Source organism: Amycolatopsis bullii (assembly GCF_014654205.1).
Taxonomy (GTDB): domain Bacteria; phylum Actinomycetota; class Actinomycetes; order Mycobacteriales; family Pseudonocardiaceae; genus Amycolatopsis; species Amycolatopsis plumensis.
The window spans coordinates 1-55832 of sequence record NZ_BNAW01000006.1; the positions used below are offsets into that span (position 1 = coordinate 1).

A 55832-nucleotide genomic window follows, 5' to 3' on the forward strand; every position below is an offset into this window, starting at 1 on the left:
GGCGCCGACCCGGGTGCAGCCCGTGCCGCCGGGCGTCCCTCAGCCGGGCCAGCCGCCGCAGGGCGGGGGCCAGCCGGCCGTGCCGCTGCCTGGCCAGCCACTGAGCGGCGCCCAGCCAGTCGTATCTCCGGGCAGTCCGCCGTCGAACCTGCCGCCGCAGAGTGGTGCGCAGCCGGTCAAGCACCAACCGCCGCAAGGCGGGGGACAGCCCGCCGTGCCGCCGCCGGGCAGCCCGCTCAGCGGCGCCCAACCCGTCGTATCGACTGGCAATCCTCCGCCGGGCCCGCCGCCGCAGAGTGGTGCGCAGCCGGTCATGCACCCGCCGGGCCAGCCGCAGGGCGGGGGACAGCCGGCCGTGCCGCCGCCGGGCCAGCCACTGAGCGGAGCCCAGCCGGTCATCTCGCCGCAGGGTGGAGGCGCGCAGTCCGGCCCGCCACCGAACGGCGCTCAGCCGGTCGGGTCGCCCGGCAATCCGCAGCCGCCGCACAGCGCGCCGCCTCAGCAGGGGCGGCTTCCGCAGCCCAACCCGCCGCTGACCCCGCCGCCCGGCACTCCGGCGCTGGGCACCCCGCCGCCCGGCACGCCCGTGCCGCCCCGCGGCCGTGGCTCCCGCCGTCCGGCGCCGGTGCGGCCGTGGCAGGAGGAGGCCACCCAGGTCCAGCGCCCGGCCGATCCGGAGGCGACGCGGTTCATCCCGCGCACCGCCGGCGTCCCGATGAACTCGCGCTGGCCGGTCGCCGACCCCGACGTCATGCGGCCGTACGACGCGCTGGCCACCCAGGTCATGCCGGCGCTCAAGGGGCCGCTGGTCAAGCCCCGGCCGGACGGGGAAGCGCCGGAGGCCCCGGCCAAGGCGCCGTCGCTGGCGAAGGCGTCCGGCCGGATGGCCATCGCGTCGCTGATCAGCCGGATCACCGGCTTCCTGTGGAAGCTGCTGCTGGTCGGCGCGATCGGCCAGGGCATCGCGAACGACTCGTTCAACGTCGCCAACACGATGCCGAACATCATCTTCGAGCTGCTGATGGGTGGCGTGCTGGCCAGCGTGGTGGTGCCCCTGCTGGTGCGCTCGCAGGACGACCCCGACGGCGGCACGGCCTACACCCAGCGCCTGATCACGGTGGCGTTCTCGCTGCTGCTGGTCGGCACGGTGGCCGCGGTGATCGCGGCGCCGGCGTTCACGAGTCTCTACGTCGACTCGTCCGGCAAGGCGAGCGCGGACCTCACCACGGCCTTCGCCTACCTGCTGCTGCCCGAGATCTTCTTCTACGGCGTGTTCGCGCTGCTCTCGGCCGTGCTCAACGCCAAGCAGATCTTCGGCCCGACGGCCTGGGCGCCGGTGATCAACAACCTGGTCGTCATCTTCACGATCCTGGTCGTCTGGATCATGCCGGGCGACATCGACACCGGGCACGTCTCGATCACCGACCCCAAGGTGCTGACGCTGGGCATCGGCGTCACCGGCGGCATCGTCGCCCAGGCGCTGCTGCTGGTCCCGCCGCTGCTGCGGTCCGGCTTCCGGTTCAAGTGGCGCTGGGGCATCGACAAGCAGATGAAGGAGTTCGGCGGCCTCGCGCTGTGGATCCTCGGCTACGTCGCGGTGTCCCAGATCGGCTACACGATCAACACGCGCGTGCTGACCAGCGGCTCGCCCGGCGGGGTCACCGCCTACAGCAACGCCTGGCTGCTCTTCCAGCTGCCGTACGGCGTCATCGGCGTCTCCCTGCTGACGGCGATCATGCCGCGGATGAGCCGCGCGGCCGCCGACGGCGACCACAAGAAGCTGATCGGCGATCTGTCGTACGCGTCCCGGATCTCCACGGTGATGCTCGTGCCGATCTCCGCGGTGATGACCGTGGTCGGCGGCTCGATCGGCATCGCGCTGTTCACCTTCGGCAAGGGCACGGTCGAGACGGCCGAGCGGCTCGGCGACGCGCTCGCCATCTCGGCGTTCGCGCTGCTGCCGTACGCGCTGGTCATGCTGCAGATGCGCGTGTTCTACGCGATGAAGGACGCCCGCACGCCGACGCTGATCATGATCGTGATGACGCTGGTCAAGGTGCCGTTGCTGTACCTGTGCCCGGTCCTGCTGTCGCCGGACAACGTCGTGCTCGGCGTGATGATGGTCAACGCGCTCACGTTCGTGGTCGGCGCGATCCTCGGCCAGGTTTGGCTGTGGGTGACGCTGGGCAACTTGCGCAGCAAGCGGGTGATCGGCGTGATTCTCTTCACGGTCGTCGCGAGTGTCCTGGGTGTCGCCGCCGCGTGGGTCGCGGGCAAGCTGGTGCCGGACTCGTTCGGGCCCACTTTCGGTGCGTGGGTGAAGCTGTTGCTGCAGAGCATCGTCGGCATCGTCGTTTCATTCGGCGTGCTGATGGCGCTGAAGGTCGAAGAGCTGAAGCCGGCCACTTCGAGGTTCACCCGGTTGATCAAGCGCGGGTAACGATTGCGGTACGGAAGACGACGACTCCCGCGTCGTATTCTGGGTAACCTTGGTGCGGGGAGCTAGCGGGAGAGTGCGCGTGGACACGAGGCGGAGCGAACAGGCGGGGGGTGCGAACCACGTGGGCAAGGCCCAGGTCGGATCGCTGGCCCCCGGGCGTGTGGTCGGCGACGGCCGCTACCGCCTCCTCGCGCAGTTCGGCGTGGACGAGCGGGGCGACGCGCACCTCTGGCGCGCCCGGGACGGGCAGCTGAAGCGGGACGTCGCACTGACCCTGCTGGTCGGTGACCCGGCGGATCCCGAAGCCGCCCGGCTGGCCCGGCGCACCCTCGAGCGCGCGACGCACGCGTCGAAGTTCGGCCACGGCGGTGTCGCCCGCGTGCTCGACGTGCTCGCCCTCGGCAGCGGCATCACCTCGAGCGAAGGCCTGCTCGGTGTCGTCGTCGCGGAATGGACCAAGGGCAGCGACCTGGTCGACCTCGTCGCCCAGCGACCGGTGGCGCCGGCCGCCGCCGCGCGGATGGTGCAGGCGCTGGCCGAAGCCGTCGAGCAGGCGCACCAGAACGGGCTCGTCCTCGGGCTCGACCACCCCCAGCGCCTGCGGCTGACGCCGAACGGCGCGCTCAAGCTCGCGTTCCCCGGCCCGCTGCCGGAGGCGACGCTGCGCGACGACGTCAAGGCCCTCGGCGCGGTCCTGTACCTGCTGCTGACCGGCCGCTGGGCGCTGCCCGGCGGCCCGCCCGCGATTCCGGCGGCCCCGATGACACCGCAGGGCCGGATCGTCCCGCCGCGTCAGCTGGTGCCGACGGTCCCGGCCGACCTGTCGTCGCTGGCCGTCCGCACGATCGAGGACGGCGGCAACGGCGGCATCCGCACCAGCGCGGCCATCCTCCGCGTCCTGGACCAGGTGGCCGAGGAAGAGGAACGCACCCAGCTCATCAAGGCCGTCGGCGGCGACCCGGCCGAGGCCGAAGGCACCGTCTGGACCACGAAGAAGCCGGTCAAGGACGTCGCCCGGCGGCGCAAGCTCGCCCTCGGCGTCACCGTGCTGGTGGTCGCGACGGTCGTCATCCTCGCCTGGGGCGGGCTGATGCTGATCAACGTCTTCCAGGGTGACTCCAAGGCGAGCGGGCCGACGATCAACGTCGCCCAGCCGCCGGCGTCGAGCCAGCAGAACGGGACACAGCCGCCGCAGTCGTCGTCGGCGCCGGCCCCGCCGCCTTCGCCGGCCGTGGGCGCCCCGGTGCCCCCGCAGTCGGTGGCCGTGTACAACCCGGAAGGCAAGGGCGACAACACCGGCCGGGCGAAGTACGCGATCGACGGCAAACCCGAGACCGAGTGGCGGACCGAGAAGTACAAGCAGCAGTTCCCGGCCATGAAGCCGGGCGTCGGGCTGCTCGTCACCTTCGACAACCCGATCAACCTCAGCCAGGTGAAGGTCGTCGGCGGCACCCCGGGCACTAAGGTCGAGATCCGGTCGGCGACCGGCAAGGATCCCGAGCTGGCCGACACGAAGGTGGTCGGCAACGGCGACCTGAAGGACGGCGAGACGACGATCCCGCTGGCCCAGCCGACGCAGGGCCAGAACTTCATCGTCTGGATCACCCAGCTGGGCGACGCGGACGGGCAGTTCCAGACCGAAATCGGCGACCTGTCCTTCCTGCCTGCGGGGTGACGCACCCGACAGGGTCAGTAGGCTCTGCCGGGTGACAGCTGCAGCTCCCACGGATGCGGATCTGATAGCGGCTCACGCCGCGGGGGACCCTCATGCGTTCAGCGAACTCGTCCAGCGACACCGCGACCGCATGTGGGCGGTGGCCCTGCGCACGGTCCGCGACCCGGAAGAGGCCGCCGACGCGCTGCAGGACGCGTTCATCTCGGCGTTCCGCGCGGCCGGGAACTTCCGGGCGGAGTCGCAGGTCACGACGTGGCTGCACCGGATCGTGGTGAACGCCTGCCTCGACCGGATCCGCCGCCGCCAGGCGCGGCCGACCGTGCCGCTGCCGGAGACCGGCTTCAACGAGCCCGCCACCCCGCGTGACTCGATGGCCGAGCGGGAAACCAGCCTGCTCGTGCGGGAAGCGCTCGACCAGCTGCCCGAAGAGCAACGTGCCCCGATCGTGTTGGTCGACGTCGAGGGATACTCGGTCGCCGAGACGGCGAAGATGCTCGGCATCGCCGAAGGCACGGTGAAGAGCCGGTGCGCCCGGGGCCGCGGGAAACTCGCGAAGGTTCTCGGGCACCTGCGGAACCCCGATGCGATTGCGAACGTCCCAACTCACGAAAGCAAACGGGCCGGGCGTCAGCCGGGTAGCGGGGAGGGACGATGACGGACGAAAGCCGGGGGATCGGGGGGACCATCGGTCCGCCCTGGTCTGTCGACGTGCTCGCCGACCTCCACGCCGGTGTCCTGGACGACACGCGGGCGGCCGAGCTGTGGCCGCTGGTCAACGCCGACCCGGAAGCCCGGGCCATCCTGGACGCCCTCGACGCGACGCAGGCCGACCTAGCCTCGCTCGCGGACGCGCCGGCCCCGCGGATGCCCGCGGAGTTCGCCGCCCGGCTGGACGCGGCGCTGGCCGCCGAAGCAGCCGCCGCCTTTCCGCAGGCCCAGGGGGCCGCACCGGCAGCTGCGGCACCGCGCGACGCCCAGGTGGTGGACCTCGCCGCGGCGCGGCGGAAGCGGAACAAGCGGCTCGGCTGGGCCGCCGGCGTCCTGACCGCGGCCGCGGCGGCGGTCGTCGCCGTGACAGTCGCCCTCCCGAACACCTCGCAGCAGAGCGGCACGCCGAACGTGGCCGCACCGACGGGCCCGTCGGTGGCCAGTGACGGCAGCGGTGCGCAGGCCCTGCTCGGCAAGTCGGTCGGCGTCCGCGACTTCGGTCCCCTGCAGAACGAGGACCGCCTGGACGCCTGCATCGCGGCCGCCGGGCTCGACCCGAAGGTGCGTCCCGAGGGCATCCGGCCGGTGAACGTCGGCGGCAAGGCCGGGGTGATGATCATCCTGACCACCGGCAAGCTGGCCCAGTTCCGCCTGGTGGCGTTCGGGGCCGACTGCGGACCGGGAAATCCGGCGGTGCTGTTCGACAAGGTCGTCGGGGAGAAGTAGCGGCTGTCACGGCTGGGAACATGGCCACCTACGATCGTGTTGAGCCTGGTACAGGTCACTACGAGCGGAGGTCAACGGGTGGCTGCCGAGGAAATCAGGAACCTGATCATCGTCGGGTCGGGTCCTGCCGGATACACCGCTGCCGTTTACGCGGCGCGGGCCCAGCTTGAACCGCTGGTGTTCGAGGGCACGCAGTTCGGCGGCGCGCTGATGACGACGACCGAGGTCGAGAACTTCCCCGGGTTCCGCGACGGCATCATGGGTCCGGACCTGATGGAGGAGATGCGCAAGCAGGCCGAGCGCTTCGGCGCCGAGCTGCGCGCGGAGGACGTCGAGTCGCTGGAGCTGACCGGCGACGTCAAGTACGTCACCGCGAACGGCAAGCGCTACGCCGCCCGCGCGGTCATCCTCGCCATGGGTGCCGCGGCGCGGTACCTGAACGTGCCGGGCGAGCAGGAGCTGCTCGGTCGCGGTGTCTCGGCCTGTGCGACCTGTGACGGCTTCTTCTTCCGCGACCACGACATCGTGGTCGCCGGCGGTGGCGACTCGGCGATGGAGGAGGCGACCTTCCTGACGAAGTTCGCGAAGTCCGTCACCATCGTCCACCGGCGCGACGAGTTCCGCGCGTCCAAGATCATGCTCGAGCGCGCCCGCGCGAACGACAAGATCAAGTGGCAGCTGAACTCGCAGATCACCGGGGTGCTGGGTGACGGCAAGGTCGAGGGCCTGCGGCTCAAGGACACCAAGGACGGCACCGAGTCGACGCTGGACGTGTCGGGCTTCTTCGTCGCGATCGGGCACGACCCCCGCAGCCAGCTGGTGAAGGGGCAGGTCGACCTGGACGAGGACGGCTACGTCGTCACGAAGGGCAAGACGTCCTTCACCAACCTCGACGGCGTCTTCGCGGCCGGCGACCTGGTGGACCGCACCTACCGGCAGGCGATCACCGCCGCGGGCTCCGGGTGCAGCGCGGCGATCGACGCGGAACGATGGCTCGCGGAGCACGGCGAAGCCGACGCCCACGAGGCGGCCGAGCTGGTCGGCGGCGGCTACGGCGCGGGCACCAACTGACTTACCGGGCTTCCAACCACCCCTGAAGGAGAAACCATGGCCAACACCGTCAAGGTGACCGACGCGACGTTCGTCGACGAGGTCCTGACCAGCGAAAAGCCGGTCCTCGTCGACTTCTGGGCCACCTGGTGCGGCCCGTGCAAGATGGTCGCCCCGGTGCTCGAGGAGATCGCGGCCGAGAACGGCGAGAAGCTGACCATCGCCAAGATCGACATCGACGAGAACCCGAACACGCCGCGTGACTACCAGGTGATGTCCATCCCGACGCTGATCCTGTTCCAGGGCGGCAAGCCGGTGAAGCAGATCGTGGGCGCGAAGCCGAAGGCCGCGCTGCTGTCGGACCTCGCCGACGTCCTCTGAACCGAACAAGCCCGGCGAACCCGGGGCCTGCGGGAACCCTCCCGCGGCCCCGGGTTTGTCACATTCGGGGGAATCTGCGTCGGCTGAGTTGAATCGAGCGTGACAGCCAGGCGCCGCGGGTACTCCACCAACGGGTTCTTGACGTACCTACCGGGCCTACGCTGTCACCCAGAGTTGGCAAGGCACAATAGAGCACCTGGGCTTGTCCCAGCGAAGGTTTTCCGAAAGTCCTGCCACGCACCGAGCCCCCGAGTCGGTGCCTTAGGAAGAGCGAGGAGTGCATGCGGGTACTCCGCCGCGGTGACGCCGGTCCGGACGTCGCCGAGATCAGGGCCATCCTGTCCGGGATGGACCTGCTCCCGCCGGTCACCGGTACCGACGGCTACGACACGTTCGACGTCGCCCTCGAGCACGCCGTCCGTGCCTTCCAGCAGCGCCGTGGGCTGATGACCGACGGCATCGTGGGTCCGGCGACGTTCCAGGCGCTCAAGGGCGCCAGCTACCACCTGGGCAGCCGCCCGCTGTCGTACATGATCGCCTCCCCGGTGCACGGCGACGACGTCTTCACGCTGCAGGAGCGGCTCACCGAGCTCGGCTTCGACGCCGGCCGCCCCGACGGCTACTTCGGCCCCCAGACCGAGCGCGCGCTCAAGACGTTCCAGCGCGACATGCGCCTGACGCCGGACGGCATGTGCGGCCCGGCGACCATCCGCGAGCTGCACCGCCTGTCCTCGCCGCGGGCCCGGGGCGGGCGCCCCGTGTTCCTGCGCGAGCAGGAGCAGGTGCGCCAGGCCGGTCCGCGCCTGCGCGGCAAGCGCATCGTGATCGACCCCGGCCACGGCGGCGACGACCTCGGCGTGGTCGCCGGCGGCCTGCGCGAGGCCGACATCGCCTGGGACCTCGCCCGGCGGCTCGAGGGCCGGATGAAGGCCACGGGCATGGAGGCGCTGATCTCCCGCGGCCCGAACCACAGCCCCACCGAGCTGGAGCGGGCCAAGTTCGCCAACGACGCGGGCGCGGACCTGTTCCTCTCGCTGCACAGCGACAAGAACCCCTCGCCGCGTGCGCAGGGTGTCGCGAGCTTCCACTTCGGCAACGGCAACGGCACCACGTCCACGGTGGGCGAGCTGCTGGCCGGTTTCATCCAGCGCGAGGTCGCGGCCCGTACGGGCATGCTCGACTGCCGCACGCACTACAAGTCCTGGGACATCTTCACCCGCACCCGCTGCCCGGCGGTCCGGGTCGAGATCGGCTACCTGACCAACCCGGACGACGCCCGCAAGCTCGGCGACCCGGCGTTCCGAGACATCGTCGCGGAAGGCATCCTGATCGCCGTCAAGCGGCTGTACCTGCTCGGTGAGGGCGACCAGCCGACGGGCACGTTCACCTTCGCCGACGTCTTGGCGCACGAGCTCGCCAAGGCCGAATAGGGCCCACCACAACCCCTAGCGGCTCTCCTGCACCTGCCCCACCATCCCTGGGGACGCGACGCACGCGTCCCCAGGTTTCGGGGTAGTTCTCCACAGCTTGTCCACCGCTCCTATCAGCGCTCTGTGGATAACTCGGCCCTTCTTCCACAGTTGTGCACACGCGTGTTCCAGCCGCGCCGAAGCACAGGCGCAAACGTTTGCGGATGGGGAATCAGGCGCGGCCGAGGCTCGGCTCGGCGGTGGTGATCGTCACCTGGCCGAGCAGCCGTTCCAGGGCCGCCTCGACGTCTTCCTTCCAGGTGATCGCCGACCGCAGCTCGAGGCGCAGGCGGGGCCACTTCTGGTGCGGACGGACCGTCTTGAAGCCGACGCTCTGCAGGAAGGCCGCCGGCAGCACGCAGCTGTGGCCGCCGTCGGGGTCCGGCTCGTCGGGCTTCGCGTCGCCGAACGCCTCGATGGCGCGGACCCCGCGCTTGGTGAGGTCCTTGGCGACCGCCTGGACGAGCATCCGGCCGAGGCCACCGCCGCGGAACTCCGGCAGCACCTGGAACGAGGTCAGCAGGACGGCGTCGGCGCTCGGCGGCGACGTCGGGAAGGCCAGCGCGCGCGGGACGGCGTTCGGCGGGGCGTACAGCACGAACCCGACCGGCAGCGTGTCGCTGTAGACGATGCGGCCGCAGGACCCCCACTCGAGCAGGACGCTCGAGACCCAGGCTTCCTTCTCGACCTCGGTCGCGCCGAACTCCTCGGCCTGGTGCTTGAGGTGCGGGGCGAGTTCCCAGTACACGCACCGGCGACAGCTCTTCGGCAGGTGCTCGAGGTTGTCCAGTGTGACGCCCACGACGCGACGCGACACCCGCGACCTCCCTGACCTGCGCTCCCGACGGGCTGCCCGGTCGTCAAGCCGCGCGAGAGCCACGGCACGAACACGGGAGCCAGGGTCGAGGATAGGCCGATGTGACGAGCACCGAAAGGTCAGGGGGTCCTGATGGGTGCCCGGTTACACTCGATGGGATCTACCAGCTCCCGCGGGAGTGACCGTGTCCACCGAGCCCCGGGTGAATCGTCGATGACCGAGAACCGCCCCAGCCAGCGTCCCAGTGGTCTCCAGAAACACAGCGGCCGCCAGAACCTCGACCCGCACCTCGAGCGGTACGCCGCGCGCACCGCGGGGATGACCGCCTCCGAGATCCGGGCGCTGTTCGCGGTGGCCAGCCGGCCCGAGGTGGTTTCCCTGGCCGGCGGCATGCCGAACCTGGCGGCACTCCCGCTCGACACGCTGTCGGCGCAGGTGGCCGAGATCATCGCCGAAGACGGCCTGGTGGCGCTGCAGTACGGCTCGGCGCACGGCGTCCCGGTGCTGCGCGAGCAGATCTGCGAGATCATGGCCCTGGAGGGCATCAAGGCGCACCCGGACGACGTCGTGGTGACCGTCGGCTCCCAGATGGGCCTGGACATGGTCACGCGGCTGTTCTGCGACCCGGGTGACGTCGTCATCGCCGAAGGCCCTTCGTACGTCGGCGCGCTGGGGTCGTTCGCTGCGTACCAGGCGCAGGTCGTGCACGTGGCGATGGACGACCAGGGCCTGGTGCCTTCGTTGCTCCGCGAAGCACTCGACCAGGCGAAGAAGGCCGGCCGGCGGGTCAAGTTCCTGTACACGATCCCGAACTTCCACAACCCCGCCGGCGTCACGCTGGCTGTCGAGCGCCGCGCGGAGATTCTCGAGATCTGCCGCGAACACAACGTCCTGGTCGTCGAAGACAACCCGTATGGGTTGCTCGGCTTCGACGGGCAGACGTACCCGGCGCTGCGGTCGACCGACCCCGACAACGTCGTGTACCTCGGCTCGTTCTCCAAGACGTTCGCGTCCGGCCTGCGCGTCGGCTGGGTGCTGGCGCCGCACGCGGTGCGCGAGAAGCTCGTGCTGGCCGCGGAGTCGGCGACCCTGTGCCCGCCGACGTTCAACCAGATGATCGTCTCGCGCTACCTGGCCACGCACGACTGGAAGGGCCAGATCAAGAAGTTCCGCGAGAACTACCGCGAGCGGCGTGACGCGATCCTGTCCGCGCTCGACCAGTACCTGCCCCCGGGTTGCTCGTGGACCAAGCCGGACGGCGGGTTCTACGTCTGGGTGACGGTGCCGGAAGGCGTCGACACGAAGGCGATGCTGCCGCGCGCGGTGACCGCGCGGGTGGCGTACGCGTCCGGAACCGGCTTCTACGCCGACGGGTTCGGCAGCCGCCAGATGCGGCTGTCGTACTGCTACCCGACCCCGGAGCGCATCCGTGAGGGCGTGCGGCGGCTGGCGGCGGTGCTGGAGTCCGAAATGGACCTCGCCCGCACCTTCGGTAACGTGAGCGCGCGCCAGATCCAGGGACCGCAGAACCCGTCTCCGGACACGGTCTAATCCTGTTACAGGCTAAGGAGTTTCCACGGTGGTCGACCGTACCGTTGCCGTGCTCGCCGGCGGGCTCTCGCACGAACGCGACGTTTCACTGAGGTCCGGGCGACGGCTCTCCGCGGCGTTGAAGTCGGAGGGCTTCGGCATCGAGGAGTGGGACACCGACGCGGGCCTCCTGGAGCGGCTGCGCACGCAGCGCCCGGACGCGGTGGTCGTCGCTCTGCACGGCGGCGAGGGCGAGAACGGCTCGGTGCAGACGGTGCTGGAGATGCTGGGCGTGCCCTTCGTCGGCACCGGCTCCCAGGGCTGCCGCCGCGCGTGGGACAAGCCGACCGCGAAGGCGCTGCTGCAGAACGCCGGGTTCGTGACGCCGGGCTGGGTGGTGCTGCCGCACAGCACGTTCCGCGAGCTCGGCGCCCAGGCGGTGCTCGACGCGATGGTGGAGCGGCTCGGGCTGCCGCTGATCCTCAAGCCGGACCAGGGCGGTTCCGCGCTCGGCACGCAGGTGGTGCGCGAAGCGGCGGAACTGCCGGCGGCGATGGTCGGCTGCTTCGCCTACGGCGACACCGTCCTCGCGGAACGGTTCGTGGACGGCGTCGAGGTGGCCGTGACGGTCATCGAGGGCGAGAACGGGCCCGAGGCCCTTCCCGCGGTCGAGATCGTCCCGGAGAGCGGCGTGTACGACTACACGGCCCGCTACACGGCCGGCCTGACCGACTTCTTCACCCCCGCCCGGCTCGACGACGCCGCGGCCAAGGCGGTGGCCGAGCTGGCGGTCGCCGCGCACCGCGTGCTCGGGCTGCGCGACATCTCCCGCACCGACGCGGTCGTGACGGCGGACGGCACGGTCCACTTCCTGGAAGTGAACCCGTCGCCGGGCCTGACCGAGACGTCGACGGTGCCGATGGCGATCGAGGCGGCGGGCAAGTCGCTCGGCGCGGTGTTCGGTGAACTCATCGGGCAAGCCATCACCCGCTGACCCCCAGAGACGCGAAAGGCCACTGCGGAACCTCCGCGGTGGCCTTTTTCGTGTGATCACTTCCCGTGGTCGGCGCCACTGCGATCAGCAATCATCACCGTGACGAAACACCCCGGGGTGATCCCTAATCGGTTTTCGGTGTCTGATTCGTCCCGTTCGCGTCGATGATCGCGACGATCCGCTCGAGGTCGTCGACCGAGCCGAACTCGAGGGTGATCCGGCCCTTCCGGCGGCCGAGGTCGACCTTCACCCGGGTGTCGAAGCGGTCCGAGAGCCGGTTCGCGAGTTCCTGCAACCCCGGCGCCTGGATCGGCTTGCGCGGCGCAGGCTTCGGCTTGGCCGGCTTCTCGCTCTTCTTGAGCGTGACGGCTTCCTCGGTTGCTCGGACCGACATGCCCTCCGCGACGATGCGCGCGGCGAGCTCCTCCTGGCTTTCGGCGTCCTCCAGCGACAGCAACGCGCGCGCGTGGCCGGCGGACAGGACGCCCGCGGCCACCCGGCGCTGCACCGGCAGGGGGAGCTTGAGGAGCCGGATCGTGTTGGTGATGACCGGGCGGCTGCGGCCGATCCGGCTCGCCAGCTCCTCGTGGGTGACCGCGAACTCGTCGAGCAGCTGCTGGTACGCCGCTGCCTCTTCGAGCGGGTTCAGCTGGACGCGGTGGATGTTCTCCAGGAGCGCGTCCCGCAGCATCGACTCGTCGGCGGTCTGCCGGACGATGGCCGGGATCGCCTCGAGCTCCGCCTGCTGCGAAGCACGCAGCCGCCGCTCGCCCATGACGAGCTCGTACTCGTCGTTCCCGAGCTCCCGGACGACGATGGGCTGCATCAGCCCGAACTCGCGGATCGAGTGCTCGAGTTCGGCGAGCGCGTCCTCGTCGAAGACCTGCCGCGGCTGCTTCGGATTCGGCTTGATCGAGCCGACGGGGATCTCGCGGTAGACGGCGCCGGCGACCTCGCCGCCGTGCTGCTGCGCCTGGCCGTTCGCCGCGAACCAGCCCTTGTCCTCGGCCGCCTTCTTGTCCGCCGCCGTCCCGTCGACGGGCGCGGGGAGCGGACCACCGCCGGTGGGTCCGGTCGGGATCAGGGCGGCGAGGCCGCGCCCCAGCCCTCCTCGACGCTCGGTCATGTGGAACTACCCTCCATCTGGGCGCCGCGCTCGGCGATCTCCTTCGCCGCGTCGACGTAGCTCATCGCCCCGCGCGAGCCGGGGTCGTAGGCGAGCACGGTCTGGCCGTATCCGGGTGCTTCGGAGACCTTCACGCTGCGGGGGATGACGGTCTTCAGCACGGTGTCGCCGAAGTGGTTCCGCACCTCGTTCGTCACCTGATCGGCCAGCTTGGTGCGGCCGTCGTACATGGTGAGGAGGATGGTCGAGACGCGGAGTTCGCGGTTGAGGTGCTGCTGCACGAGCTCGATGTTGCTCAGCAGCTGCCCGAGACCTTCGAGTGCGTAGTACTCGCACTGGATCGGGATGAGCACCTCCTGCGCGGCGACCATCGCGTTGACCGTCAGCAGGCCCAGCGACGGCGGGCAGTCGATGAGGACGTAGTCGACGCCGATCTCGTCGAGGATCTCCGAGGAGATGGCCTCCTTGAGCCGGGACTCGCGGGACGCCATCGAGACGAGCTCGATCTCGGCGCCGGCGAGGTCGATCGTCGCGGGAACGCAGAAGAGGTTGGGGGACTGTTCGGTCGGCTGGGCCGCCTCCGCGAGCGTTACCTCGCCGATGAGCACCTCGTAGATGGAGGGCGTCCCGGACCGGTGGTCGACGTCGAGCGCGGTGCTCGCGTTGCCCTGCGGGTCGAGGTCGACGACGAGCGTCTTGAGCCCGTGGAGCGCGAGGGCGGCGGCGAGGTTGACCGTGCTGGTGGTCTTGCCGACACCGCCCTTCTGGTTGGCGACGGTCATCACGCGGCGGCGGCCGGGACGGGGGAGTTCCCCTTCCTTCGGGTGCAGCAGACGAGCGGCGCGGGCGGCTTCCTCGGCGATCGGCGTCCAGCCCACGTCGTGGCTGGTCTCCGTGGAGTCGGACGGCGGGGGATTCACCGGTCTCGACACCTCCTCCATCTAGACGTCTGGTCGGTGGTCGAGTCGCTACGTTTCACGTGGAACATCGCGGCCCGTTAACGCTTCCTGCTCCGCGCCTTCGGCTTGCTCGCCGTCGGCAGGCGACGGATCTTCACGACCGTGCTGGGGACCTCGAGGACCGCCGCACCACACTCGACGATGAGCGGATCGGCCCCGCCGGCCTTCCGGATGGCGGCGCCGTCCCGCTCGATCTCGTCCGCCGCGCTGGCGCCCTTGAGGGCGACCAGGAAGCCATCGGGACGGACCAGCGGCAGGCACCAGTCCGCGAGACGAGCGAGCGGGGCGACCGCGCGAGCGGTGACGATGTCGGCGCCACCGAGCTGCTCACGCACAGGTCGTTCCTCCGCGCGTCCACGGACGATGGTGATCGGGAGTTCCAGCTTCTCGGCCACCTCGGCCAGCCAGTCCACCCGGCGGGCCATCGGTTCGAGCAAGACGATATCGAGGTCCGGTCGCGCGATCGCCAGCGGTACACCCGGAAGCCCGGCTCCCGACCCCACGTCGACGACGCGAGCGCCGTCGGGCATCTGCTCGCCGATCACCGCCGAGTTGAGCACGTGCCGTTCCCACAGCCGCTCGACTTCCCGCGGACCGATCAGCCCTCGCTCGACCCCGTGCCGCTCCAGGAGTTCGACGTACCCGGCGGCTTGGTCGACGTGCTCTCCGAACACTCGCGCCGCCGCCTGCTCCCAGCTCACTCCGTCTACTCCTCGTCCGCCGGTTTCACGTGAAACCGCGCTCGTTCGATTGTCCCCGATGAACCGGAGAAGACGAGACGACAGTCCGAAGATGTGGACAACTCCACTCCGCCGACGGCCGCTGTGGAGCGTTCCACGTGAAACATCACCCGTGTAATTCGCTCGACCGAGGCGCCGCGTTGCCCAACCGGATGCCGCTGAAGCCAAGCGTGCTCGCCGACGCGATGTCGACGAACGCCCACAAGTTCCGCATCACGCGCAACTCAATGCCCGCCTCCTCGTGGAGCCCGAGGAGATCGCCGACCCGCTCCGCCGGACCGAGCGGCTCGACCGGCACGGTCGCCACGACCGCGTGGGCGTGCTCGCCGAAGGCCCGGAACAACGCCGACGAGAAGCGGTAGGCGAACAGCGAGACCGTTCGCATCGACTCGAGCCATCCGTACTCGATCGCGTGGACGCGGTCGGCGCCCAGCCAGGCACGGTCCGCCTCTGTCGTCGATGGCTGCACCCACGCCATCGCGCGCGGGCACCGGCGGGGGAACCAGTAGTCCGGCGCACGGCTCTCCTCGACCGCCCAGACGTAGGCCTCCGGCTGCCGCGCTGTGGCCGCGACGTGCGGCTCGAAGCGGGTGATCGTCGGGTCTTCGGAGAAGTGGACGACCTCGCCGGGCGCCGAGCGCATGTACACAAGAAAGCGGCCCCACCTGACCGAGTCAAGTGGGGCCGCCCGCCAAGCGAACCGGGGCTCACGCCTCCGGGAAGATCACCACGCGCCGCTTCGGGTCTTCGCCTTCGCTCTCGCTCGTGACGCCCGAGACCGTCGCCACGGCGTCGTGGACCACCTTGCGCTCGAACGGACTCATCGGCTGCAGCCGCACCCGCTCGCCGCTCTTCAGGACCGACTCCGCCGTCGAGCGGCCGAGCTCCTTCAGCTCTTCGCGGCGGTCCGCGCGCCAGCCCGCGATGTCCAGCATCAGGCGGCTGCGGGAGCCCGTCTCCTGCTGGACCGCCAGGCGGGTCAGCTCCTGCAGCGCCTCGAGCACCGTGCCGCGCGGGCCGACGAGCTTCTCGAGGTCCTCACCGCCGTCGATGCTCACGATCGCGCGGCCGGCTTCCACGTCGAGGTCGATGTCACCGTCGTAGTCGAGCAGGTCCAGCAGGCGCTCGAGGTAGTCGCCGGCGATGTCGCCCTCCTGCACGAGGATGTCGTCACCGCCCGCCTTCGGCTCGCCTGCCGCCTCCGTGTCCGTCTCCGGGGTCACGTCGTCCTTATCGGCGTCGATCGTGTCGATCGTCTCCGACATCATTCGTCTCCTCTCCGAACCGGTCGCGCCTCAGCGGCGCTTCCGGCCCGACTTCCTGGTCGAGTCTTTGAGAAGGCCCGGCACGCCCGTGCCGGTGTCCTTCGAACCGTTCTGGCCGTTCGTGTCGGCCGGGGTCTTGTCGCCGTCCGCGGAGGCGGCGGTGGCGCCGGAGGCAGCCGGAGTCGTCTGCGCGAAGCCGTGGGCCGAGCCGGCCTTCGTGACCTTCTTGGCGGCGCCGGTCTGCGCGGGCTGGTTCTTCTTCTGCTGGACCGGCTTCTGACCGACCTTCGGCGCGGTCGGCTTCTGGCCCGGCTTCGGCCCGAGCGTCGCGCGCTTCTCGGCGGCCTCCGCCTTGCGGGCCGCCTCTTCCTTGTCGATCTTCGTGTAGACGAGGCGCTGCTGCATCAGGGTCCAGCCGTTGTTCGCCAGCCAGTAGAAGAGGAGGCCGAGCGGGAACAGGGCACCGAAGACGAGCACACCGAGCGGGAAGATGTACATCGTCAGCTTGTTCATGATCGCGGTCTGCGGGGTGGCCGACGCGGCGTTCTGCCGGGCCACCGAGTGCCGCGCGGTGAGGTGCGTGGCGATCGAGGCGACGATCATCAGGGGCAGCGCGACCGGGAGCACGCTCCAGTGGAAGCCGACGTTCGTGGCCCCGCCGCTGACGACCCCGACACCGTTGTAGACGGCCTCACCGAGGTTGACCCCGAACAGCTTCGCGCTGACGTACGAATGGACGTCGTGCTGGTTGAAGAAGTAGTTCTCGGTCTTGTCGCCGCCACCGGGCGGCGGCATCGTGAACGCGCGGAGGACGTGGTTCAGGCCGATGAACACCGGGATCTGGAGCAGCATCGGCAGGCAGCTGCCCAGCGGGTTGACGCCGTGCTCGCGCTGGAGCTTCTGCATCTCCGCGGCCTGGCGCTGCCGGTCGTTCGCGTACTTCTTCTGGATCTTCTTCATCTCCGGCGCGAAGTCCTGCATCTTCTTCATCGACCGGACCTGGTTCACGAACGGCTTGAACATGATGCCGCGGACGGTGAACGTCAGGAAGATGATGCCGAGGATCCAGGAGACTGCGGTCGCTTCCCCGAAGACGAACCCGAAGACCTTGTGCCAACACCAGAGGATGAAGGACACGGGGTAGTAGATGAAATCGAGCACTGCTGCTACTCCTCGATCGGTGTTTCAGGTCTGCGGTGTCGCCACGAGAACGTCTCGGGCACGGGGTCGCGGCCGGGTGGTGTCCACGGGCCGCAGCGCAGCAGCCGGCGCAGCGCGAGGTAGGAGCCGCGGCCGGCACCGTGCCGGGTGAGGGCTTCGACTGCGTACGCGCTGCAGCTCGGGTAGAACCGGCAAGCCGGCGGGAGAAAAGGCGAGATCGCCTTGCGGTAGAGCTTGATGGGGAGCAGCAGGACCCAGGCGACCGGGCCGGGCCGAAGGGGCTCTGGCTCCACGTCGTGGTCGTGCTCGGGGGTGGCTCGCATGCCGGTCACACCGCTGATCCGTGGTCGGGGGCCGCGTCCGCGGGACGCGTCGGGCTGGGGACATCCCCGGCCGGACGGCGCGACGACAGAAGCCCCAGCCGACGCAACGCGGCGTCGAGATCGGACCCGAGCTCGGCGCTGGAAGCGGTCGACGACGGCGGCAATGCCCGTACGACCAACGCAGTGCCGGCGGGCAGTGTTCCGAGCCTGGCCGAAACGAGATGACGCAACCGGCGGCTGACGCGGTGGCGGACCACCGAGTTGCCGACGGCCTTGCTCACCACAAAACCCGCCCTGGCCGCCGGCACGCTGTGGGACTGCACTGTGCAGTCCCACAGCGTGTCGGCGGCCTCGGACGGGTCCGTGGTCAGCGCGTGGACGACGAGGCGACGCCTGCCTGCCCGGGACCCGCGACGGAGAACCACGCGGAAATCCTCGCTCCGCCGCAGGCGTGCGGCAGCCGGCAGCACGGCGCGCCCCGATCGGGCGATCAGGCGGACAGCGCTTCGCGGCCCTTGCGACGGCGGGCCGCCAGGATGGCCCGGCCGGCGCGGGTCCGCATGCGCAGGCGGAACCCGTGGGTCTTCGCGCGGCGGCGGTTGTTCGGCTGGAAGGTGCGCTTACCCTTGCTCACTGCTTCTCCTGTGTGTCGCGTCGGACGCGGGGATTTCCTCCCCGTCGCCTGGCGTGTCGTGCGGGCGCACGGCAGTCTCTGGTGTCTCCTACCAACGTGTGGCCTCGTCACGACGAGCGACGACAACGTGGGCACGCGAAACGCACCCGTCGCATACGGGAGACCTTACGAGGGTACGCACCCCCGTCGGGCGGCCGGTAAGCACCCCCTCGGCCACGGTACGCGACCGGCGCGCGCGGCCGTGGCGGTCGACGCCGGGACACCGAATGGCCACGTGCTGTACACCGTGAAATGCTGGCCGCCGAGGATGCCTTGTGGCAGCGGACGGGGCTTGTTAGCGTGCCTCTTCCGGGTCACCGGTCGCGGTGCCCAGTCTCCGGGTGGTGGAGTGCCCACCGGCGTACGACGAGCCCGCAGGTGGCGGCGCCGCGGGTCGCCGTACATTAGTGCACAGCTGTGGACAACTATGTGGATATCCGCTGTGCCGACGCGCACGCAGGTCGCCGGGGTTCGGCCGTCCACGCCGACGAGGGGAGGGGAGCCAGACAGGTGTCGGATCACCAGCACAATCTGGGTGTCATCTGGGAACAGGTGGTACGCGAACTGTCCGACGGGACCCTCTCCCCCCAGCAGCGCGCCTGGATGCGCGTGACCCGGCCGATCGGCCTGCTCGACGGCACGGCGCTGCTGGCCGCGCCGAGCGACTTCGCGAAGGAAGCGATCGAACGCGGGCTGCGCGGCGCGATCACCGACGCGCTTTCCCGGCGGCTCGGCCGCGCCATCTCCCTCGCGGTGAAGGTGGACAGCGCCGAAGTCGTCCCGGCGCCCGCGCCCCGCTACGTGCCGTCACCCGGCCGAGTGGAAAACGGCGCGAGTCCCGAACCCGCCCCGCCGATGCCGTCGCACGGCGCGCCGATGATGCCGCCGCCGCGGCCCGCCGAACCGGCGCAGCCGATGTCGATGCCCGCGCACCAGGCTGTCGCGCCGAAGCCGGACGACGGCGACGACACCGACGAAGAAGTCGACGAAGAGGGCGAGGCGCTCGCCGCGGTCCACGAGATCTGGCCGACGTTCTCCGGCCAGCCGATCGCCGGCCAGCCGTACACCGCGCCCGCGCAGCCGCAGACGTCGAAGACGAAGCTGAACGAGAAGTACACCTTCGACACGTTCGTCATCGGTGCGTCCAACCGCTTCGCGCACGCGGCCGCGGTCGCCGTCGCCGAAGCGCCGGCCCGCGCGTACAACCCGCTCTTCATCTGGGGCGAGTCCGGGCTCGGCAAGACGCACCTGCTGCACGCGGTCGGCCACTACGCGCAACGGCTCTTCCCCGGGATGCGCGTCCGGTACGTCTCGACCGAAGAGTTCACGAACGACTTCATCAACTCGCTGCGCGACGACCGCAAGGTCGCCTTCCAGCGCCGCTACCGCGACATCGACATCCTGCTCGTCGACGACATCCAGTTCCTGGAGGGCAAGGAAGGGACGCAGGAAGAGTTCTTCCACACCTTCAACACCCTCCACAACGCGAACAAGCAGATCGTCGTCAGCTCCGACCGCCCGCCGAAGCGCCTCGAAACGCTGGAGGACCGGCTGCGGACGCGGTTCGAGTGGGGCCTGATCACCGACATCCAGCCGCCCGAGCTCGAGACGCGCATCGCCATCCTCCGCAAGAAGGCGGCGCAGGACCGGCTCGCGGTGCCGGGCGAGGTTCTCGAGTTCATCGCTTCGCGCGTCGAGGCGAACATCCGGGAGCTCGAAGGCGCGCTGATCCGCGTCACGGCCTTCGCGTCGCTGAACCAGCAGCCGGTCGACAGCGCGCTCGCCGAGATCGTGCTGCGCGACCTGATCCCCGACTCGCACGCGCCGGAGATCACCGCGCCGACCATCATGGGCGTCACGTCCGAGTTCTTCGACGTCACGCTCGACGACCTGTGCGGCCCCGGCAAGACGAAGGCGCTCGCCACGGCCCGCCAGATCGCGATGTACCTCTGCCGCGAGCTGACCGACATGTCGCTGCCGAAGATCGGGCAGACGTTCGGCGGCCGCGACCACACGACGGTCATGCACGCGGACAAGAAGATCCGCAAGGAGATGGCCGAGCGCCGGCGGATCTACGACCAGGTGCAGGAGCTGACGTCGCGCATCAAGCAGCGCGCCCGCCAGTAGCACATCCCTTACCTCCCAACGACTTCGGGGCGTCCGCTCAATGTGGACGCCTCTTTGTCGTCTTTGGACACCTGAAGCACGCGTACGCGCGCGAAGCAGCGAAGGCGTGTACGCGCGCTTCGCCAAACTCGCGAAAATTGTTTGTACACAAGGGGTTTTCCCCACCGTGTGGGCGGATTGCCCACAGTGCCAACGGATCTCCCACCAGCGGAGACACGGATTTCCTCCACACCCCGCCCACAGCCGATCCACAGCGCATCCACACCCTTGTCCACGGTGATTCCACAGGTTGCCCACACGCTGTGCACAGGAGCGGCCGATCACTCGGAAGAGGGTTTCGGACCCGGTTCGGCACCCCCAGACCCTGGGTACAAATCGCCCCACACCTGGGGACAACCATGGGGACAACCGGGACCATCTGTGGACGAATCCGGGGACGCCCGAAACCATCCACGGATCGCCCGAACTACCCACAGATCCGCCACCACGGTTACCCACACGCCCGCGAGCCGCCCGACCTGCGCGAACGAGCTCGATCCACACAATCCACAACGCCTACTACTGCTACTGCCCTTAGATCTCTTCTAAGAGAGAAAAAGATAAAAACAGGCGGCGGACGAAGTTGGGGACAGCCGCGAGATCGAGTCGTCATGTCGACAAAGCGAAGGGGAGGCCGAGGTGACGGCGGTGCCCGCGACGGCCTAACGTGGACGCCTGCACCTGGTCCGCGCTCCGGCCGCTCACGCGGAGAGCGGGCCGGCCGGAGGGGGCAGCCGGTCTCTGCCCCGCGAGAACGAGGCCTGGCCCGAGCCCGCAGGGGGCTCGACCGTCGAAAGGATGCGCGCATGAAGATCCGCGTCGAGCGTGACGGGCTCGCCGACGCCGTCGCGTGGGTGGCCAGAAGCCTCCCCTCCCGGCCTCCGGTGCCGGTGCTGGGCGGTGTCCTGCTCGACGCCGGTTCCGACGGCGAAACCGACGCGCTGACGGTCTCCGGCTTCGACTACGAGGTCTCCGCCACGGTCGGGGTCCCCGCGACGATCGCCGACGGCGGCCGCCTCCTCGTCTCCGGGCGCCTCCTCGCCGACATCACCAAGGCGCTGCCCGCGCAGCCGGTCGAGATCTCGGTCGACGGCGCCCGCGCCACCATCACGTGCGGCAGCGCGCGGTTCTCCCTGCCGACCATGCCGGTCGAGGACTACCCGCAGCTGCCGTCCCAGCCCGCCTTCGCGGGCGAGCTCGCCGGCGACGCGTTCGGCCAGGCCGTCACCCAGGTCGTCGTCGCCGCGGGCAAGGACGACACGCTCCCGATGCTCACCGGCATGCGGCTGGAGATCTCCGGCAGCTCGCTGACCCTGGTCGCGACCGACCGGTTCCGGCTCGCCATGCGCGAGTTCACCTGGCAGCCCGCCGAGGGCCTGGCCGACGCCGCGGTGCTCGTGCCGGCGCGCACGCTCGCCGAGGCCGCCAAGACGCTCGGCGCGTCCGGCGCCACGATCCGCCTCGCCCTCGCCAGCGGCGAAGGCCTGCTCGGCCTCTCCGGCTCCGGGCGCTACACGACGACCCGCCTGCTCGACGCGGAGTTCCCGCCGTACCGGCAGTTGCTGCCGGCGTCGCACACCTCGCGCGCGGTGATCGACGTCTCGGCGCTCACCGAGTCCATCAAGCGCGTTTCGCTGGTGGCCGAGCGGGGGACTCAGGTACGACTGGAATTCGGGGACAACACGCTGCGGTTGTCCGCGGGCGGTGACGACGAGGGCAGCGCCGAAGAGGAGCTGCAGGTCGAGTACGAAGGTGAGCCGGTGACGATCGCGTTCAACCCGGGTTACCTCGTGGACGGACTGGGCGCGCTCCACAGCGACCGGGCCGAGCTGACCTTCACCACGCCGAACCGGCCCGCGCTCATCAAGCCCGCCGACGCCGAGGGCAACGTCGTCCCCGGCTACCTGTACCTCCTGATGCCGGTCCGCCTCCCGGGCTGACCCGCTTTTCGCCAGTACGTAAGGGGATCTCGATGGTTCAGCTCGGTCTGATCGGCCTGGGCAAGATGGGCTTCAACATGCGTGAGCGGCTGCGTGCGGCCGGTCACGAGGTGGTCGGCTACGACCGCAACCCGGACGTCAGCGACACGACCTCGCTCGAGGACCTGGTGTCCAAACTGGACGCCCCGCGGATCGTGTGGATCATGGTCCCGGCCGGCGAGCCGACCCGGGCGACCGTCACCGAGCTGAGCAACCTGCTCGCCGCGGGTGACATGGTGATCGACGGCGGCAACTCCAAGTACACCGACGACAAGCTGAACGCCGATCTTCTCGCAGCGAAGAGCATCGGCTACCTCGACTGCGGGGTGTCCGGTGGCGTGTGGGGCAAGGAGAACGGCTACGGCCTGATGGTCGGCGGCGCGGCCTCCGACGTCGAGAAGGCGATGCCGATCTTCGACGCGCTGCGCCCGGACGGCCCGCGCGAAGAGGGCTTCTCGCACGCGGGCGACGTCGGCGCGGGTCACTACGCGAAGATGATCCACAACGGCATCGAGTACGGCATGATGCAGGCCTTCGCCGAGGGCTTCGAGCTGCTCGAGGCCGCGAAGGTCGTCAAGGACGTCCCCGCGGTCATCAAGGGCTGGCAGCGCGGCACCGTCGTCCGGTCGTGGCTGCTCGACCTGCTCGTGCGCGCGCTCGACGAGGACCCGGAGCTGGACGACCTCGAGGGCTACGTCGAGGATTCGGGCGAGGGTCGCTGGACGCTGGAAGAGGCGATCAACAACGCGGTGCCGGCGCCGGTCATCTCGGCCGCGCTGTTCGCGCGGTTCGCCTCGCGGCAGGAGCACTCGGCCGCGATGCGCGCGGTCGCCGCGCTGCGCAACCAGTTCGGCGGGCACGCGGTGAAGAAGGTCGGCGGGTAAGGAGCATCTGGTGTATCTGCGACACCTGCAGGTCACCGACTTCCGCTCCTGGCCGCAGGCCGATCTCGCCCTCGAACCGGGGCCGACCGTGCTGGTCGGCCAGAACGGCCGCGGCAAGACCAACCTGCTGGAGGCGATCGGGTACGTCGCGACGCTGGGCTCGCACCGCGTCGCGACGGACGCGCCGCTCATCCGGCACGGCTGTGAGCGCGCGCTAGTGAGGGTCGCGGTGGTCAACGACGACCGCGAGCTGACCGTCGAGCTCGAGATCACCGCCGGCCGGGCGAACCGCGCCCGCGTCAACCGTGGTGCGGTCGGCCGCCCGCGTGACGTGCTCGGCATCCTGCGCACGGTGCTGTTCTCCCCGGAGGACCTGGCACTCGTGCGGGGTGACCCGAGCGAGCGAAGACGGTTCCTCGACGAGCTCTTGGTGCTGCGCGCGCCGCGGTACGCGGGCGTGCGGGCGGACTACGAGAAGGTGCTGAAGCAGCGGAACGCCCTGCTCAAGACGGCCGGGAAACGCCGTACGGGCCGCGAAGACCCGTACGCGTTGTCGACGCTCGAGGTCTGGGACGACCACTTGTCGGTGGCGGGCGCGGAGCTGCTGGCCGCGCGCCTGAACCTCGTCGCCGACCTCGCGCCGTACGCGGCTTCGGCGTACATGGGGGTCGCGCCCGACTCGCGGCCGGCGAAGATCGCCTACCGGTCGTCGCTGGGTGCGGCCCTGCCGGAGACGTACGGCGTACCGGATGGGGAACGGGCGCAACCCGCGGTCCTGAAGGACGTCCTACTCAAGGCGCTGGGTGAAGCCCGCAAGGCGGAGCTCGAGCGCGGCATCAGCCTGGTCGGCCCGCACCGGGACGAGCTGGAGCTGATCCTGGGCCAGGCGCCGGCCAAGGGCTACGCGAGCCACGGCGAGTCGTGGTCGTTCGCGCTGGCCCTGCGGCTCGGCAGTTACGAGCTGCTGCGCGGGGAGGCGGGCGAGCCGGTGCTGCTGCTCGACGACGTGTTCGCCGAGCTGGACCGCAAGCGGCGGGCCCGGCTGGCCGAGGTGGCCGCGAGCGCCGAACAGGTGCTGGTGACCGCCGCGGTCGACGAAGACGTGCCCGGAGAGCTCGCCGGGCACCGGTTCGTGGTGGCGGACGGTGAGATCACGCGTGGCTGAGCAAGGCGACCGGGCACCCCGTGTGACGGGAGACACAAACCGCACCCGATCTGGGGACAAACCTGTGGACAGTGTGGATAACACGGTGAATGAGTTATCGCTGCCCGTGACTCTGCGGCCGGATGGGTGGCAGAAGGCGTCCCCAAATAGCTCCCCGTCACCCGCCGATACCGAGCGTGATGGTAACGCTGGGCCGAACGAGGCTCCGCCGACCGGGCGCGACCTCGCCCACGCCGCGCTCGAGGCGGCCAAGGCGAAGGCCAAGGCGCGGGGCACGTCGCCCGGCCGGCGCCGTCCCGCGACCGGCGGCGGGCAGAACCCCCGGCGTCGCCGCTGGTCGGGCCCGGGTGCCGACCCGCGTGACCCGCAGCCGCTCGGCAGGCTCGTCTCCGGGCTGGTGCGGGACCGCGGCTGGAACGAGAACGTCACGAGCGCCCGCGTTTTCGCGCAGTGGGCGCGGCTGGTCGGCGAAGACGTCGCCGAGCACGCGCAGCCGGTCACGCTGAAAGACGGCGAGCTCACCGTCCGCGCCAGTTCGACGGCGTGGGCCACCCAGCTCCGGTTGCTCCAGGGAAAGCTGCTGGCCAAGATCGCGGCGGGCGTCGGCAACGGCGTCGTCAAGCGGATGCGGATCCAGGGGCCGACCGCCCCGAGCTGGCGGAAAGGGCCGCGCCACGTGCCGGGCCGCGGCCCGCGTGACACGTACGGCTGACCCGGGTTGCGCGATGCTCGGTTGAGTGGGCCGAGAACGCATCCAGACCTCCCGAGATACGTCAAGACTCGACTCGAACCGAGTTCGTTCGTCTGTGACGCATTCAGGGGTGTCCTTGCCGCATGTCAGCGGACGCGGCCAAGTACACTGGAGGAGAGCGAGCGTCCGCTCGGGCGAGACGAGGAGAAACAACGCCGGTGACCGAGAACAAGAGCGAGTACAACGCGTCGTCGATCACGGTGCTCGAAGGCCTCGAAGCGGTCCGCAAGCGCCCCGGCATGTACATCGGTTCCACCGGTGAACGCGGGCTGCACCACCTCGTCCAGGAGGTCGTCGACAACTCCGTCGACGAGGCGATGGCCGGTTACGCCACCAAGGTCGAGGTTACCCTGCTCGCCGACGGCGGCGTCCGCGTCGTCGACGACGGCCGCGGCATCCCGGTCGACATGCACCCCAAGGAGAACAAGCCGACCATCGAGGTCGTGCTCACCCAGCTGCACGCGGGCGGCAAGTTCGACAGCGACTCCTACGCGGTGTCCGGCGGCCTGCACGGCGTCGGCATCTCCGTGGTGAACGCGCTCTCGACGAAGCTGCTGGCCGAGGTCAAGTACGGCGGCCGAAGCTGGCGCCAGGAGTACACGAACCAGGTGCCCGGCCCGCTCGAGGACCTCGGCCCGGCGACCGAGACCGGCACGACGATGACGTTCTGGGCCGACGGCGACATCTTCGAGACCACGACGTACAACTTCGAGACCATCTCGCGCCGGCTCCAGGAGATGGCGTTCCTCAACAAGGGGCTGACGCTGTCCCTGCGCGACGAACGCGTCGCCGACGAGGAGACCGAAGAGGACGCGGAGGGCAAGGTCGCCCGCATCAAGGAGAAGGTCTACTGCTACCCGGGCGGGCTCGAGGACTTCGTCAAGCACATCAACGGCAGCAAGGACCCGATCCACCCCAGCGTGATCTCCTTCGACGCCAAGGGCACCGGCCTCGAGGTCGAGGTCGCGATGCAGTGGAACACCGGGTTCACGCCGTCGGTGTACACCTTCGCCAACACGATCAACACCCACGAAGGCGGCACCCACGAAGAGGGCTTCCGCGCCGCGCTGACCCGCGTCGTCAACGCGTACGCGCGCGACAAGAAGCTGCTCAAGGAGAAGGACGCCAACCTGACCGGTGACGACGTGCGCGAGGGCCTCGCCGCGATCGTCTCGATCAAGCTGGGCGAGCCGCAGTTCGAGGGCCAGACGAAGACCAAGCTGGGCAACAGCGAGGCCAAGACGTTCGTGCAGCAGCAGTCGAACGAGTGGCTGGCTGACTGGTTCGAGCGCAACCCCACCGAGGCGAAGACGATCATCAACAAGTCGATCTCCTCGGCGCAGGCCCGGATGGCCGCCCGCAAGGCGCGTGACCTGGTCCGCCGCAAGGGCGCGCTCGACATCGGCGGCCTGCCCGGCAAGCTCAAGGACTGCCGCTCCACCAAGCCCGAGGAGTGCGAGCTCTACATCGTCGAGGGTGACTCGGCCGGCGGCTCGGCCAAGGAGGGCCGGGACTCGATGTACCAGGCGATCCTGCCGATCCGCGGCAAGATCATCAACGTCGAGAAGGCCCGCATCGACCGCGTCCTCAAGAACACCGAGGTCCAGTCGCTGATCACCGCGCTGGGCACCGGCATCCACGACGAGTTCGACCTCTCGAAGCTGCGCTACCACAAGATCGTGCTGATGGCCGACGCCGACGTCGACGGCCAGCACATCACCACGCTGCTGCTCACCCTGCTGTTCCGGTTCATGACGCCGCTGATCGAGCACGGCCACGTCTTCCTCTCGCGGCCGCCGCTGTACAAGATCAAGTGGCCGCGGTCCGAGCCGGAGTACGCGTACTCCGACCGCGAGCGCGACGCCGTCATCAAGGCGGGTGTCGAGGCCGGCAAGAAGCTGCCGAAGGACGACGCGATCCAGCGCTACAAGGGTCTCGGCGAGATGAACGCCGAAGAGCTGTGGGAGACCACCATGGACCCGGCGAACCGGCTGCTGGGCCGGGTGACCATGGACGACGCCGCCCAGGCGGACGACCTGTTCTCGGTCCTGATGGGCGAGGACGTCGAGGCCCGCCGCTCGTTCATCACGCGCAACGCCAAGGACGTGCGCTTCTTGGACGTGTAGGCGTCCCCCGCTCTTGTCCCGCCTGGACCACCCGCACCCGAGAAGGACCTCATGACGGAAACCCTGCCGCCGGCTCCGGAGAACGACCGGATCGAACCGGTCGACATCCAGCAGGAGATGCAGCGCTCCTACATCGACTACGCGATGAGCGTGATCGTGTCGCGGGCGCTGCCGGACGTGCGCGACGGCCTCAAGCCGGTCGCCCGCCGCATCCTGTACTCGATGTTCGACTCCGGCTTCCGGCCGGACCGCGGGTACAACAAGTGCTCCCGCGTCGTCGGCGACGTCATGGGCAACTACCACCCGCACGGCGACTCGGCGATCTACGACGCGCTGGTCCGGCTCGCCCAGCCGTGGTCGCTGCGCTACCCGCTGATCGACGGCCAGGGCAACTTCGGCTCGTCGGGCAACGACCCCGCGGCCGCCATGCGGTACACCGAGTCCCGGCTCGCGCCGCTGGCCATGCAGATGCTGGCCGACATCGAAGAAGACACCGTCGACTTCTCCGACAACTACGACGGCCGCACGCAGGAGCCCGACGTCCTGCCGGCGCGGTTCCCGAACCTGCTGGTCAACGGCGGTTCCGGGATCGCGGTCGGGATGGCGACGAACATCCCGCCGCACAACCTGCGCGAGGTCTCCGAGGGCGTCGTCTGGGCGCTGGAGAACCCGGACGCGACCGACGACGAGCTGCTGGCCGCGCTGCTGGTGCGGATCAAGGGCCCGGACTTCCCGACCAAGGCGATGATCCTCGGCACGTCCGGCATCGAGGACGCCTACCGCACCGGCCGCGGCTCGATCCGCATGCGCGCGGTCGTCGAGGTCGAGGAGGACGCGAAGGGCCGCACGATCCTGGTCGTGTCCGAGCTGCCCTACCAGGTCAACCCGGACAACCTGGTCGAGAACATCGCGAACCTGGTCCGCGACGGCAAGCTCACCGGCATCTCCGACATCGCCGACGAGTCCAACAGCCGCTCGGGCATGCGGATCGTCGTCACGATCAAGCGGGACGCGGTCGCGAAGGTCGTGCTGAACAACCTGTTCAAGCACACCCAGCTGCAGCAGAACTTCGGCGTCAACATGCTGGCGCTGGTCGACGGCGTGCCGCGCACGCTGCGGCTCGACCAGATCATCCGCCACTACGTGAAGCACCAGGTCGAGGTCATCGTCCGGCGGACCAAGTTCCGCCTGAAGAAGGCCGAGGAGCGGGCCCACATCCTGCGTGGGTACGTCAAGGCGCTCGACATGCTCGACGAGGTCATCGCCCTCATCCGGCGGTCGCCCTCGGCGGACGAGGCCCGGCCGGCCCTGATGGAGCTGCTGGACGTCGACGAGATCCAGGCCACCGCGATCCTCGACATGCAGCTGCGGCGCCTCGCCGCCCTGGAGCGCCAGCGGATCATTGACCAGCTGGCCGAGATCGAGCTCGAGATCGCCGACCTGAAGGACATCCTCGACAAGCCGGAGCGGCAGCGCGCGCTGATCCGCGACGAGCTGATGGCGATCGTCGAGAAGTACGGTGACGACCGGCGCACCCAGATCGTCGGCTTCGGCGGCGACGTCACCGACGAAGAGCTCATCGCGGTCGAGGACGTCGTCGTCACCATCACCCGCACGGGGTACGCCAAGCGGACGAAAACGGATCTGTACCGGTCGCAGAAGCGCGGCGGCAAGGGCGTGCAGGGCGCGACCCTGAAGCAGGACGACATCGTCCAGCACTTCTTCGTCTGCTCGACCCACGACTGGATCCTGTTCTTCACGAACAAGGGCCGCGTCTATCGGACCAAGGCGTACGAGCTGCCCGAGGCCAACCGCAACGCGCGCGGCCAGCACGTGGCGAACCTGATGGCGTTCCAGCCGGACGAGCAGATCGCCCAGGTCATCGAGATCAAGAACTACGAGGTCGCGCCGTACCTGGTACTCGCGACCAAGCGCGGCCTGGTGAAGAAGACCAAACTCACCGACTTCGACTCCAACCGCTCCGGCGGCCTCATCGCGATCAACCTGCGCGAAGGCGACGAGCTGGTCGGCGCGGTGCTCGCGGCGGCCGAGGACGACCTGCTGCTGGTGTCGGCGGAAGGCCAGTCCATCCGCTTCCACGCGACGGACGAGGCACTGCGGCCGATGGGCCGCCCGACGTCCGGCGTCATGGGCATGCGCTTCAACGACGGCGACGAGCTGCTCGGCATCAGCGTGGTCAAGGAGGGCAAGTTCCTCCTGGTGGCGACCGACGGCGGCTACGCCAAGCGCACGGCGATCGAGGACTACCCGGTCCAGGGCCGCGGCGGCAAGGGTGTGCTCACCATTCAGCACGACCGCAAACGTGGCAGGCTGGTGGGTGCGCTCATCGTCGACGCCGAGGACGAGCTGTACGCGATCACCTCGAGCGGCGGCGTGATCCGCACGCCGGCGGGCGACGTCCGCAAGGCAGGACGGCAGACGAAGGGAGTCCGGCTGATGAATCTCGGCGAAGGCACCACTCTTCTGGCCGTCGCACGCAACGCGGACGAGCCCTCGGACGTCGCCAATGGTGACGCTCCCGAAGCGCCGGAAGCGCCGGAAGCAGCTGACGAGACGACGGCGCCGTCGGAGCAGTAAGTTCCACAACTACGGACAGCGCCCCACGGCACGGGTAAGGACTGACTCTTCGTGACACCGACCGAGAATCCCGAGGCAGCGGGTTCGAACGGAACGCCGGCCAGCCCGCCCTGGCAGCGGGTCGACAAGGAAGGCGACGCCGAAGCGACGGTCAAGCTGGCCACGGACGAGTCTCCGGCCCCCGCCGAACCGTCGCAGCCCGCCACCCCCGAACGCCCGGTGGTGACGGGCAGCGCAGCCCCCCGCCTCTTCGGCGGCGGCGGGGACACGCCTCCCACGGGCGCCGAGGTCCCCCCGGCATCGGCGCAGCGAGCTCGCCCGAGCGCGCTGCGCCGCCCGGGCCGCGGCCCCCGCAGGGCGTCCCTGCAGGTCAAGCGCTTCGACCCGTGGTCGGTGCTCAAGCTGTCCCTGGTACTGGGCGTGGCGATGTTCTTCGTCTGGCTCGTGGCGGTCGGCGTCCTGTACACGGTCCTGGACGGAATGGGCGTCTGGGACAAGCTGAACGGAACGTATTCCTCCCTGGTCGGCGGCGAGGGAGCCAACGCCTCGGCCGAACCCCTGATCAGCGCGGGCCGCGTGTTCGGCATCGCGGCCATCCTGGGCGCGATCAACATCGTCCTGGTCTCGGCCCTGGCCACGGTGAGCGCGTTCATCTACAACGTCTCAGCCGACCTGGCCGGCGGCCTCGAGGTCACCTTGTCCGAACGCGAGTGACCCGGTTGCAGGGCCCCTTCGGGGGTCCTGTAAAGTTCTCCTCGTTCAAGGGCCTATAGCTCAGGCGGTTAGAGCGCTTCGCTGATAACGAAGAGGTCCCAGGTTCAAGTCCTGGTAGGCCCACGCAGGTCAAAGCCCGGTTCACATCTCTTGTGAGCCGGGCTTTTTGCTGCCTGCCTGACTAACAGCCTGACTAACGGTTTTCAGTCGGACGCGATCCCAGCGGCGGCGCTTCGCCGCTCGATCATCACGACGTCGCGCCACTGGCCGTGATGTCGGCCGATCCGTTCGCGGGTACCGAGTTCGCGGAAGCCGGCGCGCCGGTGGAGTGCCCTGCTCGCACTGTTCTCGGGGAAGATGCCGCTTTGGATCGTCCAGATCCCGGCTTTCTCGGTCGAGCTGATGAGCGCGTTCAGGAGCGCGTAGCCAACGCCCTGGCCGTGCGCGGTCGGGCGCACGTACACGCTGTGCTCGACAACCCCGGCGTAAACGCAGCGGTAGGACACGGCGCTCACCGCGGTCCAGCCGAGCACGTCTCCAGCGGCATCGAGAGCCACGAGCCGGTGCGCCGGCAGATGGACGGCGTCCCACGTGGCCCAGTCGGGGGCGGTGGTTTCGAAGCTGGCGTGCCCGGTGTCGAGTCCGGCTTGGTAGGTCGCCAAGACCTGCTCGGCGTGGTCGGCCGCCATCGGGATGACAAGGGGAGGCCGGGTGGCGCGGATGATTGCCGAGTGCAGCTTGTCGCCGACTTCGTGGGTCAGCCGGACGTCAATTCCGGCGAACCCGGCGTCACGTAGGAGAGCGCGGTAGCGGCCGGCGGTGAGCGCGCCGCCGAGGCACTCGACCACGCCGGTGCGGGCTGCGCGTTCGGCGTCGGTGAGGGTGTGGTCGGCCACGATGTCGGTGATCCCGAGCCGGCCGCCGGGGCGCAGGACGCGGGCGATCTCGGCGAACACGGCCGGCTTGTCGGACGACAGCGCGATGACGCAGTTGGAGATGACGACGTCGACCGAGGCGTCCGGGAGCGGGATGCGCTCGATCGTGCCGTTGACGAACTCGGCGTTCGTGACGCCAGCCTGGTCGGCGTGGCGGCGGGCGAGGGTGAGCATGTCGTCGGTCATGTCCAGGCCGATGGCGCGGCCGGCCGGGCCGACGCGGCGGGCGGAGAGCAGGACGTCGAGCCCGCCACCCGAGCCGAGATCGAGCACCGTTTCCCCGGGGTGCAGGTCGGCGACGGCCAGCGGGTTGCCACACCCGAGGCTGGTCGCGGTCACCTCGGCCGGGATCTCCTCGCCGGTGTAGTGGACGGCGCCGAGCCGTTCGGCGTCCCCGTCGCCGGTGAGCAGGCCGGTTCCCTCGCCGGCCAGAGCCCGCCGCGCAGCGGTCCCGTAGCGCTCGCGGACGACGTCCCGGTCGGGGCTCATCGGGCGATCTCGCAGGTGACGGCGGCGAACGGCAGCACTCCGCGGCCCATGACGACGTCGGCGGCGGTCGGGAAGCAGGACACGCAGCGCTGGTTGACCTGGTAGAGCCGTGAGGTGCCGCGTGGTTCGGCGAGCACGAACCGGGCTTCCGTGAGGATCTTGAGATGGGCGGATACGGTGGACTGGCCGACCTCGACCCGTTCGACGATCTGCCCGACCGTCATCGGGGCGCCGGTGGAAGCCAGCAGGTTGAGGATCTGGACCCGCGTCGGGTCGGCCAGCGCGCGGAACCAGCCCGCGTAGGTCTCGGCAGTGTGGCGATCGAGCACGACAACCCCTTCATCGTCCATCGACGATAGACGATGAATGACCGGGGTGGAAGGTTCAGGACATCGCGGGGACCAGCACTGCCGACAGGCGGGCCAGCACCTCGGGACGAACGCGGTAGTAAACCCACGTCCCGCGCCGCTCGCCGGTGATCAATCCGGACTCGCGCAGCACCTTGAGGTGGTGGGAGATGGTCGGGCCGGTCAGGTCGAAGGCGTCGGTCAGGTCGCAGACGCACGCCTCGCCGCCGGAGTGGGAGGCGATCAGCGAAAGCAGCCGCAGGCGGACCGGGTCGGCCATCGCCTTGAACAGCTTGGACAGCTCGGCGGCCTGCTCCTGGTTCAGCGGTTCGCGGGCGAGCGGGGAGCAGCAGGCGTCCACCACGGCGAGCGGCAGCTGTTTCGGCATGCGTCTATCTTGACAGGCTTCTAAGTAGAAGCCAATCTAAGCCCAGGCATTGCTTAGATGAACGTCTATCCAAGGAGGACGGGATGTCACGGGTACAGCTCGCGCTGCGGGTCGGGGACCTCGAAGGCTCGATCGACTTCTACTCGAAGCTGTTCGGCACGGAGCCGGCCAAGCGCCGCCCCGGGTACGCGAACTTCGCCATCGCCGAACCGGCGCTCAAGCTCGTGCTCCTGGAGGGCGAGCCGGGGCAGGCGACGGTCATGGACCACCTCGGCGTCGAGGTCGAGTCGACCGACCAGGTCAGCGAGGCCGGCAAGCGCCTGACCGGCGAGGGGCTGGAGACGCTGACCGAGGACAACACCACCTGCTGCTACGCCGTCCAGGACAAGGTGTGGGTGCACGGCCCCGGCCAGGAGCCGTGGGAGGTGTACACCGTCAAGGCGGACTCGCAGATCGACAAAGCCACTCAGCCTGACGGCTGCTGCTCCTGAGAACCAGACGTCACCGCACCACCTTCTCCTGGCTGGCCGCCCACGACGCCAACAGCGCCAGGCCGTCCGCGGTCGCCGTGCCGGTGGGTGCCGTGTAGATGGTCAAGTGCATGCCCGGTTCGGACGGCAGCTCCAGTGACTCGACGTCCAGGTCAAGCCGGCCCACTGCCGGGTGGTGCATGCGCTTGCGGCCGGAGCGGTGGAGCCGGACGTCCCGGGATGCCCACCGCTGCCGGAACAGTTCGCTGCGGGTCGACAGCTCGCCGACCAAGGCGATCAGGTCCTCGTCGTGGGGATTGCGGCCGGCTTCCATGCGGAGCTTCGCGGCCACATCGACGGCGATTCGGTCGTAGTCGACGAAGAACGCTTCTGCCGCTTCGGAATCCAGGTACACGAACCGGGCGATGTTCGCCGGTCGGCGGGGGTCGGCCAGTACCGGGGAATACAGTGCTCGAGCCAAATTATTTGTGGCCAGGACGTCGTAACGACTGCTGCAAATCCACGCCGGCGCCTCGGTGATGGCGTCGAGCACCTGCTGGAGCGCCGGACGCACCGTCGCGGCGGGGCGCCGGCGGCGTGGACCGCCGCCGGGCGCCCTGGACTGCCGGGCCAGGTGAAAAAGGTGGTCGCGCTCGGCCTCGTCGAGTTGCAACGCCTTGGCCAATGCGTCGAGCACTCCGTCGGACGTGCCGGCGAGGCTGCCGCGCTCCATGCGCACGTAGTAGTCGACGGAAACCCCTGCCAGCAGTGCTACTTCTTCGCGACGCAACCCTTTGACCCGGCGGTTGCCGCCGTAGGCGGGGAGTCCGGCTCGCTCAGGGGTGATCCGCGCGCGGCGGGAGCTCAGGAATTCCTTGATCTCGGTGCGCAGATCCATCGTGGCCACCTCGTCACCGTAGTTCCCGTCCGACGGCGAAGCGTCGCGCCTACGTCCCTGACGCGGTCGTGGCGATGCCGCCGTCGACCGGGATGATCGTGCCCGTCACGTAGGCCGCGGCCCGGCTGGCGAGGAACACGGCGACACCGGCCATGTCGTCGTCGCGGCCGAGGCGGCGCAGCGGTGCCTTCGCCGCGATCTGGTCACCGACGGCGTCGAGCGTGGCCGCCATCATGTGCGACGGGAACGGTCCGGGCGCCACCGCGTTCACCGTCACGTGCTGCGGGCCCAGTTCCCTGGCCAGCACCCTGGTGAGCTGGTGGAGCGCGGCTTTGCTGCTGGCGTACGAATAGTTGGGCGACTCGGCGACGTGGATGGCGGCGATGCTGCCGATGTTGATGACCCGGGCGGGATCATCGGCGGTGCCGGATCGGCGAAGGGCCGGGAGCAGCGCCTGCACCAGCCAGAACGGCGACTTGAGGTTGACGTCGAGCACGGTGTCCCAGGCCTCGTCCGGGAACGTCTCCAGCGGCTCGCGCCACATCGCTCCCGCGTTGTTGACGAGGATGTCCAGGCCTTCGCCCTCGACGAGATCGGCGAGGCGCCGGCACTCGTCGTGCCGGGACAGGTCGGCGGGAATTGCTTGCACGTCACCGAATTCGGCCAGCAGCCGCTGCGCCTCCGCACACACGTCCGCCTGGCGGGAGCTGATGACGACGCGGGCGCCCGCCTGCAGCAGGCCGCGCGCGATCATCATCCCGATGCCCCTGGTGCCGCCGGTGACAAGTGCGGACTTCCCGCTCAAATCGAACAGGTCCGCGTGCGTGGTGAACTCGTTTTCCGACATGCGAAGACCGTGACAGGGATCCTGTACGTCGGGGAGATCCTGGTGGTCCAGGTACTGGGAGACCCCCCACGACGTTCGCACCAGCAAATAGCTCGGTGTCGTTTCGGCGGGTCCGGGCTTAGCTTCGAGCAATGGCGAACGAACTGACCATTCCGCTCCTGCCTTGTCCTTCCATCGACGAGATCGCGTCGTTCTACGAGATGCTCGGCTTCGAGATCACCTACCGGCAGACGCGGCCGAACCCGCACGTCGCCCTGCGGCGGGAAGACATCAACCTGCACTTCTTCGGGATGGACGGCTACGACCCGGCGCAGTCGTACAGCACGTGCCTGGTCATCGTGGCGGACACCGGCGAGCTGTTCGAGGCCTTCGCGGCGGGAATGCGGTCCGTGCACGGAAAACTGCTCGTCTCCGGCATCCCGCGGATGACCCGGCCGCGGCTGCGCAACGACCGGTACACCGGGTTCACCGTCGTCGATCCGGGCGGCAACTGGATCCGGATCCACCAGGCCACCACGGCACCCGAGGCGCAGACCAAGCTCGCCAAAGCCATGGAGAACGCCGCGAGGCAGGCGGACGCGCGCGGTGACGAACGCCAGGGGCTGAAGATCCTCGAAGGTGCGCTGAAGCGGGCGACCGGCGACGAACCGGAGTTCCAGGCGGTGCGGGAGTACCGCGACGAGCTCATCGAACGGATCAATGGAGCTGAGCAGTGAGCGGTCCCGGGGTCAACCGTCTTTTCCTCGGGCGGCTACCGGGCACACTCCGGCAGCGAGCCACTTTTCCCGCAGGTCCGAGGGGATGGTCAGCGTCGTCGGCTGTCCGTTGGTCAGCGTTCGGACGCTTCCGCCCAGCAGGAGACTGCCTGCCTTGTCGAGCACGGCCGTCGCCACTCGGCTGCGGTCTTCCGAACGCTCGAGCAGGCGCATCACCCGCACGCCCGTGCCCACCGTGCGGGCCCAGGCGCGTGAGTGCGGTACCTCGAGCCAGTCCGCGACCTCCGGGGTGACCACCTGGCGGACCATCGCGGCGACCACGCCGTCGAACGCCTTGCCCGGCACCAGGTCCTCGTACAAGCTCAGCAGGTTGCGGGTGAGCTCGACCCCCTCGGCGGACGGGCCGTAACTCGCCTCGACGAGCCGGGCGTTGAGCGCCTGGGCCTCGGCGAGGGTCTCGGGCATGGCGTCGGCCGGGATGCCCAGCAGGGCGCCGGTCACCCGCCACACGTAGTAGTAATCCTCGGCTTCGCGGTCGGTGACGGCGATGCCGATGCGGCGCATTCCGTCGATGACCTGGACCGAGAAGATGAGCAACGCACCGAGCATGTCCTGCTGGCACAACGGCACGCCGTCCGCCTCGATGTCCCACTCGCCGGATCGGGTGATGAAGTACCGCACCGCGGCGTGGATCAGCCGCGTTTTCTGGATCGTCGGGACGAAACTGCCGCCGGAGCCGAACGGGTTGCGGCCCATCAGGTGCAGCACGAACTGCGCCGTTTCCGACAGCCGGCGGTGGGGCTGGTTGAGCCGGTGCGTCAGCGACAGCACGCGCGACGGCCTCGGCTGGGCGTAGCAGTTGACCATCGCGCCGAACGACAGCACCGAGGCGACGTGGACCCCGTCGTCGACGAAGAACTCGTACGCGCTCGCGACACGGTCGAGGTCGGCCCAGTCCGGTGGGGCGTCCGTCGCCACGAGGTAACGGCGCACCGTTTCGGGCAGGTCCTCGGGAATCGGCTGGTCGTTGTCGCGGAAGTGGGCCAGCACCTCGTTAACCACCTGGGTCGTCCCGCCGGACACCAGATCGGCGATCACCGCGTCGGCGAGCGGATCACCTTGGTACTTCAGCGCTTCGACGGCGGACTGCATCTGCTCCTGTGCCACGCGTTCAGCCTCGGCCGGATCGCCGACCCGGCGCTAGCGCTGTTCGGGCAGGCCGGCTTCACGACGGACTGAAGTCCTGGTCACGCAGCGTGATACAGGTCAGCCCTGCCGGGAAGAGAAGTCCGGCAGGGCTGAGCGATCACGGTCGGCGCGCCGCACGGTCGCCTCTCGGCGAGTGGCGCAACGCGGCTCCAGCCGGACGGAACTCCGCGAAGGCGATGGGTGCGGCCCGGGGGACACGGTGGGCACACCGACCACTCAGTACAACAGGACGGCCTGGTTCGGTATTTCCCCGTGGGTGTGACGTGCGTTACCAGTGGTTCCACGTGGAACCACGAGTGCCCGACACCGCCCCGATCCCGTGCAGTAACATCGCCGATAAGGGAAGCAAGCTGAGAAGGGGGCTTCGGTGAAGAAGCTGCTGGCACTCGCCGTCATCGCGGGCGGCGTCCTGTTCGTCGTCAAGCGCAACAAGGCAGCCAAGGCCGAAGCCGACCTCTGGCGCGAGGCGACCGCGCCGGTGCCCTCCACCAACGGCACCACCCCGGCCAAGCCGGCCGGCGCTTCCCACAACTGATCTTCACCGCGGGCCACGCCCGCGTCCCGGGGCTGTAGCTCAATTGGTAGAGCACCGCCTTTGCAAGGCGGGGGTCAGGGGTTCGATTCCCCTCAGCTCCACAACCCGAGGAACGTGACCAAGGCCAGGTCGGCGGAAACACCGCTGACCTGGCCTTGGTCGTATTCGGCGAACGTCCCTGCCGCTCCCTCTCCGGAGTGAGCCGGTTGGTACCTCGGCGGGACGTCCGGCCGGGCCCGCCAGAGCAGGCTCGGGTCATGACGTCCTCCCTCTCCACCGTCCGGGACGGACGGCGGCCGCCGCGGTGGGCGGTGCTCGCCGCCCACGCCGTTCCGCTGGTCACGCTGCCGTCCGGGGTCTGGCGGTTGTTCCTCGCCGCCGGGGCCGACCTCGGGCTCCGACCACGGGACCCCTTCGGGCCCGGCGAAATCGTCTACATCGTCAGCCTGAGCCTGGTCTCCGAAGGCCTCGCCCTGCTCACCCTGGGGCTGGTCCGGCCGTGGGGTGAGCGGGTCTCCCGATGGGTGCCCGTGCTCGGTGGCCGTCGGGTCGCGCCGTACGCCGCGATAAAGCCCGCCGCGGCCGGGGCCCTCGCCTTGGCCGCGATCTGGGCCTACACCTTCCCCACCTTCCTCCGCTCCACCGGCGTCACCTTCACCGCGCCGGGGTGGCACGCCCTGCTCGTCGCCTGCTACGTGCCGGTGCTGCTGTGGGCTCCGCTGCTGGGCGCCGTCACGTGGGCGTACTGGCGGCGGCGCTGTCGCGATTGAGGCGGACAACGGCCGGTCCGGGTCAGGTTCGTGTCAGGTCGGTGTCAGGCCGCTCTCCGACAGTGGTTCCCATGACCGACCTGGCGATCACGGCCTCCGGACTGCGGAAGGCCTACCAAGACAAAACCGTCCTCGACGGCGTCGACCTCGAAGTCGAAGCCGGCACCATCTTCTCCCTGCTCGGCCCGAACGGCGCCGGCAAGACCACCACCGTCAACGTCCTCACGACGCTCGTCAAGGCGGACGCCGGCGCGATCCGCGTCGCCGGGCACGACCTGGTCACCCAGCCCAAGGCCGTGCGGGCCGCCATCGGCGTCACCGGACAGTTCGCCGCCGTCGACGAGCTGCTCACCGGGCAGGAAAACCTGCAGCTGATGGTCGACCTCACGCGGGGCGCCACGAAACAGGCCGTTGCCGAACTCCTCGAGCGCTTCGACCTCACCGAGGCGGCGCACAAACCGGCGTCGACCTACTCCGGGGGGATGCGCCGGAAGCTCGACCTCGCCATGACGCTCGTCGGCCGCCCGCGGATCATCTTCCTCGACGAGCCGACGACCGGGCTCGACCCGCGCAGCCGGCGCACCATGTGGGCGATCATCCGCGATCTCGTCGCCGACGGCGTCACCATCTTCCTCACCACCCAGTACCTCGAAGAGGCCGATCAGCTCGCCGACCGGATCGCCGTGCTCGACCAGGGCCGGCTCGTCGCCCAGGGCACCGCCGACGAACTGAAGCGCCGGATCCCCGGCACCCACGTCCGGCTCCGGTTCACCACCGCGGCCGAGCTCGACGCGGCCGCGCGGGTCCTCACCGACGCCGCACGGGACGACGAGGCCCTGGCCCTGCGCGTGCCCAGCGACGGCGGCACGAAGTCGCTTCGCTCCCTTTTGGACAGACTCGACGAATACGCGCTCAGCGCCGAAGAGCTCTCCGTCCACACCCCCGATCTCGACGACGTCTTCCTCGCCCTGACGGGCCACGCCACGGAGGTTCCCGCGAAATGAAGTCTCACTCGATGGTGATGCTGCGCCGCAACTTCAAGCACATCGCCCGCAACCCGATGTCGGTGTTCAACGCGATCCTGATGCCGGTCGTGGTCATGCTGATGTTCGTCTACATGTTCGGTGACGCCTTCAGCGTCGGCGTGGACTACGTCGACTACGCGACACCGGGGCTGATGCTGCTGGCTGTCTGCTACGGGCTGGGAGCCACCGCGACCGCGGTGAACTCCGACATGACCAAGGGCATCATCAACCGGTTCAAGGTCATGGACGTCTCCCGCGGCGCGGTGCTGACCGGGCACGTCGTCGCCAGCGTGCTGACCAACCTGGTCGCCATCGCGGCCCTCCTCGGCGTCGCCTTCCTGCTCGGCTTCAGCCCCGCGGCGGGCTTCTTCGACTGGCTCGGCGCGCTCGGCGTCGTCGTGCTGCTCGGGTTCGCGACCGGCTGGCTCACGATCGCGCTGGGCCTGGCGGCGAAAACCCCGGAAACGGCCGGCCTGGCCTCGGTGCCGCTGGTCATGCTGCCGTTCTTCAGCAGCGCGATCGTGCCGGCCGACAAGATGGGCCCCGGCCTCAAGCAGCTCGCGGAGTACCAGCCGTTCACGCCGATCATCGAAACCCTGCGTGGGCTGCTCAACGGGACGCCGGCCACCGGCACCCTGCTCGCCGCCCTCGGCTGGTGCGCCGGGATCGCGGTCGTCGGCTACCTGTGGGCCTCGGCCACTTTCAAGAAGCGAGCGTGACCGCGGCCAGCTCCGGCCAGCTCGCCGCCGCCCCTTCCCGCGTCGCCTCGGTGAACCCCTCGTCACCGAGGCGACGTCGTGCGGTCTCCTCGATCCGCGCCGCGTCCGGGTGCGACCGGTCCGGCAGGCCACGGACTCCCGCGCTCGCTCCCAGCAACCGCGCGGCCTGCTCGTCCTGACCGGTGCGCAGGGCCAGGTCCGCGAGGCCGACCAGGACCCGCGCCACCATCAGCGGGTGTCCCGTCTCGGTCACCGCTTCGAACGCCGCCGCCCAGTGCGCCCGCGATGCGCCGACGTCCTCGGCGAGGTAACCGAGCAGCTCCTGGGCCACCGCTTGGACAATGGCCCGCTCGGCGTGTTCGCCCAGCATCTTCGTCGCGACGTCGAGCCGGCGGCGCGCCTGGACCGTGTCGCCGCTCCAGCGCGCGAGTTCCGCCTCGGCCAGGGCGAGCTCGGCCTGCGCGTTCGGCCAGGCCACCCCCTCCGCGAACCGCTGGGCCTCGGCCAGCGCGGTGGCGCTCGCCTTTTCGTCGCCGAGCAGCCAGTACAGCTGGGCCTGCCGCGATCGCATCCGCACGACGTCCTCGATGGCGCCGACCTCGGTCACCACCTCGATGGCCTGCTCGTAGTACTCGCACGCCTCCGCGAACTCGCCGCGGACGGTGATGCGGTCCGCCAGCTCGGTCAGGGCGAACGACGTGCCCCACCGCTCGCCGAGCGCGCGGAACTCGGCGACCGCCGTCTCGAGCAGCGCGTCCGTCTCCCGGTCACCGTGCCCGAACTGGACGCGCATCTTGCCCAGCTGCAGCCGGGCCACCGCGCGCACCCAGGGGTCTTCGTCGGCGAGCAGCGGTTCGAACGCCGTCAGCGCCGCGTCCGGTCCGTGCAGCAGGCGCTCCAGCGCGGCGGCGAACCGCAACGTCACCGGCGGGTTTTCGACCTTCAGGCTGATCTCGTACGCCTTGCGGATCCACTCTTCCGCGCGGTACTCGTCGCTCTGCTGCCCGGACGTCACGAACTGGACGACGAACGTGTAGACCAGGCCGCGGATCTCGTCCGGCACCTCGCCGGGCACGGCCGTGGCCGCCATGACCAGCTCGTTGCCCTCCGTCCGGTGCCCCGCGAGCCACCAGTACCAGCCGGCGGTCGCCGCGAGCCGCATGGCTTCGGCTGCTTCGCCCGCCGCGAGGGCTCCGCGCATCGCCGCGGTGATGTTCTCGTGCTCGGCCTCGAGCGTGGCGAGCCATTCGAGCTGCTCGGCGCGGCGCAGGTGCGGCTCCGCGGTCTCGGCGAGTTCGGTGAAGTACGCGAGGTGGGCGCGCCGGGCGACGTCCGTCTCGCCCGCCTCCGCGAGCCGCTGCTCGGCGTACTCCTTGATCGTGCCGAGCATGCGGTAACGCTCGCCGACCACCACGACCAGGGACTTCTCGGTCAACGCGGTCAGCAGCTCCAGGACGTCGTGGTCCCCGCAGATCCGCTCGGCCGCCTCCAGGCTCGCCCCGCCGGAGAACACCGAAAGCCGGCGCAGCACGACGCGTTCGGCGTCGGAGAGCAGCTCCCAGCTCCAGTCGATCACCGCGCGCAGCGTCCGGTGCCGGGGGAGCGCGGTCCGGCTGCCGCCGGTCAGCAGGCGGAACCGGTCGTCGAGCCGGTGCGCGAGCTGGTCGAGCGACATCGTGCGCAGGCGGGCCGCGGCGAGCTCGATGGCCAGCGGCATCCCGTCCAGCGCGCGGCAGACGCGGGCCAGCGTGCGGACGTCCACCGCGAGGTCCTTGCGCACCGCGCCGGCCCGGTCCCGCAGCAGCCGGACGGCCGGGGCGGCCTCGATTTCGGCGGGATCGGCGTTTTCCGCCGGCAGGACCAGGGGCGCGACCTGCCACAGCGCCTCGCCGGTGATGCCGAGCGGTTCCCGGCTCGTCGCGAGGATCCGCAGCCGGCGGCACTCCCCGAGCACCCGGTGCGCGAAGGCCGCCGCGGCTTCGATGACGTGCTCGCAGTTGTCGAGGATCAGCAGCATCGAACGCTCGCGCAGGGCGGCGATGACCCGGTCGGTCGGCTCGGCGTCCGGTGCCTCGCCGACGAGCGAGTCCCGCAGCTTGAGCGCGCCGAGCGTCGCCTGGGCGACGTCGTCGCCCGGGCCGATCGCCGCCAGTTCGACCAGCCACGCGCCGTCCGGCAGGTCGCCGAGCAGCGTGCGCGCGGTCTCCGTGGCCTGCCGGGTCTTCCCCGAACCGCCCGGCCCGATCAGGGTGGTGAGCCGGTGTTCGGCGATGAGCTCGCGGACCGCGGTGAGGTCGGCGTCCTTGCCGACGTAGCTGGTCAGCTCGGCCCGCAGGTTCGTCTTCGGGCTTTCCTGCCGCCGTCCCAGCTCGCCACGCAGCAGCGCGACGTGCACTTCGGACAGTTCCGGCGACGGGTCGACGCCGAGGGAGTCGGCCAGGATTTCCCGGGTGCGCTCGTAGGCCAGCAGCGCCTCGGTGTCGCGGCCGGTCGCGACGAGGGCACGCATCAACGCGGCGACGAGCCGTTCGCGCATCGGGTGCGCAGCGACCAGGTCGGTCAGCTCGGTGACCAGCTCCGCGCCGCCGCCGAGCCGGACCTCCGCGTCGAACCGGTCCTCCAAAGCGGCCAGGCGCAGCCCTTCGAGCCGGGTGACCGCCGCCTCGAACGCCGCGCTCTCCGGCAGTTCGACGTCCTGCATGGCCGGACCGCGCCAGAGCGCGAGGGCCTCCCGCAGCCGGTGCGGGTCGGCTTCCTGGCGGGCCCGGCCGACAAGGCGTTCGAACCGCACGGCGTCGACGTCGTCGGGCGTCACCACCAGCCGGTAGCCGGTCGGCCGTCCGTCGACCGAACCTTCGGGCAGCGCCTTGCGCAGCCGGGAAACCAGGCGCTGCAAGGCGTTCGGTGCCTCGGCGGGCGGCTGCTCACCCCAGATCCAGTCGACGAGCGTGGCTTTCGGGACCACCTGGCCCGGTTCGAGCGCGAGGGCGACCAGCAGCCCGCGCAGGCGGGCGCCCGGCACCTCGGCGAGCGCGCCGTCGTCCGTGCGCACTTCGAAGGGCCCCAGGATCCCGATCTGCACCCGGCCGATCTTGCCACGGGCAATGGTGTCCGAGGCGTGTCAGGCCCGTGTCAGGCCACTCGGCGATCGTCGTCGGCACACCCACGAAAGGAAAGCCGATGAGCCAGCACGGACTCCCCATGGACCGCGACGCGGGACCCTTCGACCCGCCGAGCGCGCTCACCCGGCTGCGCGACACCCGCCCGGTCAGCCCGCTGGTGTTCCCCGACGGGCACGAAGGCTGGCTCGTCACCGGCTACGAAGAGGTCCGGCAGATGATGGCCGACACGCGGTTCAGCTCCCGGCTGGACCTCGACGTCATCCACGTGCCGTACGAGACGGGCATGCCCGCCGCCACCGAGCCGTCGCCGCCGATGCCGGGCATGTTCATCGCGATGGACCCGCCGGAGCACAGCAGGCTGCGCCGCAAGCTCACCGGCGCCTTCACCGTCAAGCGGATGAAGCAGCTGGAGGAGCACATCGCCGACGTCGTCGAGCGGCAGCTGGACCACCTCGCGCGGCTGGCCCCGCCGGTCGACCTGGTCAAGGAGTTCGCGCTCCCGGTGCCGTCGCTGGTGATCTGCGAACTGCTCGGCGTGCCCTACGCGGACCGGGACACGTTCCAGGCGAACTCGGCCCAGTTCATGGTCCGGGAGCAGACCCTCGAGGAGAAGATGGGCGCGTACGTCGCGCTGAACACCTACCTGGCCGAACTGGTCACGAGCAAGCGCGCCGAGCCCGGCGAGGACATCCTGTCCGACCTGGCCCGCCACGACGACCTGACCGTCGAGGAGCTGACCGGCGCGGCGTTCCTGCTGCTGCTCGCGGGCCACGAGACGACGGCCAACATGCTGTCGCTGGGCACGTTCGCGCTGCTGGAGCACCCCGGGCAGCGCGCCGAGCTGGCCGCCGACGCGGACCTGCTGCCCGGGGCCGTGGAGGAGATGCTGCGCTACCTGTCGGTGGCCGACATCTTCTTCCGCTACGCCACGGAGGACCTCGAGCTCGGCGGCGAGACGATCACGAAGGGCTCGACGGTCGTGGTCTCGCTGCTCGCCGCCAACCACGACCCCCGGCGCTTCGAAAACCCGGACACGCTGGACATCCGCCGCAACGCCCGCGGGCTCCTGTCCTTCGGCCACGGCGTCCACCAGTGTCTCGGCCAGCAGCTGGCCCGCATCGAGATGCGCGCCGGCTTCGGCAGCCTGCTGCGCCGGTTCCCGACGCTGGCGCTGGCGGTGCCGGCCGAGGAGGTGAAGCTGCGCACGGACATGAACATCTACGGCGTCCACGAGCTGCCGGTCACGTGGACCGCAGGAAGCTGAGCACCGCGTCCCTCCCCGCGTGGCCGCGCTCGCGGTTCTGGATCGAGTGCGACTCGCCCGGCACGATCACCAGCTCGCCGCGCGGGGCCCGGGCCGCTTCCTCACGCGCCCACTCCAGCGGCGTCGACAGGTCGCGGTCGCCGTTGAGCAGCAGGACCGGGACGTCCGGCAGCGGCCCGGCCGGGTTGGCCGCCGGGTGTTCCGCCGGCCACGGCAGGCAGCTCTGGATGAAGCCCTGCTGCGTGGCCACGCCGGTCGTGTACGGCCAGGTCGCCGACTCGGGGAGCGTGTGGGCGGCCAGCGACAGCAGCGGACGGCGGAGCGCGAGCGGGGTCGCCGCGGAGCCCCACGGGAACCGCCCGTCCGCGCACAGCGTGGCCGCGTGCAGGCCGGCGCTGAACGACGCCGGGTCGTCGCCGCCGGACTGGTAGGCCTCCAGGAGGCCGTCCAAGCGCGCCGGATCGCCGGTACGGGCTTCGTGCAGGGCGCCGATGATGTCGCCCGCCGCCGGGTTCCGGTAGGAGGGATCCGCGAATTCGTACGACACCACCGTGTCGAAGATCCGCACACCGTCCGCGGTGCTGCGGTGGCGGACCACCCACGCCAGGTCCTCGGCCGGGTCGTAGCCGCAGGCCGGGGCCACCGCGCACGCCGCGCGCAGCACGCGTGCCTCGGCCGTCATGCCCGTCAGGTACAGCGACGCCGACGCGGAAGCGTGGTGGGGCAGCACCGAATCGAGGATCACCTTGCTGACGTTGTGCGGGTGGGCGATCGCGTACCGCGCCGCCGTGAACGAGCCGTACGAGACGCCGTCGACGACCAGCTTCGGCACGCCGAGCGCCTGCCGGAGCTGGTCGAAGTCCGCCACGCTCTGGTCGGTCGAGTACAGCGGGGCCGTGTCGCCGAGGATGCGCGCGCACTCCTTCACCGCGCCGGCCGACGGCGTCGCGATGTCCGAACTGCCCATCTCCGCCTGCAGACCGGGGCACCGCAGCGCCCCCGAAGGTCCGGTTCCCCGCTGGTCGAGCATGACGATCCGGTAGTCCTGCGCGACTTCCGGCAGCCGTTGCCTGGCGATTCGCGTGATCGTGCCGACGCCGCCCTGGCCCGGGCCGCCGGTGAGGAACAGCAGCACGCCCTTGGGCGCGTTGGCGTTGTCGGCGGTCGCCACGGGCAGGTCGAGCGTGCCCGGCACGCGGCCGGTGTGGTCGAGCGGGACGGTCAGGGTCGAGCACGTGAAGCCCGGCTGTCCCGGGCACGGGTGCGGATCCGCCAGCTCCGGTCGTCCCCCGGGACGCGCGTCGGCCGGGGCCGCACCCCCGAGTGCGGCGGTCAGCGCCAGGACCAGCCCGGCGGTCAGCATCTTCGAGCGCATGCCTGCATCATGCGCACACCGGCGCGGAACCCGCATACCCCCGAAAGAGCGGCCGTCAGGGCCAGAGGCGCTCGCGGACCCAGCCATCGCCGGACTTCCGGTAGCGCAGCCGCACGTGCCGCCGGTCGTGGCTGGCCTGCCAGAACTCGACTTCGTCCGGGTCCACGAGGTACCGCGTCCAGGTTTCCGGGGCCACGTCCGGGTTCTCCTCGACCCAGCGCTGCGCTTCCGCGGCCGCCGCCTCGAGGTCCGCCGGATCGTGCAGCACCTGCGACTGGTGCCCGATGAACGCTTCGACGCGGGACGCCGGCGGCCGGGCGAGGAAGTCCGCCGCCGACACTTCGGGCGCGGCGGGGGAGACCGGGCCGCGCAGCCGGACCTGCCGGCCGCGGCCGGGCCAGAAGAACGTCAGTGCCGCGCGCGGGTCCTTGCGCAGCTGGAGGCCCTTCGGGCTTTCCGCGCTGGTCGCGACCGCCCAGCCGGTCGGGCCGACGTCCTTGAGGATCACCACGCGCGCGTCGGGCGCGCCATCGGCATCCACAGTGGACAGCGTGACGGCGTGCGGCGCCAGCACGTGCTCGCCGGCTTCGGTCAGCCACTCGAGGAACAGCGCCTGCGGGTCCGGTGGCGCCGTTTCCGGCGTGAACCCGGGAAGCTCTTCGGGGAACGAGGGCCAGCCGCGCAACTGCACCATGTCAGTAACCGTACGGACCCTGGTGGGGTGCGTGCCCCGGTGGTGGGTACACCGGCGGCTGCGGGCCGGCCGGGCCGGCGTACGGCGGGGGCGGGACCTGCGGCGCCGGCGCGGGCATCGGGTGCTGCGGTTGCTGTTGCGCCTGCTGCCACTGGACCTGCTGGTAGACCTCGGCGGGCTGCGGGAAGCAGTACGTCAGCTTGGCGTTGACCGAGCCCTGCATCGCCGCGCCCCAGAGCTTGCCGCCGACGAACGCGTACAGCTGCCCCGCCGAGAGGTCCACCGCGACCATCCGCGTCTCGCCGCCGAACTGGTTGCCCGACTTCGCCGACGCGGCCTGCGCGGCGTCGGGGTACACGCGGCCGCCGACGAGCCCGGCGATCACGACCGAGCCCGCCGTCCAGCCCATGGTGCCGGTCAGGTTCGCGCGGGCGTGCTGGGTCGCGCGGCCGGTGAAGTCGTACAGCGCCGCGGCGCTGACCTCCGGGACGGCGGCGGCGATCACGCAGTAGTTCATCGTCGTGAGCAGGACCTGCTCGGTGAACAGCCCGACGACGGCCGTGGCGGGGCCGATCTGCACGGTGTGCAGCCGCCCGCCGGCCCGCTGGATGCGCTCGGCCATCGCGCCGAGGTACTGCTCCGGGGTGAGCACGTCGCCATCGTCGCACGGCCGGTGGTCACGCCGCCGTCAGCCAGCGGTTTTCACACATGCTTCGTGGTTGACTGTCCGCGCTATGCGACGACTCGTACTTCTCGCGCCCGCCGTGGTCCTGCTGGCCGGCTGCAGCGCCACCATCGTGACCGGCACCGCGGCGCCCAGCCCGCCGTCCGCGTCCACCGCAGCAGGCGCCGGCAGCCTGCCCCCGGACCCCCAGCCGGGCGCGACGGAGGACTGCCCGTACCTCGGCAGCGAATTCGTGGCCGAGTCGAACGGCCAGCACGTGTCGAAGGTGCGCGTGTCCGCCGACCAGCCGCACCCGGCGTGCTTCTTCTATCGCCCGGACGGGAAGATCCAGCTCACCGTCCGTGTGTACGTCGGCGACGCGAAAACGGCGACGGCGCTGGTCAACAAGGCGGCGCCGCTCGACTCGTCCAACCCGGCGAGCGACCCTTCCGGCTGGAAGGGAGGCTATTTGTCGTCCGACGACGGGGCCGTCTACGCGGTCGCGAAGGGCTCCGTGGCGGTCATCGCGTCGACGAACCAGAAGCAGAGCGTCAAGGCACGCACAGTGGTCAAGAAGGCTATCGCTGCCCTGAAGCTCTAGGTAGCGACCTCCACACGGGTGAGTGATGTTGATCTTGTATTACCCTGTGCGTCACGCGCAGGCTTCGTGGACTCGCGCACCGCAGCCACCGGGGACCCCCACCCCGGGGCGGGGCACCAACTCTGCAAGGACAAAGGACAAGATTCGTGGCTGACACCCTCAAGGAAATCCTGCTCGACTCCAGCCGTCGCCCGGCTGTCGTTTCCGACTTCGAGACCCTCGTGGACGCCGAGGTCTCGGACAAGGGCGGCGTTTCGGGTGCCGTCGTCAAGACCGGCTTCGCCGCGGTCAAGAAGATCAAGCCGGGCATCATCCCCTCGGCCGTCGACACGCTGCTGCCGGACTTCGCCTCCGCGCTCGAGCCGTTCTACGGCGACTACCGCGCCAAGGGCGGCAACGACTTCGGGGCCTACCTGTCCAGCCGCTCGGACGAGGCTTCCGACGCGCTGCTGAGCGTCACCGACTCGCGCGCGGAGAAGAGCAGCCGCGACAGCATCAAGAAGGTCTACTCGAAGCTGCGCCCGAACGGCAAGAAGAACGTCGAGGAGGCGCTGCCGCGTCTGGGCCAGCTGATCGACAAGCACGCCGCTGCCGTCTGATCGGTTTCCAGCACGACTGAAACATCGCAAGACTGAAGAGGCCCCCGGCTGCACCCCCGGGGGCCTCTTCGCGTCTTGTTCAGTTCTTCTTTTCGGCCGGCGCCGCGGACGGCGCCTTGCCGTTCGCCTGCGCGCTCGGCTTCGCCGCTTCGGCGGGCTTCGGCGCGGGCGGGGTGGCCTTCGGCGGCGCGGGCGCGACCGGCGGCTCCTGCTTCGAGCGGAGGGCGTAGGCAGCACCGGCGCCGACCACGACCAGGCCCAGCAGCCACGGCCACTTGCGACGGCTGCGGGTGCCCTTGGCGGCCGACTTGGCCTCGGACAGAGCGGCGTAGAAGTCCTTCTTCGCCGCCTTGAAGTCCTTCTTGCCGCGGCGCTTCGACTCGCCGGCCGCCTTCGCGGCCTTGATGGCGGCCTTCTTCGCCTTGCGACCCGGCTTGCGCAGCTCGGACAGGCGCGCGAGCGCCTCCTGGCGAGCGGCCTTCGAGCTCTTCTTGAGCTCCTTGCGGGTCAGTTCCGTCTTCTTCGCGAGCTTCTTCTGCGCGCGCCGCCCCTGCTTGACACCCTCGGTGACGAGTTTGTCGGCGGTCTCGACGGCCTGGGCTGTCGCCCGGGACATGGGCTTCACCTCATCATTCGTTTTGACACTGCTCTGTTACCCGTAACCTATCGTGCCCCTTTTTCGCTCCGCCCGCCCGCAGATGGCACGATGGCTTGCGTGAAAGCTACGCTGCACACCAACCAGGGTGACATCCACCTGAACCTGTTCCCGGACCACGCGCCCAAGACCGTGGCGAACTTCGTGGGGCTCGCGGAGGGCACCAAGGAGTACACCCAGCCCAACGCGGCGGGGACGAACTCCGGGCCCTTCTACGACGGGTCGATCTTCCACCGGGTCATCGACGGCTTCATGCTGCAGGGCGGCGACCCGACCGGTACCGGTCGCGGCGGCCCCGGCTACAAGTTCGGCGACGAGTTCCACCCGGAGCTGCAGTTCAGCAAGCCGTACCTGCTGGCCATGGCCAACGCCGGGCCCGGCACGAACGGCTCGCAGTTCTTCATCACCGTGGCGCCGACCAACCACCTCAACTTCCGGCACACGATCTTCGGCGAGGTGGCCGACCAGGAGTCGCGCAACGTCGTCGACGCGATCGCCCGGACGTCGACCGGCCCGGCGGACCGCCCGCTGACCGACATCGTCATCGAGAAGGTCAGCGTCGAGCACTGACGGCTTCCTCGCGTGGGTTTCGGTAGGTTGGTCTCATCGTGAACCAACCGCCGAACCCCGCCGCCGAACAAGCCGCGCTGCCCGGGTGCTGGTGGCACCCGAACCGCCCGACCGGACTGAGCTGTTCCCGGTGCGGGCGTCCGGCGTGCCCGGATTGCCTCCGCGAAGCCCCGGTCGGCTTCCAGTGCACCGACTGCGTGCACACCGGCGGCCAGGAGCAGCGCCGTCAGCACCGCGGCTACCAGGACTCCGGGTTCGGCCAGCGCACCGTCTTCGGCGCGCGGCTCTCGCAGTCGTTCCTCGTCACCCAGGTCATCCTCGCGGTGAACGTCCTCGTCTTCCTGTTCACGGTGATCCAGGCGAAGAGCCTCAACGACAACCAGCTGTCGTCCCTCTTCCAGCACGGCGCCCTCTACGGCGACGCGACCATGGGCCACGGCGAGTGGTGGCGGGTCCTGACCAACGGGTTCCTGCACTACGGGCCGATCCACATCGCGGTCAACATGTTCTCGCTGTGGATGATGGGCCGCGCCCTCGAGCAGGTCTGCGGCCGCCGCCGCTACCTCGCGCTCTACTTCGTCTCGATGCTCGGTGCGTCCACCGCGGTGCTGCTGTTCGACAACCCGGCCGGCTTCCCCGGCACGGCGGGCGCGTCCGGGGCGCTGTTCGGCCTGATGGGCGCCTACGGCGTCACGGTGCTGAAGCTGCGCCTGAACCCCACCGGCCTGATCATCACGCTCGCGTTGAACGCGTTCATCACCTTCGGCATATCGGGCATTTCGATCTTCGGCCACGTCGGCGGGCTGGTGACCGGCGCGCTCGTCACCGTTGCGCTGCTGTACGCGCCGCAGGTCGAGCAGGCGCGGTGGCAGGCCATCGGCATCGGGATCATCGTCGTCGCGCTGCTCGGCCTGCTGGTCTACCGCGGTGCGCAGGCCGCGCCGGAGACCTGCCAGTTCGTCCAGTACCCGTTCGGCCTGTACTACACCTGCCGTTAGCTGCGCAGCGTGCTGAGGACGTCCAGGACGTCCCGCGGGTCCTCGCCGAGGTCGAGCCACCCGAAGACGTACAGCTGGTCGTCGTGCTCGATCTCCAGCGTGACGCCGTCGCGCCCCATCCGGCGGGTGGTGCGGAGCCGGGTGCGCGTCTGCGCCCACGGCAGCCGGTGCGTGCCGCCCAGCGTCCGGGCCACCAGGCCCTCGGCGTCGGCGGCGAGCCGCGGCCGGACGATCGTGGCGTGCGCGGCGAACGCGCCGACGGCGACGGCCGCCAGCGCGAACAGCACCAGGCCGCCGCGGTCGCCGGTCAGCGCGTCGGTCACCACGCCGGCCAGCAGCAACGCGGTGACCGCCCAGGCCGATACCACAACGGCCTGACGAGGCGCCCAGGAGGTGGGGTAGTTATCCACAGGGGTTATCCACACTGGGGATGAGTCACACCGCTGTAATTCGACGTCAAGCCGCTGAACGGAGTAATAGTCAGCGCCAGCGCATGGTCATGAGCAGACCCGCGATCATCAACGCGAACCCACCGGCGAAGTTCCAGTTGCCCAGGTCGGCCATCCAGGAGATCTTGTCCCCGGCGATGTAGTTGACCAGGAGCCAGACCAGGCCCAGGAGCATCAACCCGAACATCGGGATCTTCCAGGCGAGGCCGGTGGGGCCGGCCGCCCGCACCTTCACCGGCGTGCGCCGGTCGGCGGGCGGGGTGTACGCGGTCTTCTTGCGGACCTTGGACTTGGGCATCGTGTGTTCCTCGCGGTGCTCTTCGGGCTCGTCTGGTGGCGATGTCCCGCTGAGGGTGCGCAACCAGCGCCACGTGCACACGTTAACGTAAACGACCGCAGGAAAGCAGCGGCCAGGAGTGGTCGGATTTCCCGGACCGTGACAACGGGGTCACCCAGGGTTCGACGCGGCTTGAGAGGAGCTTGCGTGGCTACGCGCGAAGGACCGGACGACGACCGGCGCAGACACCCCGGACAGCCCATGCCGCGACGCCGTCCCGCGACGCCCCCGCGCGGCCAGGTGCCGCCCCGCCAGCCCCAGCGCAGCCCCCAGGGCCAGCCACCCCGGCGTCCGCAGGGCCCGCCGCCCCGCCGCTACACCAGCCCGCCCCCGCCACCCGGCGCGAACGAAGAGACCGTCGTCTTCGCCCCGGTCGGCAAGGGGGGCACCGCGACCGAGGAGAAGCCCGCCCCGGCCCCCCTCGGCAAGGGCGGCGTCGCGATCCGGACGGCCGGCGAGGTCCTCATCACGCTGGGTCTGGTCGTGCTGCTGTTCATGGTCTACGAGCTGTACGTGACCGACCTGTTCTCGGCGGGCAAGCAGTCCGAGGCGAGCGACCAGCTCGACGGCGAGTGGGCGCACGACCGCACGCTGCACCCCGAGCTGGTCGACGGCAAGGCGTTCGCCCGCATCCACATCCCCAGCTTCGGCGTCGACTACAACTTCACCATCCAGGAAGGCACCGACGACGCCGCCCTCGAGGTCGGTCCCGGCCACTACAAGGGCACGTCGCTGCCCGGCGAGCCCGGCAACTTCGCCGTGGCCGGCCACCGCGTCGGCAAGGGTGCCCCGTTCAACGACCTGGACAACCTCTCCTCCTGTGACCAGATCGTGATCGAGACCTCCACCGACTTCTACATCTACAAGGTCCTGCCCTACGACGACGAGGTGAAGGGCTGGGCCGGCGGCAAGGGCGCGGACCCGAAGTGCAAGGGCGTCTCGACCCTGCGCGATCCGAACGCCGAGGACGGCGGCGCCTACAGCGAGACCTTCGGCCGCAAGGTCGTGCTGCCGAGCCAGGGCACCGCGGTGAACCCGGTCCCGTACAAGGGCGCCGACGTGCTGCCCAAGGCCCAGCAGGCCGCACTGCTCACGCTGACCACCTGCCACCCGCAGTTCTCCGCCAAGGAGCGGCTCATCATCACGTCGGTGCTGACCCAGCAGGTGCCGAAGGACCAGGTCAAGGACTACGGCGACCTGCTCTCGAAGATCGGGGAGGCCTGATGTACGCGTGGATCTGGCGGAAGCTGCCGGGCCCGTTCGCGGCCAAGCTGACGATCGCGGTCGTGCTGGTGCTCGGCGTGATCGCGCTGCTGATGTTCGTGGTGTTCCCGTGGCTGGAGCCGCGGCTGTGGTTCAACGAGGTCGCGGTCAACTGAAGACACGGGGGAAGCACCGCCACAACCCACCGCCGGAAGACCCGTGGAACGAGATCGGGCCGCGGCTGTGGATGGGCGGGCACGTCCGGATGGGCGCCGCGGGCGAGGAACCCGTGGTCGTCCGGCGCGAGTTCGACCTCGTGCTGAGCCTCTACCAGCGCGAAGGTCACGGCCCGGCGCCCGGCATCGAGCACCACTTCGCCGAGCTGCCGGACGGGCCGCTGACCGCCGCGCAGATCGCCGAGGCCGAGCGGTTCGCCGTGCTCGCGGCCGAGGCGGTCCGCGCCGGGCGGCTGACGCTCGTGCGCTGCCACACCGGGCTCAACCGGTCCGGCCTGGTCGGCGCGCAGGCGCTCGTCGAACTCGGGCTCGGCGTACCGGCGGCCATCGACCGCGTCCGGCAGCGGCGCTCGTCGCGGGCGCTGCACAACCGGCTCTTCGTGCGGTACCTCGAGAGCGGCCTGCCGACGGCCCGGCTGCTGGCGGAGCTCGATTCTTGAGGTTCGGCGTCTTCCTGGTCAGCGGCCGCTTCCCCGGCCAGGCGGACGGCGACGTCCTCCGCCGGTCGGTCCGTGCGGCCGAACTGGCCGAAGAAGCCGGCTTCGACGACGTCTGGTTCGCCGAGCACCACTTCATGCCCTACGGCGTCTGCCCGTCCGCGATCACCCTCGCCGCGCACGTGCTCGGGCGGACGTCGCGGATCGGGGTCGGGACCGCGGTCAGCGTCCTGTCGACCACGCACCCGGTCGCGCTGGCCGAGCAGTGGGCGATGCTCGACGCCGTTTCCGGCGGACGGCTGCGGCTCGGCCTCGGCCGCGGGGGCCCGTGGCAGGACCTCGAGGTCTTCGGCACCGGGCTCGACCGGTACGAGACCGGCTTCGAAGAGGCCCTCGACGTCTTCCTGCACGCCACCACCGGCCGCGTCGGCGCTCAGGGGCGGCACTTCGCCTTCCGGGAGGTGCCCGTGGTGCCGACGCCGGAACGCCGGGCGGATGTCGTCGTCGCGTGCGGGGGACCGACGTCGGCCGCGGTCCGGCAGGCCGCCGAACGAGATCTGCCGCTGCTGCTCGGCTTGCACGCCGATGACGAAGAAAAAGCCGACACCGTCGCCGGCTACGGAAAGCCCGCGAACCACATCTCGACCGTGCTCTGCCAGGTGGGTGACGCCGAAGTGGTGCGGAACGCGCTGCCCGGCTGGCTCGAGGACGGCCTCGCCGCGCACGTCACCGTCGACGGGAGACCGGGGCCGTCCCGCGATCCGGGGGAGTACGCCGAACGGCTCTGCGCCATCCACCCGGTCGGCGACGCGGCCCACTGCGTCCGGACGCTGGAAACGAGCCTCCGGCGCACCGGCGTCTCCCACGTGCTGATGCTCGTGGAAGCGTCGGGTACGCCGGAGGGCACGTTCGCGAACATCGCGCGGATCGGCACCGAGGTGCTGCCCGCGCTGCGGGCTAGCAGTCCCGCAGTTCCGGGCTCTGGTTGAGCAGCTGGCCACGCGGCGAGACGAACGCGCGGTAGCGGTCACCGTCCAGTTCGGACTGGCGGAACACGGCGACCCGGTGGCAGTTCTGGAAGGCCAGCTTGACGCCGAAGTGGCGTTCGAGGCCGCCGCGGATCGCGTCCGAGGCCAGTGCCCGCAGCAGCTGCCCGCGGGCGGCCTCGCTCGGCGGCGGCGTCTCGTTGTCGGCGAACCCGTCCGCCGCGCCCTCGGCGTCGGCGATGACGCCGGTGATGACCTCCCAGGCGTACGGCAGGGATTCCTTGACGCAAGTGACGAACTCGGCGTCGGTGACCTCCCCGCGCTCGGCCTTCTCCAGCAACGCGGGTGACACGTCCAGGGACATCGAACCTCCAGTTTGAGCAGGGCCACCCTCTTGGCTACCGGCCGGGTGGCCCGGCCACAAGAGAAAACGATGATCATCACCACTTTGGCGGAAGGCCCGGTCACTCCCACCGGAAGAGCTTCGCCGCCAGCGCCGTTCCGAGCACCGCGAAGGCGGCGAGCGCGGCGAGCTGCAGCGGCTGGACGCCGGTCCCGACCCAGGCGTCCTGCAGCGCCTGCGAGCCCGGCGGCAGGTAGTCGCCGATCCGGCGCAGGACCTCGGGCAGGAGCGGCCGCGGCAGGTAGACGCCGCCGAAGAACATGATCGGGAGGAAGGCGACCATCGCGACTCCGGTGGCGGCCTTCGACGTGCGGGCGACCGCGGCCGCGATCAGGCCCAGCGCGAACGTCGCGACCACCCCGAGCACCAGCGTCAGCGCGAACGACAGCGGGTGCTTCGGCAGCGGGACGTCGTAGACGGCGTTGCCCAGCCCCAGCACGAGCGCGATCCCCGCCAGCGAGACCGTGACGTGGATGAGCAGCTGCGCGCCCAGCAGGTTGGCCGGGTGCACCGGGGTGGTGGCCAGCCGGCGCAGCACGCCCTGCTCGCGGTAGGTGGCGACGGCGGCCGGGATCGACTGCAGCGCGAGCGTCGCGAGGCTGATGACGATCAGCGACGGCACCCAGGCGTCGATGAACCGGTAGCCGCCGGCCTTTTCGCTCGGCTCGGTCATGCCCGGGATCGCGCCGATCGCCAGCAACAGGATCGACGGCAGCAGGATGCCGGCGGCCGCCATGACCGGCGACCGGAGGAAGAGCTTCGTTTCGGTGGTGGTGATCTTGGCGAAGGCGGTGGTCATCGGGCGCTCCTGGTCAGCGAGACGAACGCGTCGTCCAAAGTGGAGGCTCCGGCCGCGGCGCGGAGCTCGGTCGGGGTGCCGGTGGCGACCACGCGCCCGGCGTCGAAGATCGCGACGCGGTCGCAGAGCCGCTCGGCTTCGTCCATGAAGTGGGTGACGAGCAGGACCGTGACGCCGGTGGCGCGGACGCCTTCGACGAGCCGCCAGGTCTCGCGGCGGGCGTGCGGGTCGAGCCCGGTGGTCAGTTCGTCCAGTATCGCCAGCTCCGGCTGCCCCACCAGGGCCAGTGCGATCGAGACGCGCTGTTTCTGACCGCCGGACAGCTTCCCGAAGGAGCGGCGGGCGTGCTCGGTCAGGTCGAGCTGCTCCAGCAGGACGTCGATGTCGGCCGGCTCGGGGTAGAAGGACGCGAACAGCTCCAGCGCTTCGCGCACCCGCAGCTTCGCGGGCAGCTGGCTTTCCTGCAGCTGGACGCCGACGCGGCGGGTCAGCGCCGCGTGGTCCACCGCCGGGTCCAGGCCGAGGACGGAGATCGTGCCCCCGTCGGCCTGACGGAGGCCCTGGAGGCATTCGACGGTGGTGGTCTTCCCGGCGCCGTTCGTGCCGAGGATGCCGAAGATTTCGCCGCGCTCGACGGTGAACGAAACGCCGTCGACCGCGACCCGGGTGCCG

General features: G+C 70.2%; 58 protein-coding genes and 2 tRNA genes (1 of these 60 running past the window's edge). 34 read left to right on the forward strand and 26 right to left on the reverse strand.

Annotation, left to right across the window (positions count from 1 at the left end):
* Positions 1-625 precede the first annotated feature (625 nt).
* From murJ to IE317_RS09930, 7 genes are all read left to right on the forward strand, one after another.
* Entirely contained in the window at positions 626-2440 is a 1815-nt protein-coding gene (murJ, locus tag IE317_RS09900) for a murein biosynthesis integral membrane protein MurJ (RefSeq protein WP_229902640.1), read from the forward strand.
* Between the two features lie 79 nt (positions 2441-2519).
* Complete coding sequence (locus IE317_RS09905; RefSeq protein ID WP_191308517.1) at positions 2520-4115, forward strand: protein kinase family protein; 1596 nt, start codon at positions 2520-2522, stop codon at positions 4113-4115.
* A 31-nt stretch (positions 4116-4146) separates the two neighbouring features.
* A complete protein-coding gene (gene sigM / locus IE317_RS09910) occupies positions 4147-4770 on the forward strand; it encodes an RNA polymerase sigma factor SigM (protein ID WP_086841008.1) in 624 nt (207 codons plus the stop codon).
* Positions 4767-5549, forward strand: coding sequence for a hypothetical protein (locus IE317_RS09915; protein WP_191308520.1), 783 nt, complete (start codon positions 4767-4769; stop codon positions 5547-5549). The genes sigM and IE317_RS09915 overlap by 4 nt, the downstream gene beginning before the upstream one ends.
* A gap of 78 nt (positions 5550-5627) precedes the next feature.
* Positions 5628-6620, forward strand: coding sequence for a thioredoxin-disulfide reductase (gene trxB / locus IE317_RS09920; RefSeq protein WP_191308522.1), 993 nt, complete (start codon positions 5628-5630; stop codon positions 6618-6620).
* A 36-nt stretch (positions 6621-6656) separates the two neighbouring features.
* Positions 6657-6980: a thioredoxin gene (gene trxA / locus IE317_RS09925; RefSeq protein WP_003082899.1), complete on the forward strand. Its 324-nt coding sequence runs from the start codon at positions 6657-6659 to the stop codon at positions 6978-6980.
* A gap of 281 nt (positions 6981-7261) precedes the next feature.
* A complete protein-coding gene (locus IE317_RS09930) occupies positions 7262-8410 on the forward strand; it encodes an N-acetylmuramoyl-L-alanine amidase (protein ID WP_191308524.1) in 1149 nt (382 codons plus the stop codon).
* A 211-nt stretch (positions 8411-8621) separates the two neighbouring features.
* Here the strand turns inward: IE317_RS09930 and IE317_RS09935 are convergent, their stop codons facing one another.
* Positions 8622-9266 (reverse strand): GNAT family N-acetyltransferase, encoded by a 645-nt coding sequence (locus tag IE317_RS09935; RefSeq protein ID WP_191308527.1) that lies wholly within the window; start codon positions 9264-9266, stop codon positions 8622-8624.
* A gap of 213 nt (positions 9267-9479) precedes the next feature.
* On the opposite strand from IE317_RS09935, the gene IE317_RS09940 reads away from it, so the two are divergent.
* Positions 9480-10817, forward strand: coding sequence for an aminotransferase-like domain-containing protein (locus IE317_RS09940; protein WP_191308529.1), 1338 nt, complete (start codon positions 9480-9482; stop codon positions 10815-10817).
* A 28-nt stretch (positions 10818-10845) separates the two neighbouring features.
* On the forward strand, positions 10846-11790 hold the full coding sequence (locus IE317_RS09945) for a D-alanine--D-alanine ligase family protein (protein ID WP_191308532.1): 945 nt from the start codon (positions 10846-10848) through the stop codon (positions 11788-11790).
* Between the two features lie 124 nt (positions 11791-11914).
* Here the strand turns inward: IE317_RS09945 and IE317_RS09950 are convergent, their stop codons facing one another.
* The 9 genes from IE317_RS09950 to rpmH all read right to left on the reverse strand — a co-directional run bounded on the left by IE317_RS09950 (position 11915) and on the right by rpmH (position 17998).
* On the reverse strand, positions 11915-12916 hold the full coding sequence (locus IE317_RS09950; RefSeq protein ID WP_191308535.1) for a ParB/RepB/Spo0J family partition protein: 1002 nt from the start codon (positions 12914-12916) through the stop codon (positions 11915-11917).
* Positions 12913-13836: a ParA family protein gene (locus IE317_RS09955; protein WP_373309021.1), complete on the reverse strand. Its 924-nt coding sequence runs from the start codon at positions 13834-13836 to the stop codon at positions 12913-12915. The genes IE317_RS09950 and IE317_RS09955 overlap by 4 nt, the downstream gene beginning before the upstream one ends.
* Positions 13837-13913: 77 nt before the next feature.
* Positions 13914-14576 carry a 16S rRNA (guanine(527)-N(7))-methyltransferase RsmG gene (gene rsmG / locus IE317_RS09960; RefSeq protein ID WP_191308538.1) on the reverse strand — a complete coding sequence of 221 codons (663 nt, stop codon included), beginning with the start codon at positions 14574-14576 and terminating at the stop codon, positions 13914-13916.
* A gap of 145 nt (positions 14577-14721) precedes the next feature.
* Complete coding sequence (locus IE317_RS09965) at positions 14722-15258, reverse strand: DUF6886 family protein (protein WP_191308541.1); 537 nt, start codon at positions 15256-15258, stop codon at positions 14722-14724.
* Positions 15259-15322: 64 nt separating this feature from the next.
* The gene (locus IE317_RS09970; protein WP_191308543.1) at positions 15323-15880 is read right to left on the reverse strand and encodes a Jag family protein; all 558 of its coding nucleotides are present in this window, start codon (positions 15878-15880) and stop codon (positions 15323-15325) included.
* Positions 15881-15910: 30 nt separating this feature from the next.
* Positions 15911-17041, reverse strand: coding sequence for a membrane protein insertase YidC (gene yidC / locus IE317_RS09975; protein WP_191308546.1), 1131 nt, complete (start codon positions 17039-17041; stop codon positions 15911-15913).
* A gap of 5 nt (positions 17042-17046) precedes the next feature.
* Positions 17047-17364, reverse strand: coding sequence for a membrane protein insertion efficiency factor YidD (yidD, locus tag IE317_RS09980; protein ID WP_191308548.1), 318 nt, complete (start codon positions 17362-17364; stop codon positions 17047-17049).
* A gap of 5 nt (positions 17365-17369) precedes the next feature.
* Positions 17370-17834 (reverse strand): ribonuclease P protein component, encoded by a 465-nt coding sequence (rnpA, locus tag IE317_RS09985; protein WP_191308550.1) that lies wholly within the window; start codon positions 17832-17834, stop codon positions 17370-17372.
* 20 nt (positions 17835-17854) lie between these two features.
* On the reverse strand, positions 17855-17998 hold the full coding sequence (gene rpmH, locus IE317_RS09990) for a 50S ribosomal protein L34 (protein ID WP_091288857.1): 144 nt from the start codon (positions 17996-17998) through the stop codon (positions 17855-17857).
* A 549-nt stretch (positions 17999-18547) separates the two neighbouring features.
* Here rpmH and dnaA point away from each other — a divergent pair.
* The 9 genes from dnaA (at position 18548) to IE317_RS10035 (ending at position 30543) form a co-directional block, all read left to right on the forward strand.
* Positions 18548-20164: a chromosomal replication initiator protein DnaA gene (gene dnaA, locus IE317_RS09995; protein WP_191308552.1), complete on the forward strand. Its 1617-nt coding sequence runs from the start codon at positions 18548-18550 to the stop codon at positions 20162-20164.
* A gap of 845 nt (positions 20165-21009) precedes the next feature.
* Positions 21010-22143: a DNA polymerase III subunit beta gene (gene dnaN / locus IE317_RS10000; protein ID WP_191308555.1), complete on the forward strand. Its 1134-nt coding sequence runs from the start codon at positions 21010-21012 to the stop codon at positions 22141-22143.
* Between the two features lie 32 nt (positions 22144-22175).
* Positions 22176-23066 (forward strand): phosphogluconate dehydrogenase (NAD(+)-dependent, decarboxylating), encoded by an 891-nt coding sequence (gnd, locus tag IE317_RS10005; RefSeq protein ID WP_191308557.1) that lies wholly within the window; start codon positions 22176-22178, stop codon positions 23064-23066.
* A 10-nt stretch (positions 23067-23076) separates the two neighbouring features.
* Entirely contained in the window at positions 23077-24231 is a 1155-nt protein-coding gene (recF, locus tag IE317_RS10010) for a DNA replication/repair protein RecF (protein ID WP_191308560.1), read from the forward strand.
* A 106-nt stretch (positions 24232-24337) separates the two neighbouring features.
* A complete protein-coding gene (locus IE317_RS10015) occupies positions 24338-24943 on the forward strand; it encodes a DciA family protein (protein WP_191309110.1) in 606 nt (201 codons plus the stop codon).
* A 197-nt stretch (positions 24944-25140) separates the two neighbouring features.
* Positions 25141-27108, forward strand: a complete 1968-nt coding sequence (gyrB, locus tag IE317_RS10020) for a DNA topoisomerase (ATP-hydrolyzing) subunit B (RefSeq protein ID WP_191308563.1) — start codon at positions 25141-25143, stop codon at positions 27106-27108.
* A gap of 51 nt (positions 27109-27159) precedes the next feature.
* Positions 27160-29706, forward strand: a complete 2547-nt coding sequence (gene gyrA / locus IE317_RS10025; RefSeq protein WP_191308565.1) for a DNA gyrase subunit A — start codon at positions 27160-27162, stop codon at positions 29704-29706.
* 51 nt (positions 29707-29757) lie between these two features.
* Complete coding sequence (locus tag IE317_RS10030) at positions 29758-30420, forward strand: DUF3566 domain-containing protein (protein WP_191308568.1); 663 nt, start codon at positions 29758-29760, stop codon at positions 30418-30420.
* A 49-nt stretch (positions 30421-30469) separates the two neighbouring features.
* Positions 30470-30543, forward strand: a tRNA-Ile gene (locus IE317_RS10035).
* An 80-nt stretch (positions 30544-30623) separates the two neighbouring features.
* On the opposite strand, the gene IE317_RS10040 is transcribed toward IE317_RS10035, so the two are convergent.
* From IE317_RS10040 to IE317_RS10050, 3 genes are read right to left on the reverse strand one after another with little or no spacing between them, the layout of a single operon-like run.
* Positions 30624-31844 carry a GNAT family N-acetyltransferase gene (locus IE317_RS10040; protein WP_191308570.1) on the reverse strand — a complete coding sequence of 407 codons (1221 nt, stop codon included), beginning with the start codon at positions 31842-31844 and terminating at the stop codon, positions 30624-30626.
* Positions 31841-32173 carry an ArsR/SmtB family transcription factor gene (locus tag IE317_RS10045; RefSeq protein WP_229902620.1) on the reverse strand — a complete coding sequence of 111 codons (333 nt, stop codon included), beginning with the start codon at positions 32171-32173 and terminating at the stop codon, positions 31841-31843. Before IE317_RS10045 ends, IE317_RS10040 begins: the two co-directional genes overlap by 4 nt.
* Positions 32174-32228: 55 nt before the next feature.
* Entirely contained in the window at positions 32229-32579 is a 351-nt protein-coding gene (locus IE317_RS10050) for an ArsR/SmtB family transcription factor (RefSeq protein ID WP_191308576.1), read from the reverse strand.
* 83 nt (positions 32580-32662) lie between these two features.
* Between IE317_RS10050 and IE317_RS10055 the strand changes: the two genes are divergently transcribed.
* The gene (locus IE317_RS10055; RefSeq protein WP_191308578.1) at positions 32663-33070 is read left to right on the forward strand and encodes an ArsI/CadI family heavy metal resistance metalloenzyme; all 408 of its coding nucleotides are present in this window, start codon (positions 32663-32665) and stop codon (positions 33068-33070) included.
* A gap of 10 nt (positions 33071-33080) precedes the next feature.
* On the opposite strand, the gene IE317_RS10060 is transcribed toward IE317_RS10055, so the two are convergent.
* On the reverse strand, positions 33081-33956 hold the full coding sequence (locus tag IE317_RS10060; protein WP_191308580.1) for a helix-turn-helix transcriptional regulator: 876 nt from the start codon (positions 33954-33956) through the stop codon (positions 33081-33083).
* A 40-nt stretch (positions 33957-33996) separates the two neighbouring features.
* Positions 33997-34794 (reverse strand): SDR family oxidoreductase, encoded by a 798-nt coding sequence (locus IE317_RS10065; RefSeq protein ID WP_191308583.1) that lies wholly within the window; start codon positions 34792-34794, stop codon positions 33997-33999.
* Positions 34795-34925: 131 nt separating this feature from the next.
* Here IE317_RS10065 and IE317_RS10070 point away from each other — a divergent pair, with 131 nt between their 5' ends.
* The gene (locus IE317_RS10070; protein ID WP_191308586.1) at positions 34926-35510 is read left to right on the forward strand and encodes a hypothetical protein; all 585 of its coding nucleotides are present in this window, start codon (positions 34926-34928) and stop codon (positions 35508-35510) included.
* 12 nt (positions 35511-35522) lie between these two features.
* Here IE317_RS10070 and IE317_RS10075 read toward each other — a convergent pair whose 3' ends face one another.
* A complete protein-coding gene (locus tag IE317_RS10075; protein ID WP_229902621.1) occupies positions 35523-36677 on the reverse strand; it encodes an oxygenase MpaB family protein in 1155 nt (384 codons plus the stop codon).
* 409 nt (positions 36678-37086) lie between these two features.
* Here IE317_RS10075 and IE317_RS10080 point away from each other — a divergent pair, with 409 nt between their 5' ends.
* The 5 genes from IE317_RS10080 to IE317_RS10100 all read left to right on the forward strand — a co-directional run bounded on the left by IE317_RS10080 (position 37087) and on the right by IE317_RS10100 (position 39768).
* Entirely contained in the window at positions 37087-37254 is a 168-nt protein-coding gene (locus IE317_RS10080; protein WP_003100602.1) for a DLW-39 family protein, read from the forward strand.
* Positions 37255-37282: 28 nt separating this feature from the next.
* Positions 37283-37355 (forward strand) — tRNA-Ala (locus IE317_RS10085).
* A 156-nt stretch (positions 37356-37511) separates the two neighbouring features.
* Positions 37512-38024: a hypothetical protein gene (locus IE317_RS10090; protein ID WP_191308588.1), complete on the forward strand. Its 513-nt coding sequence runs from the start codon at positions 37512-37514 to the stop codon at positions 38022-38024.
* Between the two features lie 71 nt (positions 38025-38095).
* Complete coding sequence (locus tag IE317_RS10095; RefSeq protein WP_191308591.1) at positions 38096-39028, forward strand: ATP-binding cassette domain-containing protein; 933 nt, start codon at positions 38096-38098, stop codon at positions 39026-39028.
* A complete protein-coding gene (locus IE317_RS10100) occupies positions 39025-39768 on the forward strand; it encodes an ABC transporter permease (protein WP_191308593.1) in 744 nt (247 codons plus the stop codon). The genes IE317_RS10095 and IE317_RS10100 overlap by 4 nt, the downstream gene beginning before the upstream one ends.
* Here the strand turns inward: IE317_RS10100 and IE317_RS10105 are convergent.
* The gene (locus IE317_RS10105; RefSeq protein WP_191308595.1) at positions 39752-42850 is read right to left on the reverse strand and encodes a BTAD domain-containing putative transcriptional regulator; all 3099 of its coding nucleotides are present in this window, start codon (positions 42848-42850) and stop codon (positions 39752-39754) included. The two genes, IE317_RS10100 and IE317_RS10105, sit on opposite strands and share 17 nt — an antisense overlap.
* 98 nt (positions 42851-42948) lie before the next feature.
* On the opposite strand from IE317_RS10105, the gene IE317_RS10110 reads away from it, so the two are divergent.
* A complete protein-coding gene (locus IE317_RS10110; protein WP_191308597.1) occupies positions 42949-44154 on the forward strand; it encodes a cytochrome P450 in 1206 nt (401 codons plus the stop codon).
* On the opposite strand, the gene IE317_RS10115 is transcribed toward IE317_RS10110, so the two are convergent.
* Genes IE317_RS10115 through IE317_RS10125 form a run of 3 tightly spaced genes read right to left on the reverse strand, consistent with a single transcriptional unit; the run spans position 44132 to position 46875 of the window.
* Positions 44132-45529, reverse strand: a complete 1398-nt coding sequence (locus IE317_RS10115; protein WP_191308599.1) for an alpha/beta hydrolase — start codon at positions 45527-45529, stop codon at positions 44132-44134. The two genes, IE317_RS10110 and IE317_RS10115, sit on opposite strands and share 23 nt — an antisense overlap.
* 55 nt (positions 45530-45584) lie before the next feature.
* Positions 45585-46223 (reverse strand): pyridoxine/pyridoxamine 5'-phosphate oxidase, encoded by a 639-nt coding sequence (locus IE317_RS10120; protein WP_191308602.1) that lies wholly within the window; start codon positions 46221-46223, stop codon positions 45585-45587.
* Between the two features lies 1 nt (position 46224).
* A complete protein-coding gene (locus IE317_RS10125) occupies positions 46225-46875 on the reverse strand; it encodes a hypothetical protein (protein ID WP_191308604.1) in 651 nt (216 codons plus the stop codon).
* 82 nt (positions 46876-46957) lie between these two features.
* On the opposite strand from IE317_RS10125, the gene IE317_RS10130 reads away from it, so the two are divergent.
* Positions 46958-47488 (forward strand): DUF2020 domain-containing protein, encoded by a 531-nt coding sequence (locus IE317_RS10130; RefSeq protein WP_191308607.1) that lies wholly within the window; start codon positions 46958-46960, stop codon positions 47486-47488.
* A 146-nt stretch (positions 47489-47634) separates the two neighbouring features.
* Positions 47635-48087: a DUF6918 family protein gene (locus tag IE317_RS10135; protein ID WP_176173818.1), complete on the forward strand. Its 453-nt coding sequence runs from the start codon at positions 47635-47637 to the stop codon at positions 48085-48087.
* Between the two features lie 79 nt (positions 48088-48166).
* On the opposite strand, the gene IE317_RS10140 is transcribed toward IE317_RS10135, so the two are convergent.
* A complete protein-coding gene (locus IE317_RS10140) occupies positions 48167-48703 on the reverse strand; it encodes a hypothetical protein (RefSeq protein ID WP_191308609.1) in 537 nt (178 codons plus the stop codon).
* A 90-nt stretch (positions 48704-48793) separates the two neighbouring features.
* Here IE317_RS10140 and IE317_RS10145 point away from each other — a divergent pair, with 90 nt between their 5' ends.
* The gene (locus tag IE317_RS10145; protein WP_191308611.1) at positions 48794-49312 is read left to right on the forward strand and encodes a peptidylprolyl isomerase; all 519 of its coding nucleotides are present in this window, start codon (positions 48794-48796) and stop codon (positions 49310-49312) included.
* A 38-nt stretch (positions 49313-49350) separates the two neighbouring features.
* Complete coding sequence (locus tag IE317_RS10150; protein ID WP_191308614.1) at positions 49351-50310, forward strand: rhomboid family intramembrane serine protease; 960 nt, start codon at positions 49351-49353, stop codon at positions 50308-50310.
* On the opposite strand, the gene IE317_RS10155 is transcribed toward IE317_RS10150, so the two are convergent.
* Together IE317_RS10155 and crgA are read right to left on the reverse strand one after the other, a co-directional pair.
* Positions 50307-50720 (reverse strand): PH domain-containing protein, encoded by a 414-nt coding sequence (locus IE317_RS10155; protein WP_229902622.1) that lies wholly within the window; start codon positions 50718-50720, stop codon positions 50307-50309. The two genes, IE317_RS10150 and IE317_RS10155, sit on opposite strands and share 4 nt — an antisense overlap.
* Positions 50721-50790: 70 nt before the next feature.
* Positions 50791-51057, reverse strand: a complete 267-nt coding sequence (gene crgA, locus IE317_RS10160; protein WP_043787021.1) for a cell division protein CrgA — start codon at positions 51055-51057, stop codon at positions 50791-50793.
* Positions 51058-51297: 240 nt separating this feature from the next.
* Between crgA and IE317_RS10165 the strand changes: the two genes are divergently transcribed.
* The 4 genes from IE317_RS10165 (at position 51298) to IE317_RS10180 (ending at position 53961) form a co-directional block, all read left to right on the forward strand.
* Positions 51298-52320 (forward strand): class E sortase, encoded by a 1023-nt coding sequence (locus tag IE317_RS10165; RefSeq protein ID WP_191309116.1) that lies wholly within the window; start codon positions 51298-51300, stop codon positions 52318-52320.
* Entirely contained in the window at positions 52320-52475 is a 156-nt protein-coding gene (locus IE317_RS10170) for a hypothetical protein (protein ID WP_191308617.1), read from the forward strand. Before IE317_RS10165 ends, IE317_RS10170 begins: the two co-directional genes overlap by 1 nt.
* Positions 52476-52546: 71 nt before the next feature.
* Entirely contained in the window at positions 52547-52975 is a 429-nt protein-coding gene (locus IE317_RS10175; protein ID WP_229902623.1) for a protein-tyrosine phosphatase family protein, read from the forward strand.
* Positions 52972-53961, forward strand: coding sequence for an LLM class flavin-dependent oxidoreductase (locus IE317_RS10180; protein WP_191308620.1), 990 nt, complete (start codon positions 52972-52974; stop codon positions 53959-53961). Before IE317_RS10175 ends, IE317_RS10180 begins: the two co-directional genes overlap by 4 nt.
* On the opposite strand, the gene IE317_RS10185 is transcribed toward IE317_RS10180, so the two are convergent.
* From IE317_RS10185 to IE317_RS10195, 3 genes are all read right to left on the reverse strand, one after another.
* Positions 53930-54322, reverse strand: coding sequence for an SCO5389 family protein (locus IE317_RS10185; RefSeq protein ID WP_191308622.1), 393 nt, complete (start codon positions 54320-54322; stop codon positions 53930-53932). The two genes, IE317_RS10180 and IE317_RS10185, sit on opposite strands and share 32 nt — an antisense overlap.
* Before the next feature lie 100 nt (positions 54323-54422).
* Complete coding sequence (locus IE317_RS10190; RefSeq protein WP_191308624.1) at positions 54423-55160, reverse strand: ABC transporter permease; 738 nt, start codon at positions 55158-55160, stop codon at positions 54423-54425.
* Positions 55157-55832, reverse strand: the 3' portion of a protein-coding gene (locus IE317_RS10195; RefSeq protein ID WP_191308627.1) for an ABC transporter ATP-binding protein. The gene runs 38 nt beyond the window's last position; only the last 676 of its 714 coding nucleotides appear in the window; its start codon lies beyond the right edge, outside the window; the stop codon is at positions 55157-55159. The genes IE317_RS10190 and IE317_RS10195 overlap by 4 nt, the downstream gene beginning before the upstream one ends.

Excerpts from the sequence above, each read along its gene's own strand:
- IE317_RS09915 (WP_191308520.1), top strand. The coding sequence starts at position 4,767 with ATGACGGACGAAAGCCGGGGGATCGGGGGGACCATCGGTCCGCCCTGG.
- trxA (WP_003082899.1), top strand. The coding sequence starts at position 6,657 with ATGGCCAACACCGTCAAGGTGACCGACGCGACGTTCGTCGACGAGGTC.
- IE317_RS09930 (WP_191308524.1), top strand. The coding sequence starts at position 7,262 with ATGCGGGTACTCCGCCGCGGTGACGCCGGTCCGGACGTCGCCGAGATC.
- IE317_RS09940 (WP_191308529.1), top strand. The coding sequence starts at position 9,480 with ATGACCGAGAACCGCCCCAGCCAGCGTCCCAGTGGTCTCCAGAAACAC.
- IE317_RS09950 (WP_191308535.1), bottom strand. The coding sequence starts at position 12,916 with ATGACCGAGCGTCGAGGAGGGCTGGGGCGCGGCCTCGCCGCCCTGATC.
- IE317_RS09965 (WP_191308541.1), bottom strand. The coding sequence starts at position 15,258 with ATGCGCTCGGCGCCCGGCGAGGTCGTCCACTTCTCCGAAGACCCGACG.
- IE317_RS09970 (WP_191308543.1), bottom strand. The coding sequence starts at position 15,880 with ATGTCGGAGACGATCGACACGATCGACGCCGATAAGGACGACGTGACC.
- yidD (WP_191308548.1), bottom strand. The coding sequence starts at position 17,364 with ATGCGAGCCACCCCCGAGCACGACCACGACGTGGAGCCAGAGCCCCTT.
- dnaN (WP_191308555.1), top strand. The coding sequence starts at position 21,010 with ATGAAGATCCGCGTCGAGCGTGACGGGCTCGCCGACGCCGTCGCGTGG.
- gnd (WP_191308557.1), top strand. The coding sequence starts at position 22,176 with ATGGTTCAGCTCGGTCTGATCGGCCTGGGCAAGATGGGCTTCAACATG.
- gyrA (WP_191308565.1), top strand. The coding sequence starts at position 27,160 with ATGACGGAAACCCTGCCGCCGGCTCCGGAGAACGACCGGATCGAACCG.
- IE317_RS10040 (WP_191308570.1), bottom strand. The coding sequence starts at position 31,844 with ATGAGCCCCGACCGGGACGTCGTCCGCGAGCGCTACGGGACCGCTGCG.
- IE317_RS10050 (WP_191308576.1), bottom strand. The coding sequence starts at position 32,579 with ATGCCGAAACAGCTGCCGCTCGCCGTGGTGGACGCCTGCTGCTCCCCG.
- IE317_RS10055 (WP_191308578.1), top strand. The coding sequence starts at position 32,663 with ATGTCACGGGTACAGCTCGCGCTGCGGGTCGGGGACCTCGAAGGCTCG.
- IE317_RS10065 (WP_191308583.1), bottom strand. The coding sequence starts at position 34,794 with ATGTCGGAAAACGAGTTCACCACGCACGCGGACCTGTTCGATTTGAGC.
- IE317_RS10070 (WP_191308586.1), top strand. The coding sequence starts at position 34,926 with ATGGCGAACGAACTGACCATTCCGCTCCTGCCTTGTCCTTCCATCGAC.
- IE317_RS10090 (WP_191308588.1), top strand. The coding sequence starts at position 37,512 with ATGACGTCCTCCCTCTCCACCGTCCGGGACGGACGGCGGCCGCCGCGG.
- IE317_RS10095 (WP_191308591.1), top strand. The coding sequence starts at position 38,096 with ATGACCGACCTGGCGATCACGGCCTCCGGACTGCGGAAGGCCTACCAA.
- IE317_RS10100 (WP_191308593.1), top strand. The coding sequence starts at position 39,025 with ATGAAGTCTCACTCGATGGTGATGCTGCGCCGCAACTTCAAGCACATC.
- IE317_RS10110 (WP_191308597.1), top strand. The coding sequence starts at position 42,949 with ATGAGCCAGCACGGACTCCCCATGGACCGCGACGCGGGACCCTTCGAC.
- IE317_RS10115 (WP_191308599.1), bottom strand. The coding sequence starts at position 45,529 with ATGCGCTCGAAGATGCTGACCGCCGGGCTGGTCCTGGCGCTGACCGCC.
- IE317_RS10120 (WP_191308602.1), bottom strand. The coding sequence starts at position 46,223 with ATGGTGCAGTTGCGCGGCTGGCCCTCGTTCCCCGAAGAGCTTCCCGGG.
- IE317_RS10130 (WP_191308607.1), top strand. The coding sequence starts at position 46,958 with ATGCGACGACTCGTACTTCTCGCGCCCGCCGTGGTCCTGCTGGCCGGC.
- IE317_RS10140 (WP_191308609.1), bottom strand. The coding sequence starts at position 48,703 with ATGTCCCGGGCGACAGCCCAGGCCGTCGAGACCGCCGACAAACTCGTC.
- IE317_RS10145 (WP_191308611.1), top strand. The coding sequence starts at position 48,794 with ATGGCTTGCGTGAAAGCTACGCTGCACACCAACCAGGGTGACATCCAC.
- crgA (WP_043787021.1), bottom strand. The coding sequence starts at position 51,057 with ATGCCCAAGTCCAAGGTCCGCAAGAAGACCGCGTACACCCCGCCCGCC.
- IE317_RS10165 (WP_191309116.1), top strand. The coding sequence starts at position 51,298 with ATGCCGCGACGCCGTCCCGCGACGCCCCCGCGCGGCCAGGTGCCGCCC.
- IE317_RS10170 (WP_191308617.1), top strand. The coding sequence starts at position 52,320 with ATGTACGCGTGGATCTGGCGGAAGCTGCCGGGCCCGTTCGCGGCCAAG.
- IE317_RS10175 (WP_229902623.1), top strand. The coding sequence starts at position 52,547 with ATGGGCGGGCACGTCCGGATGGGCGCCGCGGGCGAGGAACCCGTGGTC.
- IE317_RS10185 (WP_191308622.1), bottom strand. The coding sequence starts at position 54,322 with ATGTCCCTGGACGTGTCACCCGCGTTGCTGGAGAAGGCCGAGCGCGGG.
- IE317_RS10190 (WP_191308624.1), bottom strand. The coding sequence starts at position 55,160 with ATGACCACCGCCTTCGCCAAGATCACCACCACCGAAACGAAGCTCTTC.